The following is a 56,712-nucleotide window of genomic DNA, read 5'->3' as shown; positions in this document are numbered from 1 at the left end:
TGACCGCGTCGAGGGCGACCCGGACCCGTTCCAGCAGTTCGGCGTCGCCCGCGCCGCGCAGGTCGAGCGCCTTCTCGAAGTGCTCGCACGCCTCCATGAGCCGCCCCTGGTCGTAACAGGACCGCCCGGCGTGCTCGTGCAGCGCGGCCCGTAGCCGGTCGGGCAACTCGACCGAGTTGGCCTGGGCGAAGAGCTGGTCGGCCTCGGCGAAATTGCCACGCCAGCGCAGCACGTGGGCCAGCCGGGCCTGGGCCAGCGCGGTCCGGCGCAGCTCGCCGGTGGCCTCGGCGTAGGTGAGGGCGAGTCGACCGTCGGCCAGCGCGTCGTCCAGGTCGCCGAGGATCCGCGAGGCCACCGCCCGCAGGCTGAGCAGCCGGGCCCGGGCACGGTTGTCGACCGCCGAGCCCAACTTCTCGGTCAGCCGCCGACGGATGGCCCGCAGGTCGTCCGGCTCCGTCAGCTCCTCGCGCAGGGTGACCGGGTCCAACCGCCACCGGTACGCGGCCAGCACCTGCTCCGGGTCGCCCGGGTCCGCCAGCGACGGGCGGGTCACCACCGGCGGTGCTTCCTCGGGTGGCGCGGACACCTGCTCGTGCTCCCCGTCCGAGCCGCTCCTCGGGCCGGGTACGGCCGACGCTGGCGGCGCGGACGTCGGTGCCACCGACGCTGGCGGTCCGGAGACCGGCGCTGCGGCGGGCGGTGGTGTCGAGGCCGGTGGCGCGGAGGCGGGCTCTGCTGCGGGTGCCGGCGGTGCGGAGACCGGTTCTCCGGAGTACGGCTGTGCCGGCGCGGGTGGCGCGGATACGGGCGCTACGGAGTACTGCTGCGGTGAGGCGGGTGGTGCGGACACCGGAGCTGCGGTCGATGCCGGCGGTGCGGAGACGGGCGCGGAGGAGAGAGGCGGTGCGGAGACGGGTGCCGCGGGTGGCGCCGATACCGGCGGGGCCGGAGGAACGGAGACCGGCGTGACCGAGGCGGGTGGTGCGGAGACCGGTGTGACCGAGGCGGGCGGTGCGGAAAACGGCGGTGCCGGGACGGGAGGTGCCGAGACGGGCGGGCTCGTGTCGTCCGCAGCCGTGACATGCGTCGCCGCGTCGCCCCGCCACTCGTCGACTGGCGAGCCGTCCGCCGGGCTCGCGCTCGGGTTGTCGATCGCGTCCGTCGGCTCGGCGGGTGGCACGAGTTCGTCCGTCGGGTCGTGCTCGACCGGCTCGGTGTCCGCGCTGGGCGACGCGGCAAAGGGCTGCTGGTCGGCGTCGACGTCGGCTTCGGTCCGCTGGTGGGGCATCGCGACGACAGGTACGCCGGAGACCGGCTGGTCGCCATCCACAGTTTCCGTGTCGAAGCCGGGCTGCGGGTCGTCGTCCAGGTCGTCCGCCCAGAGCCGCGGGGCACCGGAGACCGGGTGGGCGGGCGGCGCGGAGACCGGGTCGAACGCGTCATCTGGTGCCGACCCGCTGGCGTGCTCGTCGGCCACACCGAGATGGGTGTCGGCTGCCGGCGTCGACGTGTGCGCGTCCGGTGTCGCGGAGCGGTCGGGGTCGCCGGCCTCGTCGTCGACCGGGTCGAACGGACGCTGGTCCGTCGCAGGCTCGGCCTGGTCGGATTCGGCGGGCTGAGCGGGGCTGAACCACGCCTCCGGTCCGCGGGTGCCCGGGACGTCGTCCGGCTCGTGAACGGGCGCCACCGGCTCTTCCGCAGGCGGCGGGGGTACGTAGCGGCGCGGCGTACCGGGGGCCGGCGGGAGCACCGGCTCGACCTCCGCCGCCGGTGGCTGCGGGGCCGCCGGAGGCGGAGCCACCGGGCTCGGGTCGGCCGGGGGCGGGTCGGCCGGGGGTGGGTCGGACCGGGTCGCCGGCGGCGGCGGTGCCTGCCAGGTGGGTGGCGGGGCCACCGACGGGCGGGCGTCCGCCGTCGGTGCCAGTCGCTCCGGTGGGTACGGGCGCTGCTGCGCGGCCGGTCGATCCGGCGCGGCCGGTCGATCGGCGGGGTGCGGCCGCTCCGCCGAGGGCGAGCGGTCCGGGGAGGTCGGGCGGCGGTCGGTCGGTGGGGCGCCGGCCAACGGGTCGCCGACCCGACGGCGGTCCGGGCCGGGCTCCTCGCCGCGCCGCTGGTCCGCCGGACGGTCCCGGCTGTCCGGGCCGGAGTAACGCGGCGGCGGAGCGGGATGCGGTCCGGATGCCGGTGGCGGTTCGGCCAGCGGCCGGCGTCCCGATGCCGACGGGGCGTCCGAGCGCTCGTCGGCACCGGGCGGGTCCACCGGCGCGGGCAGGTACTCCAACCGCAGGCGCGCGGCGGGTGGCCCCGAGACCGGCCGGTCGGAGGCGGGAGAGACCGGGACGGCCGACACCGGTCGGTCCCAACCGCGGCTGGTGGGGGAGTCGGGTGCTGGCGACACCGGTCGTTGCGGGGAAGCCGGGGCGGCTGACACCGGTCGGTCCCAAGCGGGGGAGACGGGTGCTGGCGACACGGGCCGCTCCGGGGAGACCGGCATGGCGCGGTCGGAGGCGGGCGGCGCCGTGGCGGCCGGGCGTACCCGTCGTTCGTCGTACCGTGCCGGAGTGGCCGCCGGGCGTTCGTCAGGCCGGGACGGCGTGGCCGCCGGCCGGTCGGGCCGGGCGGCCGGGCGGCCGGGCGAGACGCCCGGCTCGGTGCCGCGGTACGGGTCGGCGCCGCGGTACGGGTCCGTGGTGCGGTGCGGCTCCGTGGTGCGGTGCGGGTCCGTGGTGCGGTGGCCGGGCTCCCGGGTGCGGTCCGAGGTGCGGTCCTGGCGCACCGGACCCGGTGCTGGCCAGGGCAGACTGCCGTCCGACCGTTGGCCCGGCTGCGGCCGGGGCTCGCGGTACGCGTCCTCACGGGGGGCGTCCTCGCGGTACCCGTTGTCGCGGTACCCGTCCGGGCGGGCCTGCTCGCGGGGTCGCCGGTCCGGGTACGCCTCGGCGCGGGCCGCCGCCTCACGGGGCTGCTGCCGGTGCGGGTCGGTGTCGGGCCGCCGCCGGTCGTCGTCGGGCCGCCGCCGGTCGTCGTCGAGGCGCGGTTGGTCGGTCAGGTCCGGCTCGGGACGACGCCGTCGCCCACCGTTGGGTGAGGGCGCTGCGCCGATCCCCTCGTCCGCGCGGTAGCGCGGCTCCGGGCGGCGCAGGTCGTCGGCGGCCCGGTCCGGGTACCCGTCGGCGCGGTATCGCGTGCGGCCGTCCACTGATGCCCACGGGTCGACCCCGTCGGCGACGCGGCCGTCGTGGTCGCGGGTGGGTCGGACGCCGTACCCGTCGGCGGTGTGCCGTTCGTGACCAGCGGCGGGCCGTTCCGGCGTGCCGCGCCGACGTGGTGTGTCGTCCGGCTCGGGCACCCAGCCGGGTTCGGGTCGGGGCGCGGGGGAGACCGGCGGGGATCCCCGGTAACCCCGATCCCGCTCGGCGGGCTCCTGCCGGGGGCCGCGGCTGTCGTACCGCTCGGGGTTGGGCTGGTCCCGATGCCAGGCGGCTTCCCGAGCGGGACCTCGCTCGTCGGCGGGGCGTCGGTCGGACCAGGCGGTACGTCGGTCCGACTCGGGCGAGCGGCGGTCGTCGCGGCGGGGTGGCTCGGGCAGCGGACGACGGTACGGCTCGTGGTCGTAGTGGCGGGAGTCAGCGCTGTCGGGCCGGCCGTAGGCGGACGCGTCGGCCGCGAGTTCGTCGCTGCGGAGTCGGCTGTAGGCCGACGCCTCGCCCGGCTCGTCGTCGGCCCAGGAACGGCCGTGAGGTGCCTGTTCCGCCGGTGATTCGTCGGACCAGGACCGGCCGAGGTAGGTGCCGTCCGGGCGGGTGGGCGCCAGCGGCGGCACCTCGGCGCGACCGGACACCGTCGCGCGTCCGCGCGGTGGTGGCTGGTGCGGCATGCCGATGTCGCCGGCGTAACGCTGGCCGGGGAACTGGGGGTGCCACTCGGTGGTCGGCTCGACCACCCAGGACGGTTCGTTCGGGTCTGACCACCGGTCGGTGTAGCGGCCGTTCATCCGTCGAGCCCGTCGCCACACCCGGCCGCTCGGCCGATTCTCGCCGGGGGTGAGGTGTCCGCAGCCGCCGTCGGGTGACCGCTGGGCGTCCGGTCGCCGCCTGCCACGCCCCGGTGGCCGGCTCGCGTCCGCTCGCTCACGCGTTGTCACCTCGTTGCAAATTGTCGCGCTGGGGCCGCACGCGCCGGTCAGATCGCCGCTCCGGCAGGCCGTGGCTGCGGATGGAGGGTAACGGCGTGGGCTCGCTCACCGCCACTGTGCTGCCGCCCACCGGCGCAAACGTTATCCCATTGGTTTCGGACATTTGGTCCTATAAGCGAATCTGGACTCCGACCTTACCGCACTCAAGGATCACCTGGCTGCGGCGGGATCGCCCACGTCGCTCAGGGGTGCTCCATGACGAGGACGGCGAACGTACCGGGAGCGAGCGCCTCGTAACGGTGCGGGGCGTCGCCGGGGAACGTGGCGTAGTCGCCGGGTTCGAGTTCGACAGGTGCCGCCTCGGGCCCCACCCGCAGCCGGCCGGCGGCGACCACCACGTGCTCGATACTGCGCGGGGTGTGTCCGGGCCCGGCCCGCACCGCGCCGGGTTCGAGCCTGATCAGGTAGACATCCCGGCGCAGGTGCGCCGCACCGGCGCTGAGCAGCGTTCCGCTGAAGTCGGCCTGCTCCGAGCGGACGTCCGGCCCGTCCCCGGCCCGGATGACCCGTACGCCGTCGTCGACGGGCTCCACCAGCCGGCTGAACGGCACACCGAGGGCGACGCCCAGCGCCCAGAGTGTCTCCACACTCGGGTTTCCGGTGCCCGACTCCAGTTGGGAGAGGGTGGACTTGGCCACCCCCGCTCGGCGGGCCAGCTCGGTCAGCGAGATGCCGACCCGTTCCCGCTCCCGGCGCAGGGCGGCGGCGATGGTGGCCAGGGGGGCAGCCGGTTCCGAAGGCATGCCTTCGCTCCATTGGTCACATGTTCGGTCTGTCGAACAACGACCCGTTCAGCATGAAGAACGCACGACAAGATCCGCGCAGTTACGGCGAAACTGCTGCCTCGCAGATATCTGAGGCAGCAGTTTCGCTGATGGTGCGCAGATCTTGGAGGTGTGGGACAGCCCGCCTTCGGGTCAGACCTTGTCGCCCAGCTTGACCTGGGGCGCCGGAGCGCGCATCCGGCGGAAGGTGATCGACCGCATGACCGCGTAGAGGAAGAGCGAGCCCATCCGCTGGTCGGTCTTCGGGAAGCGCTCCCGGACCAACTTGCTGATCTTGCGGCAGATCAGCACCGAGTCGACGACCACACCCAGCGCCAGCGCTCCCCAGAGCACGTTGGAGATCAGCCGGACCACCGGCGGCATGGCCGCGTTCGACCCGACCAGCACGATCAGCGCGCCGCCGAAGAACCAGGTGCCGACGGTACGCCGGGAGTCGACCACGTTGCGGGCCAGCAGCCGCTCCGGGCCACGGTCGCGGGGGCCACCCTCGCGGCGGAACTCCGACGCCGCCTCGGCGCGCAGTTGCCGGCGGCGCTCCCGCTCCTCCTCCTTGGTGAGGGGACGCGTGGGGCCGGCCGGCCGACGGCCGACGGTCGGCCGCTTGGGCGTCTCCCGACCCTTGGCCGGGGTGTAACCCCGGGAGCGCTCAGCGGTCTCCTCGGGGGTCACCGAGGTGACGGCCTCGTCGACGAGGTCGGTGGACTTGCGGCGAAAGAGCGACGGCACGCGGCAAGGGTAGCCAACGGTCCGCGCCCGGTGCACATCGCGGTACAGCGACCGACGGCTCCAGGTCGCAGCGCGACCTGGAGCCGTCGTAGCCGAACGAAGGGTGAGCGACGTTACGGACGCTCGGCGTGCGCGCCCAGGTCGGCGAGCTTCGCCTCGAAGTCCTCGTAGCCCCGGTTGATCAGGTCCACGCCGTACACCCGGGAGGTGCCCTCGGCCGCGAGCGCCGCGATCAGGTGGCTGAACCCGGCCCGCAGGTCCGGGATGACCAGGTCGGCGGCGTGCAGCTTGCTCGGCCCGGCGATCACGGCGGAGTGCTTGAAGTTGCGCCGGCCGAAGCGGCACGGCGTGCCGCCGAGGCAGTCCCGGTAGACCTGGATGTTGGCGCCCATCGAGTTGAGCGCCTCGGTGTAGCCCAACCGCTGCTCGTAGACCGTCTCGTGGACGATCGACAGGCCGCGCGCCTGGGTCAGCGCCACGACCAGCGGTTGCTGCCAGTCGGTCATGAAGCCGGGGTGCACGTCGGTCTCCAGCGCCACCGCGTTCAGCTCGCCACCCGGGTGCCAGAAGCGGATGCCGCCCTCCTGACCCGGGTCGCCCAGCTTCGGCGCGCGGGCGTCGGTGACCTCGTACTCGCCGCCGACCGAGCGGAAGATGTTCAGGAAGGTCATCATGTCGGCCTGCTGAGCGCCCAGCACCTCGACGTGACCGCGGGTGGCCAGGGCGGCGGCCGCCCAGCTCGCCGCCTCGATCCGGTCCGGGATCGGCCGGTGGGTGTAGCCGTGCAGCTTGGGCACGCCCTGAATCTCGATCACCCGGTCGGTGTGGACCTTGATGATCGCGCCCATCTTCTGCAGGATGCAGATCAGGTCGATGATCTCCGGCTCCACCGCGGCGTTACGCAGCTCGGTGACGCCCTCGGCCATCACGGCGGTCAGCAGCACCTGCTCGGTGGCGCCGACGCTCGGGTACGGCAGGGCGAACTTGGTGCCGTGCAGCCCGTTCGGCGCGGAGAGGTGCAACCCCTCGGGCCGCTTCTCGACAGTCGCGCCGAACTCGCGCAGCGCCTGGAGGTGGAAGTCGATCGGACGCGGGCCGATGTGGCAGCCGCCCAGATCCGGGATGAACGCGTGCCCGAGGCGGTGCAGCAGCGGACCGCAGAACAGGATCGGGATCCGGCTGGAACCGGCGTGCACGTTGATCTGGTCGGTGCTGGCGCTCTCCACGTTCGCCGGGTCGAAGACGAGCTCGCCGTCCTCGGTGCCGTCGGTGACCTTGACGCCGTGCAGGCCGAGCAGACCTCGCACCACCTCGACATCGCGGATCTTCGGCACGTCGAACAGCCGGCTCGGGCTGTCGCCGAGCAACGCGGCGACCATCGCCTTCGAAACGAGGTTCTTCGCGCCGCGCACGCGGATCCGCCCTTCGAGCGGAGTACCTCCGTGCACAACCAGGACGTCGTCGGTCAACGCAACCTCCAGCGCGTCGGTGCTGCTGTGTTGATGGTGGGGTGCCTGAACGTCGTCGCTACCCCGAATGCGGCCACATCGAAACGGCTCGCGTGTGTCGTCGCTTGGGCAGCATAGCCCTCGGTGACGAAAAAGGACTCGGTCACATCGGCGTGTGTGGCATTAATCGGTGATCCGGCACTTTTGCGTACCAAGAGCGCTACGGATCGTGATCAGGACACCGTCGGCGGCGGGGTGTCCGCGCCGGGCAACGCGAGCATCTGATCAAGCGCCACCCGGGCGTGGTGAGCGGTGTCGGCGTCCACCGTGATCTGGTTGACCACCCGGCCCGCGACCAGCTCCTCCAGGGCCCAGACCAGGTGCGGCAGATCGATCCGGTTCATCGTCGAGCAGTAGCAGACGGCCTTGTCCAGGAACATGATCTGCTTGTCCGGGTGCGCCAGCGCGAGCCGGCGGACCAGGTTGAGCTCGGTGCCGAGCGCCCACGCCGAGCCGGCCGGAGCCGCCTCGATGGTCTTGATGATGTATTCGGTGGACCCGACGTAGTCGGAGGCTGTGACCACCTCGTGCCGGCACTCCGGGTGGACCAGGACGTTGACCCCGGGCACCCGCTCCCGTACGTCGTTGACGCTCTCCAGGGTGAACCGGCCGTGCACCGAGCAGTGCCCCCGCCACAGGATCATCTTGGCGTCGCGCAGCTGCTCCGGGGTGAGCCCGCCACCGGGCTTGTGCGGGTCGTAGAGCACGCAGTCGTCCAGCGACAGGCCCATCTCCAGCACAGCGGTGTTACGGCCCAGGTGCTGATCCGGCAGGAAGAGCACCTTCGACCCCTGCTCGAAGGCCCAGTCCAGGGCGCGCTTGGCGTTGGAGGAGGTGCAGACCACGCCGCCGTTGCGGCCCACGAAACCCTTGATGTCGGCCGAGGAGTTCATGTACGTCACCGGGACCGTGTCGCCGGCGATGCCCAGCTCGGTCAGCGTGTCCCACGCGGCCTCGACCTGGCCCAGCACGGCCATGTCGGCCATCGAGCAACCCGCCGCGAGGTCCGGCAGGATCACCCGCTGGGTGCTCGTGGTGAGGATGTCCGCGCTCTCGGCCATGAAGTGCACGCCGCAGAAGACGATGTACTCCGCGTCCGGGCGGGCCGCGGCCTCCCGGGCCAGCTTGAACGAGTCGCCCGTCACATCGGCGAACTGGATCACCTCGTCGCGCTGGTAGTGGTGCCCCAGCACGAAGACCTTGCTGCCCAGCTTCGCCTTCGCGGCGGTGGCACGGGCCACCAGATCCGGATCGCTGGGCGCCGGCAGGTCGCCCGGACACTCGACACCGCGCTCGGTATCGGGGTCGCTGCCCCGGCCGAGCAGCAGCAGAGCCGTCGCCGTGTTGGAGGGTTCCACCCAGGTCGAAGTCACGTAGCCATGGTCCCACAGCGCGAGCGCGACGCAGCCTCGCTCGGTGTGGGCTGCCACACTGCTCGGCATGCGCGTGCTGCTCTGCCCGGACAAGTTCGCCGGCACCCTGTCCGCACCGGAGGTGGCCGCCGCCGTCGCCGCCGGTTGGCGCACCGTCACCGACGGAGACGATCTGCTGATCCGACCGCTCGCCGACGGCGGACCGGGCTTCGTGGAGGTGCTCGCCGAGGCCCTCGGTGGCCGGCGGGTACCGGTGTCGACGGTCGATCCGCTGGGCCGGCCGGCGGCCGGTGAGATCCTGCTCACCGCCGACGGCTCGACCGCCTACCTGGAGAGCGCGCAGGCGTGCGGGCTGCACCTGCTCTCCCCGGCCGAGCGCGACCCGAAGACCACCACCTCGTACGGGCTGGGTCTGTTGGTGGCCGCCGCCGTGGAGAGCGGTGCCCGCACCGTGGTGATCGGGCTGGGTGGCTCCGCCACCAACGATGCCGGAGCGGGAATGCTCGCCGCGCTGGGCGTGACCCCCCTCGACCAGGGCGGCGCCGCTCTGCCGTACGGCGGGGCGGCGCTCGCCGCCGTCGACGCGCTGGACGGCGCGCCCCGGCTGCGTGGCGTCCGGCTGGTCGCGGCCACCGACGTGGACAACCCCCTGCTCGGCCTGCACGGCGCCAGCAACGTGTTCGGCCCGCAGAAGGGCGCCGACCGCGCCGACGTGTTACTGCTCGACGCGGCCCTGGAGCGTTTCGCGGCGGTGCTGGAAGAGGAGCTGGCCGGCTGCCCGGCGGGGCTCGGCGCGCTGCCCGGGGGCGGGGCCGCCGGCGGCATCGGCGCGGCGCTCCTCGCCCTGGGCGGCGACTGCGAGTCGGGGATCGGCCTGGTCACCCGGGCCACCCGTCTCGACGCCGCGCTGGACACCGCCGACCTGGTGATCACCGGCGAGGGGTCGTTCGACCACCAGTCGCTGCGTGGCAAGGTCGTCGCCGGGGTGGCCGGCGCCGCCCGCGACCGGGGAGTGCCCTGCGTGGTGGTGGCCGGGCAGGTGAGCACCGGCCGGCGGGAGGCTGCCTCGGCCGGGGTGACCGACGCGTACAGCCTGGTGGAGCACTTCGGCGGCGAGGAGACCGGCGGGCTCGACGCGGCGCTGAGCCGGCCCGCCGAGGGGCTGCGCGAGCTGGGGGCCCGGCTGGCCCGGCAGTGGAGCCGCTGAGCGTTCCGGCCGCCCGTGCGCCCGCCTCGACCGGGGCCGACCTGCGGCGGGGGTCACGCCACGCGGGTGGGCCCGGCCAAGGCGGCGTACGATCGGTTGAGGACCACAACCGGGAATCACTGGACGACGCGCGACGTTGGCCAGTGCGTCCGGACCCAAACCGCGCAGGGAGACTTCCACGTGACCACACCAGCGCAGACCGAGTCGACCGAGGCCAAGGCCCCTACTTCCGTCGTCCTCACCGACGTCGCGGCGCAGAAGGTCAAGGCCCTGATCGAGCAGGAGGGCCGCGACGACCTGCGGCTCCGCGTCGCCGTGCAGCCGGGCGGCTGCTCCGGCCTGCGGTACCAGCTCTTCTTCGACGAGCGTTCGCTCGACGGTGACGTCGTGACCGACTTCGGTGGTGTCGAGGTCGTCGTCGACCGGATGAGCGCCCCGTACCTTTCCGGCGCGACGATCGACTTCGCCGACCGGATCGACGCCCAGGGCTTCACCATCGACAACCCCAACGCGGGCAGCTCCTGCGCCTGCGGTGACTCGTTCAACTGAGTCACACCACACGTCAGCGACGATGGGGCCGTTCTTCGGGACGGCCCCATCGCCGTACCGGTCGGCTGTCGCACCGGTCCGGGAGCGGGCCGTGGCGGGCTGGTTGCCGGTGACCATCGCGTTGCCGTCCCGGTAGGCTGACCGCGCCCTGCTCCCGACCCTGAGGGTTGACATGAAGATCGCCGTCACCGGCTCGATCGCCACCGATCACCTGATGAGTTTCCCCGGTCGCTTCGCCGACCAGCTCATCGCCGATCAACTGCACAAGGTGTCCCTCTCCTTCCTGGTGGACGACCTGGTGCTCCGCCGCGGCGGCGTGGCGGCGAACATCTCCTTCGGGATGGGTCAGCTCGGGCTGCGCCCGGTGCTGCTCGGCGCGGTCGGCGCCGACTTCGCCGACTACCGCTCCTGGCTGGAGCGCCACGGTGTGGACTGCGACTCGGTGCACATCAGCGAGGTGGCGCACACCGCCCGCTTCGTCTGCACCACCGACACCGACATGTGCCAGATCGCGTCGTTCTACGCAGGTGCGATGAGCGAGGCCCGCAACATCGAGCTGGCCCCGGTCGCCGACCGGCTCGGCGGTCTGGACCTGGTGCTGGTCGGCGCGAACGACCCCGAGGCGATGCTGCGCCACTCGGCCGAGTGCCGCACCCGCGGGTACGCCTTCGCCGCCGACCCGTCCCAGCAGCTCGCCCGGATGCCCGGCGAGGACGTGGTGGCGCTGATCGAAGGCGCCGAGTACCTGATGACCAACGACTACGAGAAGTCGCTGCTGCAGAGCAAGGCGCAGCTCAGCGACGACCAACTGCTGGACCTGGTCAAGGTGCGGGTCACCACGCTGGGCAAGCACGGTGTGGAGATCGCCGGGCGCGGCATCGACCCGATCCACGTACCGATCGCGCGGGAGATCCGGGCGGTCGACCCGACCGGCGTCGGCGACGGCTTCCGGGCCGGCTTCTTCACCGCGCTCTCCTGGGGCCTGGGCCTGGAACGCGCCGCCCAGGTCGGCTCGCTGCTGGCCACGCTGGTCCTGGAGACCGTCGGCACCCAGGAGTACGACGTCCGCCGTGACCTGTTCGTCAAGCGCCTCGCCGAGTCCTACGGCGACGCTGCGGCAGAAGAGGTCCGCCCCCACCTCCTCCCGGCCTAGCCGCCCCGCCCTCGCCCCTCGCTCCTCGCCCCGGCCCCCGGCCCTCGGCCCCGCGATCTTGCACTTTCTGTTGCCGTTTCGCGGCTTCGGTGCGCGTTTGTCCGTGCAGAAACTGCAAGATCGCGAGGGTGAGGTAGGGCGGGGTGTAGGGACGAAGCCTCAGCCCGCGCTGCCCCGCCTCTACCCGCGTCGATCATGGAGTTGCGGTGGCTGGATAGTCGCCTCATGGGGCTTTTGTTCACCACCACAACTCCATGATCGACGCCGGGTGCCGGGTGCCGGGTGCGGGGTGCGGGGTGCCGGGTGTGGGGGTGTGGGGGAGCGGGGTAGGGGTGCGGCGGAGGGTGGGGTTACTGGGTTCGGCGGATGTCGTAGGCGGGGCCGTCCGGGCCGGTGACCGAGCCGAGGAACTCCTGGCCGCGCATCCGGCACCAGGCGGGGATGTCGACAGCCGCTGCCGGGTCGTCGGCCAGTACGCGGACCACAGTGCCGACCGGCACCTCGGGCATCCGTCGCGCCGCAGCGATCACCGGCAGCGGGCAGCGTTGCCCCCGGCAGTCGATCACCTCGTCGGGCGGTGTCACAGCCCCACCACCCCGGCCTCGGCGCGCAGCCCGGCGACGATCCCCGGCAGCTCGGTAAGGAACCGCTCCACGTCCGCCTCGGTCGTCTCCCGGTGCAGGCTGACCCGCACGTTGCCGTGCGAGAGCACTCCCATCGCCTCCAACACGTGCGACGGACGCAACGTGGACGAGGTGCAGGACGAACCGGACGACACGGCGAAGCCCCGCCGGTCCAGGGCGTGCAGCAAGGCCTCCCCGTCCACGTACAGGCAGGAGAAGGTGACCAGGTGCGGGAGCCGGAGCACCGGATCGCCGACCACCTCCACGTCGGGCACCTCCGCCGCGACCCGCTCCCGGACCCGCTCCACCAGGGCCGTCAACCGGGTCGCCTCGGCCGCCGCCTCGGCCGCCGCCGCCCGCAGGCTCGCCGCCGCCGCCACGACCGCCGGCAGATTCACCACCCCGGGGGTACGTCCGCTCTCCCGCTCGTCGGCCGGCCAGGGTGACTCCCAGCGAGTGCCCTTGCGGACCGCCAGCACCCCCACGCCGGGTGGGCCACCCCACTTGTGTGCGCTCGCCGTGAGCACCGACCAGCCGGTCGGCAGAGGCACCCGGCCCACCGACTGTGCCGCGTCCACGTACAGCGGCACACCCACGTCGGCGCAGGCCGCCGCCGCCTCGGCGACCGGCTGCACCGTCCCCACCTCGTGACTGGCGCTGATCAACACGGCCAGCGCGACCCCAGGGGCCCGAACGGCGGTCGACCACGCGGTCAGGTCCAGCCGGCCCAACCGGTCGACCGGCACCGCGGCGGCCGTCCCGCCAGCGCCGACGTGCCGTTCCGCAGCGTGCAGCACTGCCGAGTGCTCGATCGCCGAGTGCACCAGCGTCGACCCGACCCGGCGTCGCCCCGCCAGGCCGCCGAGGACCGCGCCGTGGGCCGCGGTCGTACCGCTGGGGGTGAAGGAGACCTCATCGGCGCGGACGCCGAGCGTCACCGCGGTGGCCTCGCGGGCGGCGTCGAGCAGTTGCCGGGCCCGGCGGGCCTGCGTATACAGCTTGCCCGGATCGGCCCAGCCGTCGTCGAGCGCGGCCAGCAGAGCCTGCCGCGCGACCGGATGCATCGGCGCGGCGGTCGCCGCGTCCAGGTAGACCGGGGATGCGCTCACAGACCCGCCTTCGTTCGCGACTGTGGGGCTCGCGACCCCGGCTCGCTCCTCGCGCTCACAGACCTGCCTTTGTTCGCGACTGTGGGGCTCGCGACCCCGGCTCGCTCCTCGCGCTCACAGACCCGCCTTCGTTCGCGGCTGCGGGGCTCGCAACCCCGGCTCACTCCTCGCGCTCACAGACCCGCCTTCGTTCGCGGCTGCGGGGCTCGCAACCCCGGCTCACTCCTCGCGCTCACAGACCAAGACGCTATCGCGGCGGTATGCCTAGGATCCCCCCGATGGGGGTCGGACAGTGACCCCACCACGGCCGAGTCCGTCATGGTCGAGTAATCTGCGACCGTCGGTGACGCCTTTGCCGCGGGTGCTGAGGAAAGACGCACCGCGGCGCGCTAGGGAGGCAGGACCAGGTGGTCGCAAGGAGTTCGGAGGTACGGCCGTCGGCCGTACGGCACAGCGCTTCCCCAGGGGTTGGTGGACGCCGGGGGCGTGGTGCTGGTCGCCTGGCCGGGCTCGGTCTCGGTGGCGTGGCGTTGCTGGTTCTGCTCACGGGCTGTGACGTCGGTCAGACGTTCCACGGCTTCGGCTGGCCGCAGGGCGGCATCTCGCCGGAGTCCAAGCGGATGTACGACCTGTGGATCGCCTCCTGCATCGCCGCGCTCGCGGTCGGCGTCTTCGTGTGGGGCCTGATCTTCTGGTGCGTCGTGCGCTACCGCAAGCGTGGCAACGCGCTGCCGGTGCAGACCCGTTACAACATGCCGATGGAGTTCCTCTACACCATCGCGCCGATCCTGATCGTCTCCGTGCTCTTCTACTACACGGCGATCGTGCAGACCGACGTCGACAAGTTGTCGAAGAACCCGGACGTCACGGTCGAGGTCGTCGCGTTCAAGTGGAACTGGCAGTTCAACTACCGGGACGGCCAGGGCACGGAAGCCCGCACCACCGCGTCGACGCTCGGCACCAGCGAGGTCATCCCGGTGCTTGTGCTGCCGACCAACCGGTCCATCCGGTTCGAGGAGACCAGCCGCGACGTCATCCACTCGTTCTGGGTGCCGGAGCTGCTCTTCAAGCGGGACGTCATGCCGGGCAAGATCCGCAACGTGTTCGAGGTCTCGAGCCTGGACGCCGAGGGCGCCTACGTCGGGCGCTGCGCCGAACTGTGCGGCAGCTACCACGCGTTCATGAACTTCGAGCTGCGGGTTGTCTCGCCGGAGAAGTACGACCAGTTCCTCGCGGCCAAGCAGAGCGGCAAGTCCACCCAGGATGCGCTGTCGGCGATCGGTGAGCAGCCGTACGCGACGACCACGCAGCCGTTTGACACGCGGCGGACGCAGGACAACTTCAACCCGGACGACGTTCCGGCCCGCACGGGAAGCTGAGGCAGCCGCATGAAGACCGAGTGGCGTATCTTCCTGATCATCGCCGGGTTCCTCTTCGGCGCCACGATCCTCTACGGTGCCTGGACGAACGGTGCGTCGGGCGGCATCGAGTGGGTCGGCACCGTCGCCCTGCTGCTGTCGTTCCTGCTCTGCTCGATGTGCGGTGGCTTCTTCTGGTTCGTCTCCCGCCGCATCGACCTGCGCCCGGAGGACCGTCCGGACGCCGAGATCGCCGACGGCGCCGGTGAGGTCGGCTTCTTCAGCCCGGGCAGCTACTGGCCGTTCGGTCTGGCGCTGGCCGCCGCGATCGCCGCGCTCGGCTTGGTGTTCTGGCAGTACTGGCTGATCGGTGCCGGCCTGCTGGCCGTCGTCTTCTCCGCCTGTGGGCTCCTGTTCGAGTACTACAGCGGCACCCGGCGTACCGCCGAGCACTGACCCACCCGGTCGCCGTCGCGACCGACCCGCACGACGAAGGCCCGTTCCCCGAGTGGGGGAGCGGGCCTTCGGTCATGCGCCACCCCGCCCGGGGTGGGCCTGCGGTGCTGCGCTCGGGCGGTGCCTGCGGTCAGGCGGCGCGGCGGTGGACGGGCTGGCGGCGGCGGGCTGCCAACCGGGTGACCGGGACGGCGAACGCGCTGACCACCACGGCGGCGCCGCAGCCGGTGCAGATCAGCTCGGGACAGTCGGTGCCGTGGCCGTCGACGCAGGGCGGCGGCTCGAACGGCGCCACGCCCTCACAGACGTCGCAGTAGAGATCGCGGTGCGACACGGGCGTCTCCTCTCACGTCAGGCGAACCGCCCCCGGATGCGACAGTGACACACCGACGGCAGCAGAAAACTACTCAGCTGTAGTTTCCCAGACGGGTCCGACAAATCTCCGCGCACCGTCGTCCGCTCGCCAGCATCCGCGCGTGATCCACACGACTTCGATGAAGTCGGGGCATTGGAGCGGCCCTGACACCACGGATTCGAGGAATCCGAGTTGATCACGCCCAAGGCTCCGCCTGCGGACGGCGACGCCGGGTCCGGTGGTGCTGAGGTCAGACGGCGGCGTTGGCGGTGGCGATCCAGCGGTCCAGGGTGGCGGCGGCCGCGCCGGAGTCGATCGACTCGGCGGCACGGGCCAGGCCGGCGCCCAACGCCTCGGTCAGGTCGCCGTCCAGCGGGCCCTGGGTGGCCAGCGCCGCCGCCGCGTTGACCAGCACCGCGTCCCGGACCGGGCCCTTCTCGCCGGCCAGCAGGCGACGAGCCACACCCGCGTTGTACGCGGCGTCACCGCCGCGCAGGTCCGCCAGGGTGGACCGGGGTACCCCCAGGTCCGTCGCGTCCAGCACGACCTCGCGTACGGTGCCGCCCTGGGCCGCCCAGATCCGGGTGGGGGCGGCAGTGGTGAACTCGTCCAGCCCGTCCTCGCCGCGCATCACGATCGCCGAGTCGCCACGGGCCGCGAACACGCTGGCCATGACCGGGGCCATCCGCAGGTCGAAGCAACCCACCGCGCCGGCCCGGGGGCGGGCCGGGTTGGTCAGCGGGCCGAGGAAGTTGAAGAAGGTGGGCACGCCCACCTCGCGGCGGACCGGGCCGGCGTGCCGCATCCCGGGGTGGAAGCGGGCAGCGAAGCAGAACCCGATGCCGGCCTCCTCGACACAGCGGGCGACCTGCTCCGGGCCGAGATCCAGCGGGATGCCGAGGAATTCCAGCAGGTCGGCGGTGCCGCACAGGGAGGAGGCGGCCCGGTTGCCGTGCTTTACGACACGGACGCCCGTGCCGGCGACCACCAGCGCCGTCATCGTGGAGATGTTCACCGTGTGGGCGAGGTCACCGCCGGTGCCGACCACGTCGAGCGCGGTGCGGCGCAGCTCCTCGGGGAGCGCCACCGGGACCGCGCGACCGAGCATCGCCTCCACCAGGCCGGCCAGCTCGGCGGGCGTCTCACCCTTGGCCCGCAGCGCTACGGCGAAGGCGGCGATCTGCGCCGCGCTCGCCGAGCCGGTCATGATCTCGTCCATCGCCCAGGCGGTGTCGGCGGTGGAGAGTTCGTCACCGCGCAGCAGCGCGTTGAGCAGGTGCGGCCAGGTCCGATCGCCCATGGCGGGCCTCCCGAGCATGCGAAGTGCGGGTGGGCTGGAACCGGCGCCGACGAGATCCGGCGCCGTGGGGGTGCCGGAGGAGCGGGGGACGTCAGGCGGGTGCGTGCGTCCGCAGCAGCTCGGCCACCGTGCCGCCGGTGGTCACCGGGTCGAGCGGGTGCACCAGCGTCGCGTCGACCTCGGCGTACGCGGCGAGCCATCGGTCGGCGGCGCGGGCGATCACCAGGCAGGTCGGGGGAGCGTCGTCCCGGTCGTCCTTGACCTGCCGGGCGATGCCGATGCCGCCGCCCGGGCTCGCCTCACCGTCGAGCAGCAGCAGGTCGATCTCGTAGTCGTCGACCAGTCGGATGGTCTCCGCGTAGGTCGACGCCTCGACGAACTCGATCTGCAGACCGGGAGCGGGCCGGGTGCCGACGGCCATCCGCATCCGATCACGGACCTGCGGGTCGTCGCTGTAGAGCAACACGGTGCAAAGACGATCGGTCATGCCGGAACTCCCACCTCGTAGCTGCCCGCAGATCGTACCGGTCGGCGTGACGTAGCCGACATCCCGCCCGACGTCGCGCGTCGGGGCGTGCCGTCCGGGCAGCTCAGGCGGGCGCGGCGTCGGCTGCGCGTTCGCGGGCCTCCTGGCGGTCCAGCTCGCGGTCCACCCGCCGGGCCTCCCGCTCGGACTGCTTGACCCACTGCACCACCAGCACCGCGAGCATGGTCACACTGACGAATTCGCCACCGGCCCAGAGGATGCCGCCGGCGACCACCTGGTCCTGCCACGGGTCGGACCAACCGAGGTTGAGCGACGGGTACCAGTCGCCGCCGAAGAGCGTGCTGCTCTGCATGATGGTGAGGCCGAGCACTGTGTGGAACGGCACGGAGAGCAGCATCAGCAGCGCACGCGCCGGGTACGGCCAGCGGCCGGGCAGCGGGTCGAGGCCGAGCAGCGGCCAGAAGAACACGCAGCCGGTCATGATGAAGTGCGCGTGCACCAGCTCGTGCGCCCAGGCGTGTTCGAGGGTGTAGCGGTACAGGTCACTGAAGTACAGCACGAACGGGTTGACCACGAAGATGGCGAACGCCACCAGCGGGAAGCTGTAGACCCGGGCGACACGGCTGTGCACGATCGCGAGCAGGCGCTTGCGCGGCCCGACCGGCAGGGTGCGCAGGGCCAGGGTCATCGGCGCGCCCAGGGCCAGGAAGATCGGCGCCACCATGGACAGCACCATGTGCTGGATCATGTGCACGGACAGCAGCGCGGTGTCGTACGCGTGCAGTCCGCTGACCGTGACGAGCGCGATGCCGCCCAGGCCGGGGCCGAGGAAGAACACGGTACGGGTGATCGGCCAGCGGTCGCCGCGTAGGCGCAGCCGGTACACCCCGTAGAGGTACAGGCCGGCGGCGAGCACCAGGCCGAGGGCCAGCCAGCTGTCCAGCCGGGTCTCGGTCAGCACCGCGCCGACGGTGAACGGCGGCGGGGCCGAGGTGGCGGCGAAGATCGGATCGACGTGCAGCACGCTTTTCAGGCTAGGCCAGGCGAACCGGACCCTGACGCTCGGGCCACGGAAGGCGCAGGTTTGCCACCCCGCTGATCGGCGGCCCCGGTCAGGGGCAATAATGACGGCGTGACTGCGGCCCCAGCCATTGACAAGAGCCGGATCCACTCTCTGACGCGACCAAACATGGTCAGCGTCGGGACGATCGTGTGGCTCTCCAGTGAACTCATGTTCTTCGCGGCGTTGTTCGCGATGTACTTCTCCATCCGCGCGGCTGCGCCGGAGCAATGGGAGAAGCACACCGAAGCGCTGAACATCCCGTACGCGACCACCTTCACGGTGATCCTGGTGCTGTCCTCGGTGACGTGCCAGCTCGGCGTCTTCGCGGCGGAAAAGGGTGACGTGCACGCGCTGCGGCGCTGGTTCACCGTCACCTTCGTGATGGGCCTGATCTTCGTCCTCGGCCAGCTGAACGAGTACCGGCACCTGGTCGCCGACGGCATCAAGATCAACGGAGACGGGTACGGGTCGGTGTTCTACCTGACCACCGGCTTCCACGGCCTGCACGTGACCGGCGGTCTGATCGCCTTCATCATCTTCATGGTCCGTACGACCATGGGCCGGTTCACTCCGGCGCAGGCGACCTCGGCGATCGTCGTGTCGTACTACTGGCACTTCGTCGACGTCGTGTGGATCGGGCTGTACGCCATGATCTACTGGCTCCAGTGATCTTGCGCGTCACATTCCGCGCTGCTGCTCCGTCCCCTGAGACAGGTCCAACCGGTTAAGGACACCGCTCATGACTTCTGACAACGACCGCCGACGCGGTCTGCTCGCGCGGTTGCGCGAGCGGCCCGCCGCGCGCAGCAGGGGCCGCCGCCGGCTGGGCGCCGCGGTCCGGCTGATCGCCGCGTTGATGCTCGCCGGTGGCGCGTACACCGTCTTCGCTCCGGGCGCCCAGGCGCAGGACAACCCGCAGCTGACCGGCGCCGCCGCCGAGGGCAAGGCGCTGTTCGACGTGAGCTGCGTGACCTGCCACGGCCGCAACGCCCAGGGCGTCGAGGGCCGCGGGCCGAGCCTGATCGGCGTGGGCGCGGCATCGGTCGAGTTCCAGGTCAGCTCCGGGCGGATGCCGCTGGCCCGCCAGGAGGCCCAGGCGCACCGCAAGCCCCCGGTCTTCACTGACGAGCAGACCCGTCAGCTGGCCCAGTACATCCAGGAGCTTGGCGGCGGCCCGGTCGTGCCCGAGGGTGACGACCTCCGCGAGGACGGCAACATCGCCGCCGGCGGTGAGCTGTTCCGGATCAACTGCTCGCAGTGCCACGCCTTCGGTGGCGGCGGTGGTGCGCTCTCCTCGGGCAAGTTCGCCCCGAGCCTGCACCCCGCGACCGACCGCCAGATCTACGCGGCGATGTTGAGCGGCCCGCAGAACATGCCGGTGTTCGGCGACAACCAGCTCCGGCCGGAGCAGAAGGCCGACATCATCGCCTACATCCAGGAGACGCTGAAGCACGACCAGGACCCGGGTGGGTTCAACCTCGGACGGTACGGCCCGTCCACCGAGGGTTTGGCGATCTTCCTGATCGGCATCGTCGCGCTCGTCTTCGCCAGCCTGTGGATCGCGGGTAAGTCGTGATCGAGCAGGCCATCCGATTCAGTGCTGTGGTGCCGCTCGGCGCCACCCGTAGCGAGGTGACGGCATGAGCACCCACCCCGAGCACCAGGCCTCACAGGGCCCGGAGCCGCTCGACGTGAACGACCCCAGGCTCACCCGGTTCGACATCGTTCGTGAGGGCGCTCGTCGGGACGACATCGAGATCGTCCACTACGAGCCGCAGGTGCTGCCGGGCACCAAGGCGGAGCGTCGGCTGACCCGGGTGGTCGCCGGCTTCTTCCTGATCACCGGCCTGGCCGCGACCGCCTTCCTGGCCATCTACATCTGGTGGCCGTGGCAGTACGAGGCGGGACGGGGCGGCGACAAGTTCTACACCCCCCTGCTCGGCTTCACCCTCGGCGTAGCCCTGCTCGCCGTCGGCTTCGGCATCCTGACCTGGGGCAAGAAGTTGCTGCCCAAGGAGGTCTCGATCCAGGACCGGCACGAGGGCCAGGTGGACTCCGAAGGCCGCACCATCACCGGCCAGACCATGCTCTACATGGCGGACGAGCTGGGCGTGAAGCGTCGGCCCCTGCTCGGCATCTCGCTGCTGGCCGGTCTCGCGCCGGTCGCCGCGGTCGCCGCGGCGCCGCTGGTCGGCGGCCTGATCTCGCAGCCGCACAAGAACAACCAGATGTTCACCACCGGGTTCGCCACGGCCGAGGGCGGCGAGCGGATCCGCCTGGTCCGCGAGGACGGCCGTCCGGTCCGTCCGGCGGACGTCAGCACCGGTGGGCAGATCACCGTCTTCCCCGGCATCGACCACGGTGTGAGCAACAAGCACGCCGACTCGCCGACGCTGTTGATCCACCTCCGCGACTCGGACGCACAGGAGTCGCGCCGGGCCAACGAGAAGATCGGCCACGGCGACTACATGTGGGGCAACTACGCGGCGTTCTCCAAGATCTGCACGCACGCGGGATGCCCGGCCAGCCTGTACGAGCAGCAGACGAACCGGCTGCTCTGCCCGTGCCACCAGTCCCAGTTCCTGATCACCGACAACGCCCGGCCAGTCTTCGGCCCCGCCAGCCGGCGGCTGCCGCAGCTGCCGATCGAGGTGGACTCCGAGGGCTTCTTCGTGGCGAAGTCCGACTTCACCGAGACCGTCGGGCCTGATTTCTGGGAGCGGCCATGAAGCGTCGAAAGTTTGACCTTGCGGCGACGCCGGGCAAGGCAGCGGTGGGAGTGGACGACCGCTTCGCGGTGGCCACCCCGCTGCGCAAGCTGCTGAACAAGGTCTTCCCGGACCACTGGTCCTTCCTGCTCGGCGAGATCGCGCTGTTCTCGTTCGTCGTGCTGCTGCTGACCGGTGTGTTCCTCACCTTCTTCTTCGAGCCGGCGATGACCGAGGTGGTCTACGACGGCAGCTATGCGCCGTTGCAGGGCACCCCGATGTCCGCCGCGTACGCCTCCAGCCTGGACATCTCGTTCGATGTCCGGGGCGGTCTGGTGATGCGGCAGATGCACCACTGGTCGGCGCTGCTGTTCATGGCCGCGATCGTCGTGCACATGCTGCGGGTCTTCTTCACCGGCGCCTTCCGCAAGCCGCGCGAGACCAACTGGATCATCGGTTCGCTGCTGTTCTGGGTGGGCTTCCTGGCCGGCTTCAGCGGCTACTCGCTGCCGGACGACGGCCTGTCCGGCACCGGTCTGCGGATCGCCTCGGCGATCATGCTGTCCATCCCGGTCGTCGGCTCCTGGGTCACCTCGTCGATCTTCGGCGGCGAGTTCCCCGGCACGATCATCATCAGCCGGTTCTTCATCGCCCACGTGCTGCTCATCCCGGGTCTGCTGGTCGCGCTGATCAGCGTCCACCTGGGTCTGGTCTTCAAGCAGAAGCACACCCAGTGGCCCGGCCCCGGCCGGACCAACAACAACGTGGTCGGCGAGCGGATGTTCCCGCGGTACGCGCTGAAGCAGGGCGGCTTCTTCATGGTCGTCTTCGGCGTCATCGCGCTGATGGGCGGTCTGTTCCAGATCAACCCGATCTGGTTGTTCGGCCCGTACGAGGCGTGGGTGGTCTCGGCCGCCAGCCAGCCCGACTGGTACGTCATGTTCCTCGACGGGTCGACCCGACTCATGCCGGCCTGGGAAATCAACATCCCGCTCGGCGACGGGTACGTCATCCCGCCGCTGTTCTGGCCGACTGTCGTGCTGCCCGGCATCCTGGTGGGCCTGTCGACGATGTACCCGTTCCTCGAAGCCCGGCACCTCAAGGACCGCAAGAGCCACAACCTGCTCCAGCGTCCCCGGGACGTTCCGGCCCGGACCGCCGTCGGCGCCATGGCCGTCTCGTTCTACATCGTGCTGACGCTCTCCGGCGCCAACGACGTGATCGCCGACAAGTTCCAGATCAGCTTGAACGCGATGACCTGGGCGGGCCGCATCGGCCTGCTGGTGGTCCCGCCGCTGGCGTACTACGTCACCTACCGGCTCTGCCTGGGTCTGCAGCAGCACGACCGGGAGGTGCTCGCGCACGGCGTGGAGACCGGCATCATCCGGCGCCTGCCGGACGGCCGGTTCGTCGAGGTGCACCAGCCGCTCAGCGCGTCCAACGGGCACGCGGACGGTCACGGCCAACTCGACTACGTCGGCTGGGTCGTACCCAAGAAGATGAACCGTCTGGGGGCTCTCGGCCCGGCCATCCGGGGCTTCTTCTACCCGATCGAGAGGCCGGTCGAGGCACCGGTCTCGCCGGGGCACCCGCCGGTCGAGGCCCGACCCGAGCGCGAGGAGATCGGCAGCGGCGAGAGCCGCCGCTGACCGCCCAGTCACACCGTTGAGGGGCGCCCGCCGGATTCCGGCGGGCGCCCCAACGTATCCACCCCTCCCGACCCATCCGGCCAGGAGTCGGACGGCTCTGACGGGACCGGTCGACGCCGCGCGACGGGCGATCGCAGGAATAACCCCGGTGAGCCGGGTATGCGTGCGGTCCAACGTCTCAAGGGGGGGAAGCATGTTGGGTATCAAACGCCTCGGCCTGTTGGCCGCGCTGGTACTTGTCGGTGTCGCGCCGGCCGCGGCCGCGCAGGCCGCGGCACAGCCGTCAACGCAGGACACCCAGTACCTGCAGGCGGTACACCAGGTCAACCTGTTCGAGATCACCGCTGGTGACCTGGCTCAGCAGAAGGGTCACGACCAGGGGGTCAAGGACCTGGGCGCGATGCTGAAGACCGACCACACCCAGCTCGACCAGACGGTGCAGCAGACCGCGTCGCAGCTCGGGGTGGAACTGCCGAACGAGCCCAGCGCCGATCAGCAGGCGGTCATCGACAAGCTGAACAACGCCAGCGGCGCGGAGTTCGACCGGCTCTGGGTGACCAGTGAGCTGGCCGGTCACGTCCAGGCCATCCAGGCCACCCAGACGGAGATCTCGCAGGGCTCCGAGCAGTCGGTAGTCCAGTTGGCGCAGACGGCGCTTCCGACGCTGCAGACGCACTACGACGAGTTGGTGGCGCTCGCCAACAAGCTGGGCATCCCGGTTCCGCAGACCAGCGCCAGCGGTACGCCCAGCCCGGGTGGCACCGGCACCGAGTCGCCGGCTCCGGGTGGCACTGTCACCGAGTCGCCGGCTCCGGGCGGCACCGGCACCGAGTCGCCGGCTCCGGGCGGTGGCAGCACCGAGGTACCGGCTCCCAGCGAGAGCTGACGTAGCCACAAGCAGACGGCCGGCCCACCCTCGCGGTGGGCCGGCCGCCCTGTGCGCGCCACGCGCCGCCCTGCTGCCGGCACCGGCCCCGAAACGGCGAGCGGGTCAGTCGGCGCTGGCCAGACCGATCGCGAACGCCTCCTCCAGGTCGTGCTGGGAGTACGCCCGGAAGGCGATGTGGGACTCGGTGTTGAGCACCCCCGGGACCTTGGAGATGCTGCCCGCGATGACCTGGGCGATCTGGTCGAACTCGCGGACCCGGACGATGGCGATGAGGTCGACGTGCCCGGCCACCGAGTAGACCTCGCTGACACCGGGAAGGTTGGCCAGGTTCTCCGCCACCTCGGGGATCGCATCGGTGGCGCAGTCGATCAGCACGATCGCGGTGATCACGGGGCATTTCTCCGTTCGTCGGCGTCGTCGCCCATGCTAGATGTTCCGGTCCGGGACCGGAGGCGGGAGCATGTTCCGGTCCGGGACCGGAGGCGGGAGCCGTCGGTGCTCAGCCCTGGGAGGGGCAGGGCACGGTCAGGTTGCTGCCGGCCCGGATCACGTTTCGCAGCCGCTCGCCGGCCCGCACTGTCGCGCCCGGCCACACCACGGTGCGGGACACGTCACCGTCCACCCGCGCTCCCGCGCCGACGACCGACTCCACGCAGTGGCCGGTCACCGTCGCGGACTCCTCGACGAGAACGCCGCCGGCCGCGGCGTGCAGGTTGGCCGCCAGGTAGTCGGCCGGGGTGCCGGTGTCGAAGAAGGTGCCCGGGTAGGGCACCACGGTCAGGGCGCCCGCGGCCTCGGCCGGACGCCACACGGCGCGAACCAGGTCCGAGAAGACCACCGGCAGGTCCCGGACCAGCCGCCAGGGCAGCAGCGAGAAGCCGGTGAAGCAGTGCCCGGCGAAGGTGCCCGGCGCCGCCGGGTCCGCGGCGGGCTGGCCGAGCAGGCGTACGGTGTGCCCGTCCCAGCCGTCGAGCAGGGCGGCCACGTCCGGGCCCGGGGGAGCAGCCGGGTCGGCGAGGTACGCGTCGGCGTTGCCGACCAGCACCGGCCGCCCGTCGATCCAGTCCCGCAGGTTGGCCACCCCGCCGGCGGTGCCCAGCGGGTCGCCCGGCTCCACCGACAGGTGTGCGCGGTCGCCGACGTGCGCCACCACCTGGTCGCCGAGGTAGCAGGCGTTCACAGCGACCCGGTCGGCACCGGTCAGGCCCAGGCCGGCCAGCCGCGCCAACGCCCGATCCAGCAGAGGCACGTTGCCCACCGGGCAGAGCGCCTTGGGCAGCCGTTCGGTGAGCGGGCGCAGCCGCGTGCCCTCGCCGGCGGCCAGCACCACCGCGCACAGCTCGGCCGGCACACCGACCGCGCCGGTCACGGGGTCTCGTCGGGCACCGGCGGCGGGAACTGCCCGGCGAGTGGCCCGATGTCGTAGTAGGCGAGCAGCCGGGCCGTCGGCCAGGTCAGCTTGGGCAGGTCGTCCAGGGGGTGCCAGGCGGCCTCGAAGACCTCCCCGCCGTCGACGGTCAGCTGGGTGCTGGACGCCGGCACCTCGGCCTCGAAGACCATGTCCACCCAGCCCTTGGCGTGCACTATCGCGTTCGGCACCGCCGGGCGCAGCCGGGACGGTGGAAGCCGGACGCCGGACTCCTCGAACAGCTCACGGGCCGCGCCCACCACCGGGGCCTCACCCCGGTTGAGCAGGCCGGCGGGGAGTGACCAACCCTTGCCGGGAGGCTGGCGGAGCATGAGCAACCGACCCGCGCCCGTCGCCTCGGTGTCCCGGACCAGGGTCACCGCGCCGACGATGTACTTGGGCACCGCCAACCGGACCAGGCGCCGACGCACCGGCAACGGCAGCCGGTAGAAAGCCTGGTAGAAGAGGGCCCGAGCGGTGGCGCGGGAGCGGGGGATCATGACTCCAGGCTAGTGGTCACGAATGTCCTTCGTACGCGCTGGGGCCCGCCGGGTCACTGTCGATGGTCGACCAGGTCGATGAGCTGGCGGACCACGGTGTCCGGTTCGATCACCCGGTCGAAGACCGCGACCAACAGGGTTTCCAGGTCGGGGTAGCCCAACTCCTCGGAGAGGCGCAGTAATGGCAGGTCACTGGCGAGGCCCCGGTTGTGCTGGCGCAGGGCGAGCCCGATGGTGGCCCGACCGAGGCGCACCTTGTCGCTGATCGTGATGCCCGGCTCGGTGTGCTCGGCGAACCATCTGTTGATCTGCATCTGCGCGTGCGGCGACTTGACGAAGGTCAGCCACTCCCGCCGGGGACCGCGCGGCGCCACACCGGCCTCGAAGCCGTTGTCGCCGTCGTTCTCGGTGAAGATCTCCACGACGTCGCCCTCGTCCAGCTCCGAACTGAGCGGGGCCAGCCGACCGTTGATGCGTGTGGCGAGGCAGTGGTCGCCCCGGTCGTTGCCCAGCTCGTACGCGAGGTCGACAGGCGTGGCACCGGCCGGCAGCACGACCTGCCGCCCGTCGGCGAAGACCTGGATCTGCCCCTCGGCCAGGTCGCAGCGCAGCGACTCGTAGAACTGTGCCGGGTCGGCGGCGTCCGGCTCCCAGTCGAGCACCCGGCGCAGCCAGTCCAGCTGCTCGGCACGGGCCGCCGCGGTGTTGCTGCCGGAGTTGGGGAAACGGAAGTCGGCGGCGATGCCGTACTCGGCCGAGCGGTGCATCTCCTCGGTGCGGATCAGCACCTCCACGGTGCGGTCCTGGGGGCCGCAGACGCTGGTGTGCAGCGAACGGTAGAGGTTGTTCTTCGGCGAGGCGATGAAGTCCTTGAAGCGGCCGGGCACCGGTCGCCAGGTGCCGTGGATCGCGCCCAGCGCGGCGTAACAGTCGGTGGCCGGGCCGTCGACCACCACCACGATGCGGGGCAGGTCGTACGGGGCGGTGTGGCCGCCGGCGATGGTGTCCTTCCAGATCGAGTAGAGGTGCCGGGGACGGGGGCTCACCTCGGCGTCGACCCGGCTGCGGCGCAGCGCCACCCGGGCCCGGGTGACCACCGAGTCGAGGTACGAATCCCAACCCGGCCGATCGTGCACGTGCCGGGCCAGCCGGGCGTGCTCGTCGGGCTCGAGGTGCAGCAGCACCACGTCGTCCAGCTCGCGTTTGAGGGTCTGGATGCCCAGCCGGTCGCAGAGCGGGACCAGCACCTCCTGGGTCTTGCGGGCGATCCGTTCCCGCGATGACGCGGAGCGCACCCCGAGCGTCCGCATGTTGTGCAGCCGGTCGGCCAGTTTGATGATCAGCACCCGGACGTCCTTGGCGGCCGCGACGATCATCTTGCGGACCGTCTCCGCCTCGGCGGCCTTGCCGTAGAACGCCTTGTCGAACTTGGTCACCCCGTCGACCAGGTGGGCCACCTCGCCGCCGAAGTCCTCGGAGAGCGCCTGGAGGGTGTAGCGGGTGTCCTCCACGGTGTCGTGCAGCAGCGCCGCCACCAGGGTGGTGGTGTCCATCCCCAGCTCGGCGCAGATCTGCGCCACCGCGAGGGGATGGGTGATGTACGGTTCCCCGCTCTTGCGGAACTGCCCGCGGTGCATGTTCTCCGCGATCGTGTAGGCACGGCGCAGCACCGCGGGGTCGGTGCCGGCGTGGATGCCCCGGTGGGTGCGGACCAGTTGGGTGACCGGGTCCGAGTCGGTGGTCGGCCAGCTGAGCAGCGACCGCAGCCGGCGGGCGAGCGGCAGCTCACCCGGCTGTGTCGGCAGGGCGCCCCCCAGGGCGGCGCCGTGTCCGGCGTCGACGTCCACGAGGGACACCTCCTCACCCCGGCTCCATACCGCCGGATCCCGGCGGGGGAGCAGGCCCACGAATCGGGCAGGACTGCACTTCTCTAACAGCCTAAGCGAGTCGACGTAGTCCGATCGGTCAGTTGGTCATGAGCGTTCGGTCGAGAGTTGGTGGGACGCACCGCCCTCGGCCTTCGCCAGCAGGTCACGGAACCGGGCCGCGCCACTCGCCGGAGAGGACCAACCGGAGGACATCTCGACGAGTCGGGTCTCCGGTCGCTCCAACCAGGACAGGATGCGCTCGGACTCTTCGGCGGTCGCCGCCGGCACCGGACCGTGCCCGCCGGACACCGTCTCGGCGGTGGCCCGGATCGTGGTCAACGTGGGACGCGGGTGCACGCCCGGCGGGGACACCCCCGCACCGGCCAGTCGGCCGTGCCGGACCAACGCCAACTCCCAGCCGCCCCGGGCGGCCGGTCGGGCCGCGGCCAGCTCGACGATCCCGGTCAGCGCGGCCAGCCGCTGCATCCGCACCGTGGCCCGTAGCACCGCGGCCAGCCGGGACCGCACCACGGCGGCCTCCTCGTAGCGCTGGTCGGCCGAGAGCACGTCGATCCGCGCGAGCAGCGCGTCCACCACCGGCTGAGGGTCGCTGGCCGTCGCGGTGCGGAAGGGCGCGGCGGCGCTGTCGTCGTACTCCTCGGGGGTGATCTTGTGTTCGCAGGGCGCCGGGCAGCGACCCAGCTCGGCCAGCGCGCAGGCCGGCGTGACGGTGCGCAGCGAGAGCCGGTGCGTGCACTGGCGCAGTGGCACCGCGTCGTGGAAACCGGCGGCGGCCAGCTCGGCGGCCCGTCGGGAGGTGAACGGCCCGAGGTACGCGGAATCGGTGGGGGAGAGGTCGCGGACGATCGACAACCGAGGGTACGGACCGTCGGTCAGCTTGAGCCAGACCATCCGTTCCGGGTATTTGGACCGGCGGTTGTACGGCGGCGCGTGCGCGGCGATCAACCGCAGCTCACGGACCTCCGCCTCCAACGAGTGGGCGCACTCCACCGCCTCGACCCGTTCGGCGGCGCCCAACATCTCCGAGATCCGGGCGCGCTTCTCGCCGGCGGTGAAGTAGCTGCGCACCCGGGTGGCGATGTCGACAGAGGTGCCCACGTAGAGCGGTCGGTCGTCGGCCGCCCGGAAGATGTAGACGCCGGGGACCTTGGGCAACCCCTCGGCCAGGTGCCGCTTGCGTCGCTGGGTCGGGGTGACCGCGCGGGCGAACTCGATGGCGTCGCCGACCGTGTCCACCCGGTGCCCGCCGAGCCGACCGATCAGCCCGTGCAGCACGTCGACGGTGGCCTTCGCGTCGTCCAACGCCCGGTGGGTGGGCTGGGTGGCGGTGCGGAAGTAGGCGGCCAGGGTGCCCAGCTTGCGGTTGGGCACCTCGTCGCGGGTCAGCACCCGGCGGGCGAGCGCCGCCGTGTCCAGGACCCGGGGGTTGGGCCAGCGGTAGCCGTGCCTGGCGCAGGCGGCCTTGAGGAAGCCCACGTCGTACGGGGCGTTGTGGGCCACCAGCACCGCGTCGTCGATGAACTCCAGGAAGCTCGGCAGCACCTGCTCGATCGGTGGCGCCGGCACCAGCATGGCCTGGGTGATGCCGGTCAGCACCGTGATGAACGGCGGAATCGGCTGGCCCGGGTTGACCAGGGTCGCCAGCACCCCCAACTGCTCGCCACCGCGCACCTTGACCGCGCCGATCTCGGTGATGCCGCCGCCGTCCGGTGCGCCGCCGGTGGTCTCCAGGTCGACCACCACGAAGGTCGTCGCGTAGAGCGGCAGCGCCGGGTCCACCCCGCTTACCGCCGGGTCGAGACCGGCCAGTGACTCCTGGACGTACTCCGCCTGTGCCATCGGCGGCACGCTAGCGCCCCGGTCCGACACTCCCGTCGCAGCCGTCCCATCCGTCACCATGGGGCTAGGATGAGAGATCGGCTCACTCACCGGGCGGTGGGCCCGGTCGCGGTGGGAGACTTGCCACATGCCCCTCACCGAGCCGTACGACGACCACCTCCCGCAGGAGGATCCGGTCGCGCTCGACGGTGCTCTGGGCAACCCGGACGACAACGTAGTCAACGGCACATTGGACGCGTCGGACCCGACAATGGTCGACGGCCCCGCCGCCGAGCCGGAGCCGACCCTGCCCGAGCCGGTCCGGCAGCGGATCGTGACGCTGACCGCCGCGGTGCTGCCCACCCTCCCCACCGACGAGGTCCCGGTGCCGTTGCGCCGGGTGGCCAAGTTCGCCCCCAACCGACGCGCCCGGCTCGGCGCGCCGGTCATCGCCGCCCAGCTCACCGCAGACCCGCTGTTCCGGCAGCGGGTCACCGCGCGGGTCCTGGCCGACGCCGGTGACCTCGGTGCGGCGGTGATCGAGGGCACCGCACCGGCCGCCGCCGACCCGGTCGAGGTGGCCGCGCTGGCCTACCTGGCCCGGCCCCGTGGCTGGCGGGAGCTGATCGACGCCAGCGGCGCGGCAGTGCGCGCCGAGGCGGACAGCGCCGTCGTCGCCGAGTTGGTCCGCGAGGCCGAGCAGCGGGCAACCCGGGCCGAGCACGACCGTGCGGTGGCCCGGGTCGAGGCCGAGAAGCTGCGCGACGAGTTGGCCCGCGTCCGGGAGGAGCTGGGTCAGCTCCGCGAGGAGTCCCGACAGGTGGCCCGCACCCTGCGCGAGACCCAGGCCCGCGAGCGCAAGGCCACCGAGCTGTTGGCCACCGAGCGCGGCCGCGCGGCCCGCGCCAGCGCCGACGTGGACGCCGAACTCCGTCGCGCCCGGGCCCGGCTGGCTGAGGCCGAGGCCTCCGCCGGGGTGGCCCGCGCCAGCGCCAAGGAGGCGCGCTCGGTCGACGACGCCCGGCTCTGGCTGCTCCTGGAGACCATCGGCCAGGCCGCCGTCGGGCTGCGCCGGGAGCTGGCGCTCGACCCGGTGGACAAACTCCCGGCCGACTTCGTCGCCGACGCGTTCGCCGAGCAGCCGGGCACCGCCCCGGCCGGCCCCGCCGCCCGCGCCCGCGACACCGACGACCCGGCCCGGCTCGACCAGTTGCTCGCCCTGCCCCGGGCGCACCTCGTGGTGGACGGCTACAACGTCACCAAGCGTGGCTTCGGCGAGATGTCCCTTGAGCAGCAGCGCAAACGCCTGATCACCGGGCTGGGCGGGATCGCCGCGCAGACCGGCGACGAGGTCACTGTGGTCTTCGACGGCGCCGAGCGGATGCACGGGCTACCGCCCGCGCCGCGCGGCGTACGGGTGCTCTTCTCCCGCAAGGGTGAGACCGCCGACGAGCTGATCCGGCGACTGGTCCGTGCCGAGCCGGCGGGCCGGCCGGTGGTCGTGGTCTCGTCGGACCGCGAGGTCGCCGACGGGGTACGCCGCCACGGCGCGTACCCGCTGGGCGCGGACTCGCTGCTGCGGCGGCTCGCCCGCTCCTGAGGGGGACACGTCCTGCTGCCGCACCGCTGCGTGGCCGCGCAGGCTGTCGCACCGGGGCGTTAGCATCGCCGCGACCGCCGAGGGACGGGAGTCGTGATGGCTCGGGATGAGGTCAAGGTCTTCGTCGACGAGGATCTGCGGGGTGCGCGTTTCGACAGATCGACGCTGGCCGGCGCGGTGATGCGCGGCGTCGACGTGAGTGGCCTGGACATCGACGCGCCGTGGTTGGCCGAGACCGCGCTGCTGGTCAACGGTGTCGATGTGGTGCCGCTCGTCGAGGCTGAACTCGACCGGCGGTTCCCCGGCCGCGATCTCAGGCGGGCCAGCGAACCCGCCGATCTGAGGGCGGGGTGGGCGGCGGCCGAGCGAGCCTGGGCGGCGGCGGTCGACCGGGTCCTCGCCATGCCCGAGGGCGCTGTCGACGTCTCGATCCACGGCGAGTGGTCGTTCGCGCAGACGATGCGTCACCTCGTGTTCGCCGCCGACGTGTGGCTGGGCAAGGCGATCCTGGGCCTGCCGCGGCCGTTCCATCCGCTCGGCCAGTCGCATGTCGAGTACGAGACCGACGGCTTCGACATGTCGGTCTTCGCCACGGAGCAGCCGACCTTCGAGGTGGTCCTCCGGGTGCGGGCCGAGCGGCAGGCGATGGTGCGCGATTTCCTCGCTACCGTCACGCCGGACGTGCTCGCCGAGTCTCGGCCGAGCGTGTGGTGGCCCGAGCACATCGTGTCCGTCCGGCACTGCCTTCACGTGATCCTCAACGAGGAGTGGCAGCACCTGCGCTTCGCCCTGCGTGACCTCGACGCGCAGCGCTGACACCTGCCCCTCACTGGCGCTCGGGCCGCTGTCCGGTGGCCGGTAGTCGCCGGGTCAGCTCGCGACGCAGTGCGTCGGTGCGCGGCTCCATCCAGGTGAGCCGGACGACCAGTTCGTAGGGACCGCGCCCGGGAGTCGACCACTGTCCGGCTCGCATGGGCGGACGAGTCTGCTGCGGGTCGCGGGTCACGACCACCAGCCGCGGATCCAGGCGTCCCCGCACCTGGGCGCTGGCCACGTTGACCCAGTCGATGCTGAGTGTGGTCCCCTTCGGTCCGCTCAGGTGCAGCGTTTCGTCGGTCAACCGCAGCGGTAGGCGCGGCTGATGACGCAGCTGCCAGTTGGTGGTCAGCCCGACGGCGGCGCCGATCATGCCGAAGCGCAGCAGCACCTTCCACCACGCCTCGTCGAACACCACCGTGTAGAAGGTGAGGAGAGCCGCGCCGACAAGCACGGCGAGAGCCATGGCGAGGCGATGTCGGCGCGGGGAGTACCGGAACTCCACGACTGACGACGCATCGAGATCGGCCACGGTCGCCCAGTGCCCGGGTGGTCGGTCGGCCAAACGATGCCCCTCCTTCGCTCGGTCGGCATGAGTTCGTCGGGTTCGTCGATGTCGAGGGCTCCCGGTCGGATGGGATACCCCGATATCGCTGATCTGGAGTGGATCTAGCCCTGAAACAGGCGGTCGAATCGGGTTGCTGTCGTACCCGGTGGTTAGTGTCGATGTCACCGACGGTGCCCGGTCGGCGACAACAGGAGTCGCCCGTGCGCCGCGAGCCGATCAGGAGGCGTGATGCTCATCGACTGCGACGGGTGCGCGAAGCGGGCCGACGGCTGTTCCGGCTGCCCGCTGACCGCCCTGTTCGACGAGACGTCCCCGGCGGCCGGGTTGGTCGCCGCCGAGGTCGAGGCCATCGAGGTGCTCGCCCGGGCCGGCTTCGACGTGGAGGTGCTGACCGCGCCCGCGCGCCCGGAGGTCGCTCCCCGCCGCTCCGCCCGCCGGGTGGCCTGAGCCTTACACCGCGCCCGGAAGCAGGCTTCTCGCGGGCCATAGGATGAGCGGTCACGGCGGGAGGAGCGGCGCGATGAGCGAGGTACGGCGGGACGACGGCGGGCTCACCGGTGGCGCTGCGTCCGGTGGCGCTGCGTCCGGTGGCGCTGCGTCCGGTGGCGCTGCGTCCGGTGGCGGCGATCCGGCCTACCGGGCGGTGACGCGGTGACCCCGCGGGGTTGGGCGCTGCTGACCCTGGCCGGGCTGGCCCTCGTGCTGGTCGTGCTGGCCGCGTTGCTTATCCCGTGGCACCGCCCGCCGGCACCCCGGGCCGACCAGCTCGCCGCGCTGGGCGACCTGCCGGCCGAGCAGGTGGCCAAGGGGCGGGAGTTCCGGGCCGCGCTGCGTCCCGGTGGCTACACCGCGCTCGCCGTCGGGCTGCTGATCGCCCTCGCGCTCGGGTTGACCCCGCTGGGCAGTCGCCTGGTCGAGCTGGTCGGCAGGCCGTTCGGTGGGCACTGGGCAGCGCAGGCCGTGCTCGGCGGGCTGGCGGTGGTGCTCGTCGCCGACCTGGTGACGCTCCCGTTCGCCGCCTGGCGGCAGAGCGTGCTCACCCGCTACGGGTTGAGCACCAACGGCTGGAGCGGCTGGGCTGTCGACCTGCTCAAGTCGTACGCCGTCAGCGCGGTGATCGGCGCGGTGGCGCTGTTCGGCTTCTACGCGGTCATCCGGCTCGCGCCCCGCTGGTGGTGGGCGTTCGGTGCGGCCGGTGCCGCCGTGCTCGTGGTGCTGCTGTCGTTCGTGCTGCCGGTGCTGGTGGAGCCGGTGTTCAACCGGTTCACCCCGATGGAGCAGGGTCCGTTGCGCACCGAGCTGATGAGCATGGCCGCCCGCGACGGGGTGCCGGTGCGTGACGTGCTGGTCGCCGATGCCTCCCGGCGCACCAGGGCGGTCAACGCCTACGTCTCCGGTCTCGGGCCGACCCGACGGGTGGTCGTCTACGACACGCTGCTGCGCGAGGCGACCCCGGCCGAGGTGACCGCCGTCGTGGCGCACGAATTGGGGCACGCGAAGGACTCCGACGTGGCGGCCGGCACGCTGACCGGGGCGCTGGGTGCCGCGGCCGCCGTGGTGGCGCTCTACCTGCTCGGCTCGTGGGGGCCACTGCTACGGCTGGCCGGTGTCGACTCGGTGGCCCAACCGCGCGCGTTCCCGCTGCTGGTCGCTCTGGTCACGGTGGCCGGGCTGGTTGCCGCTCCGGTGCAGGCGCTGATGTCCCGACGGGTGGAGGCGCGGGCCGATGCGCACGCGCTCGCGCTCACCAACGACCCGGAGTCCTTCGAGTCGATGCAGCGCCGGCTCGGCTCGGTCAACCTCGGTGACCCCGACCCGCCCCGCTGGGAATACCTCTACTCGGCCTCACACCCGTCCACAGTGGAGCGGATGGCCGCCGCCCGCGCGTACGCCCGGGAGGCCGGCCGATGAACCGCACCCTGCTGATCACCAATGACTTTCCGCCCCGCCCGGGTGGGATCCAGTCGTTCGTGCACAACCTCGCGGTCCGTCAACCGGCCGGCTCGGTGGTCGTCTACGCGTCGAGCTGGCGCGGGGCCGCGAAGTTCGACGCCGACCAGCCGTACGAGGTGATCCGGGAGCGCACGCGGGTGTTGTTGCCCACCCCGTTGATCGCCCGCAGGGCGGCCCGGTTGGCTCGCGCGTACGACTGCGACACGGTGTGGTTCGGCGCGGCGGCCCCGTTGGGCCTGCTCGCGGCCGGCCTGCGGCGGCGGGCCGGCATCCGTCGGGTGGTGGCGCAGACCCATGGCCACGAGGTCGGTTGGGCGGCTGTGCCGGCCGCCCGGCCGGCGCTGCGGCGCATCGGTCGGGGTGTGGACGTGACCACCTATCTGGGCGAGTACACCCGCAGCCGGTTGGCCCGGGTGCTGGACGGGGTGACCGAGCTGCGCCGCCTCGCGCCCGGGGTCGACGTGGACACCTACCACCCGAGCGTGGACGGTGAGCAGGTCCGGGCCCGGCTCGGTTTGACCGACCGGCCGGTGGTCGTCTGTGTGTCCCGGCTGGTGCCGCGCAAGGGTCAGGACACCCTGATCCGGGCCCTGCCGGAGATCCGCCGCCGGGTGCCCGACGCGGCGCTGCTGATCGTCGGTGGCGGGCCGTACCGGGCGACCCTGGAGAAGCTGGCCCGCCAGGCCGGTGTGGAACGGGATGTGGTGTTCACCGGCACTGTGCCGTCGGTCGAGTTGCCGGCGCACTACGCGGCCGGTGACGTCTACGCGATGCCGTGCCGCACCCGCAACCGTGGCCTCGACGTCGAAGGGCTGGGCATCGTCTACCTGGAGGCATCAGCGACCGGCCTACCGGTGGTGGCCGGTGACTCCGGGGGAGCGCCGGACGCCGTCCGGGAGGGGGAGACCGGCTACGTCGTGGGCGGCCGGGACGTCGCCCAGCTCGCCGACCGGGTCGCCCGGCTGCTTGCCGACCGGGACCTGGCCCGTCAGCTGGGCGCGGCCGGCCGGGCCTGGGTGGAACGGGAGTGGCGCTGGGAGGCGCAGGCGGACCGCATGGCGGCACTGCTCGCCGGCTGAACGCCGCCCGCGTTCAGCTCTCCCGGGCGGGCGCGTAGTGCGGCACGTACTCCTGGCCGGTGAGCTGCTGGATCGCCGCCATCACCTCGTCGGTGACCGTCCGGATGTCCCGCGGCCCGTTGATCCGCTCCGCGACCGGGATCGGCGGGCCGAACCGCAGGGTGATCGGGTGGCGGCGGGGCAGCCGCGCGTCGACCGGCAGCACCTCCGCGGTGCCGAGCACGCCGACCGGGATGATCGGCACCCCGGCGTCGCGGGCCAGCCGGGTCATCCCGACCCGGCCCCGGTAGAGCCGCCCGTCCGGGGAGCGGGTGCCCTCCGGGTAGACGGCGACCAGGCCGCCGGAGCGGAGTACCGGGACGGCGGCGTCGAGGGCGCGCAGGGCGGCCCGGCCGTCGGCGCGGTCGACCGGGATGGCGCCCATGCCGGCGACGATCCGCCGGTTGAGCCAGCCGCCCGGACCCCGGCCGTTGAAGTACTCGACCTTCGCCCAGAAGGTGACGTGTCGGGGCGTCGAACAGACGAGGAACAATTCGTCGGCGACGGACAGGTGGTTGCCGGCGAGGATCGCGCCGCCGTCTCGGGGCAGGTGCTCCAGCCCTTCCACCCGCGGCTGCCAGCCAAATCGCAGCGCGGTGCCGACGGTCAGCTTGGTGACGTCGTACAGCAGGGGCACGTGTCCTCCGGGTCGTTTTTCAGGCGGGCGTCGGGCCGAGGTGCGCGTTCAACGCGGCGTGCAGCAGGGCGTCGTCGTTGGTGGCGCCGGTGGCCAGCGGCAGGCTGCCCCAGGCCCAGAGTTGGGCGATGCCGTGCAGGTTCGCCCAGAGCGCGCCGGCTAGCACCGCCGCGGGCGCGTCGGTGGGCCGGCGTGACTGCGCCACCAGGTCGGCCAGCATGGCGAACAACGGCAGGCTCGTCTCGCGCAGCCGAAGTCGGCCACTGTCCAGCAGGTCGTGGCGGAACATCAGCTCGAACATGCCGCGGTGGGCCGCCGCGAAGTCCAGGTACGTCCGGGCCAGCGCGGTCAATCGGGTACGGGGGTCCGGATCGACGTCGCGCAGCGTTCGCTCGATCTGGGCGGTGAGGTCGGCGAAGCCCTCCCGGGCGATGGCGGAGAGCAGGTCGACGTGGGTGGGGAAGTAGCGGCGCGGTGCGCCGTGGGAGACCCCGGCGCGCCGGGCGATCTCCCGCAGTGACACCGCCGACTGGCCCTCGCGCAGCACAAGGTCCACCCCGACGGCCACCAGTCGAGCCCGCAGCCCTGTCTCGTCCGCGTCCATAGACACTGTCTACCAGCCACCGTAGACGCTGTCTACCTCGGGGTGCGAGGTCGCCCTGCCGTGCCTTGCTGGGATCAGAGTGATGTCTGTGAGTCATCACGATGACTCACAGACATCACACTCAACGCAGTATCCGGGCCAGCTCTGTCTTCCGCGTCGTCCGCTCGACCCCCGGCCACGGTTGCTCCCCTGCGGGTTTCGTGAAGCGCTCGACTGGTGAGCCGCAGTGTGGGAAGTAGGCGGGAACGGATGGGGGGTGGGGGTCGAGGGTCAGCGGATGCGGGCCAAAATGCGATCAGCGGGGGCCGGGCGGCCGAAGTGCCAGCCCTGGGCCGCGTCGCAGCCGATCGCGCGTAGCCGCTCGGCCTGCCCGGCGGTCTCCACCCCCTCGGCGGTGACGGTCAGGTCCAGCGCGTGCGCCAGCGAGACCAGGGAGGCGAGGATCCGCTCGTCGGTGCGGCCGACGGAGGGCGACCGCAGGCCGGCCACGAACTCCCCGGCCACCTTCAACTCGGTCACCGGCAGGTCCCGCAGGTAGGCCAGGTTGCTGTAGCCGGTGCCGAAGTCGTCGATGGCGATGCGCACCCCGAGGTCGGCAAGGACCCGCAGGGCGCGGACGGGCTCCTCGGCGGTGCTCATCATCGTGCTCTCGGTGATCTCCAGTTGGAGCCGCTCCGGTGGCAGGCCGGTCTGCCGCAGCAGCGCCCGGACCTCCTGCACCAACCCGGGCCGGTGCACCTGGCGTACCGCCAGGTTGACGCTGACGAAGGGCGCGGCGGCGCCCCCGGCCGACCACGCCTCGGCCTCGCGGCACGCCTCGGCCAACACCCAACCGCCCAGCTGGACGATCAGGCCGGTCTCCTCGGCCAACCCGATGAAGCTGTCCGGGCGCAGCACCCCCAACTCGGGGTGCCGCCAGCGGACCAGCGCCTCCACGCCGACCAGGCTGCCGTCGCGCAGTGAGGTCAGCGGCTGGTAGTCGAGGTAGAACTCGCCCCGCTCCAACGCCGCCGGGATCGCCGCGGAGAGCGCGTAGCGGGCCAGTTCACGCTGGTTGCGCTCGGCGTCGTAGAGCGCCCAGCGGGCCCCACCGGCGGACTTCGCCCAGTGCAGGGTGCTGCCGGCGGCCCGCATCAGGTCCGTGGGGTTGGCCCCGGCGACCTGGCGCTCGACGATGCCGATGCTCGCGGAGATCTGCAACTCGTGCCCGTCGACCAGGGCCGGTGTGCCTACCGCAGCGAGCGCGGTCTCGGCCACCGCCACCATGTCGTCGGTGCCGGCGGTGTGTTCCACCAGGATGACGAACTCGTCGCCGCCGAGCCGGGCCACCAGGTGCTCACCCATGGCCTTGCGCAGCCGCTCGGCCACCGTGGCCAGCAGCAGGTCACCGATCTGGTGCCCCAGCGTGTCGTTGACCACCTTGAAGCGGTCCAGATCCAGGAAGCACACCCCGACCCGCTGCGCGCCCCGGCCCGGTTCGTTGAGCGCGGCGGCGAGCCGTTCGGTGAACAGCGTCCGGTTGGGCAGGCCGGTCAGCGGGTCGTGGGTGGCCTGATGCCGGAAACGGGCCTCGCTGGCCCGCAGCGCCCGCTCGGCCTGGGTGCGAGCCCGCATGGCGGCGCGGCGGATCGACTCCTGCTCGTCGAGCGTCCGGTCGCGCAGCGCGCGGGCGTAGCCGGTTGCCACGGCCGCCAACAGCCGGGCCATCCGGTCCTCGACGTCCTCGGCCACCAGGCCCAGGTCGCGCACCAGGCGGAGCTGGATGACCTCGACGGTACGACCCAGCCCCTCGGCGGAAGCGATGTGCGCGGCGACCAACTCGGCGCCGACCCGGTGCCCGGCACGCAGGTCGAACGGCTCGGTGAGCAACGCGCCGGCCAGTTGCCCGGTGAGCCGGTCCAGCAGGGACTCCAACTGGGCCTGGGTCATCGGTAGGTAGCTGGTGCCGGAGACCGCCTTCGCCCAGGCCCGGGCGAAGGTCCCCGGGCGGGAGGTCGCCCCGGGCGACTCAGTCACCGAGGCGCCCGACGCCGCCCATGAAGACCGCGCGCTCGGCGTCCTCCGCGCTCTCCGGGGTGTCCGGTCGCCACTGGGGCACCCAGACCACGCCGGGGTCGAGCAGCTCGAAGCCGTCGAAGAGCGCGGTCAGCTCGGCGCGGCTGCGTACCGACAGCGGGTTGTCGGTACGCCGGTAGACCCGCTCCGCCTCGGCGCGTTCGTCCTCGCTGCGCCCGTCGTCGCTGGCCTGCGACAGCACCAGGTAGCTGCCGGGCGCCAACGCGTCGCGCAGCGTCCGCAGCAGCTCCGCCGGCCGGTCGTCGTCGGGGACGAAGTGCAGGACGGCCACGATCATCACGGCCACCGGTTGGCTCAGGTCGAGCAGCTTGTGGACGTCCGGATGGGCCAGGATCGCCTCCGGGTTGCGCAGGTCCTCCTGCACGACTGCGGCCTGCTCGTTGCCGGCGAGGATCTCGCGGCTGTGCGCCACCGCCACCGGGTCGACGTCCACATAGACCACGCGCGACCGCGGGTCGAGCTGCTGGGCGATCTCGTGCACGTTGCCGACCGTCGGGATGCCCGAACCGATGTCCAGGAACTGCCGGATGCCGGCGTCGGCGAGGTGGTGCACGGCGCGGCGCAGGAACGCCCGGTTGGCCTGGGCCATCAATGGTGCCTCGGGCACCGCGGCGACCATGGCCTGCGCCGCGGCCCGGTCGGCGGCGAAGTTGTGCGAGCCGCCGAGGTAGTAGTCGTACATCCGCGCGACGCTCGGGCGCTCGATGTCGATGGTGTCGGGTGCCCAGTCCGGCCGCTGCATGCGTTTCACCCCTCGAATCCGCGACGCGAGCATCAGCGCCCGCGCGGGTATTGTGCACCCGCCACGCACGCCAGACCATAGCGCGCCGAAGGTTGCCCGCCGACGTCGGTCGATGCGCGACGGTCCGCGCCGGCAGAAGCTGGCGCGGACCGTCGGTCGCGTCATCCCGCTCGACGAGCGGGAGGCAGGTCAGAACTTCGGCGCGTCCGGTGCCTCGAGCAGGCCCAGCCGCAACGCGGTCATCAGGGCCTGAGCCCGGTTGGCCGCGCCGAGCTTCTCGTAGAGCTTCGAGATGTGCGTCTTCGCCGTGGACTCGCTGACGAACAGCTGCTTGGCGATGCCCGCCACGCTCATGCCGTCCGCGAGTAGCCGCAGCACCTGCCCCTCCCGGGGAGACAGCTGCGGGCCGGACGGGGCGAGCCGGCGCTTCATCGCCTCGGCCAGGTCGGCCGCGGTGAACGCGCTGGGGGAGGAGGCGGCGTGCCGTGCGGCAGCCACCACCTCGTCGGCCGGGGCGGTCTTCGGCACGAAGGCGCTCGCGCCGGCCTCCAGGGCGCCGAAGAGCTGGTCGTCGCCGGCATACATGGTCAGGACCACGATGCCCATCGACGCGCTGGACTTACGCAGTGCGCGGGTGGCCTCCAGGCCGCTGCCGTCGGGCAGCCGCAGATCCATGATCACCACGTCCGGCTGCAAGGCGCCGGCCTGGCGTACTCCCTCCGCCGCCGTGGCCGCCTCACCGACGACCTCGAACTGGCGGTCGCGCTCGAAGGCGTGCCGCAAACCCTTGCGAATCAGGTCATGATCGTCGACAAGGAGGACCTTGGTACGGGTGGCCGGTATCGGACTTGTGGTCATCCTCGGGTTACTCCCCTTCTGGTGCTGCGCTGCCGCGCACGTTATCGCGCCGGGCTGAGGTGCCGAGAACCACCGCCACGGTCGTGCCGCTGGGTTGCCGCGGCCTGATCTCCAACCGGCCCCGGATACGTTCCGCCCTCTCGGCCATGATCGCAAGACCGTACCGTCCGTCCGGGCGCTGGTCAGCCATCCCCTGACCGTCATCCGACACTTCTATTTGCGCGTACGGGGGGTCGATCTCGCACGTGACCCACAAATTCGACGCCCCGGCGTGCTTGCGCGCGTTGGTCACCGCCTCCTGCGCGATGCGCAGCAACTCGGCTTCGGTGGCGGCCGGCAGCCGGGCGGTGGACTCGTCCAGCGAGAGGTGCACCCGCAGCCCGCCGGACGCGCCAACGGTGCGCGCGTACTCGGCGATCGCCGCGGCCAACCCACCCTGCCGGTCCACCTCGCTGCGCAGCTCGAAGAGGCTCAGCCGCAGCTCCTGGATCACCCGGGTGACCTCGCCGCGCAGCGTACGCAGGGCCTCGGCGGTCTCGTCGGCGTCGTCGAAGACGGTGGCCAGGGCGTTGTCGATGCCGTAGCCGACCATCACCAGTTCCTGGGCCACCCCGTCGTGGATCTCCCGGGCCAGCCGCTGCCGCTCCTCGTTGGTGGCCAGCGAGCGCACCTCGTCGAAGAGCAGTGCCGCCTCCAGCCGCAGCGCGGCCGGGCGGGTCAGCGCGGTCACCCGGGACACCACCGGCGGTGGGTACGCCTGCGTGGCGTCGGCCTCCAGCACCACGAGCCCCACCGTCCGGACCCCGGCGACCAGCGGGACGATCAGCGCGGACACGTCGCCGCCGCGGTGCGAGCGGGACTGTGACCGGGCGGCAGTGGTGGCCTGCTGGGTGGCCCAGGCGTCGGCGATCGCCGAGTCCGCGTCCAGCGTCGTCTCCCAGTCCACCCGGTCGACGCCGGCCTGGGCCAGCACCACGAGGCGACCGCCGCCGCTGGCCGACAACACCGCGCCCCGGTCCGCGCGGGCCACCGTCCGCAGCTCCTCCAGCAGGTGCTCGGAGATGCCGCCGGGGTCCAGGGTCGCTCCGGGCAGCTGCCGGGCCACCGTCCGCAGTTGGGTCAGCAGCCTGGTCGCCTCGGCGTACGGCTGGGGTTTGCCCTCACCGCGCACCGCCATCACCCGGTGCAGAGTGCCGGCGGCGTAGAGCCCCAACGCCGCCAGGATCAGCCACTGCGCGCAGACCGCGAGGTAACCCGGCTGGCCGAGCTGAAGATCACCGTCGACCCGGGTCAGCGCGCCGCTGAGCAGCAGGGTGGCAGCGGTGACCACGAGCAGCGCGGCACCCTCCGGGAAGCGGCGGCGCAGCGCGGTGACGGTCACCGGGACCGCCAGGTACGGCAGCACCGCCGAGGCGCCCAGGCCGTCGACGGTGCCACCGATGGACGCCACCGCGGCGACGTGGCTCGCGGCCAGCCCCAGCACCACCACCTCGGCCACCCGGCTCAGCGGGCCGACCAGCCGGTGCTGCGGTGCCAGCAGCGACGGCAGCCCGGCCACCGCCAGCAGCGCGATCCACCACAGCTGGGTGACGTCGCGGGTGGCGAACAGGGTCAGGATGGCGACCAGGGCCAGCATCACCACGCGGGCGGCCGCGGCGAGGGGATGCGGGTGCGGGGCGGTGGCTGTGGATGCGGGCACGTGACGGATGGTAGTCAGCCTCGGTAGATATCGGCGATCTCCGCCGCGTACGTCTTGTGGACAACCTGGCGCTTGACCTTGAGCGACGGGGTCAGCTCGCCGGTCGCCTCGGTGAAGTCGTGAGGCAGGACCCGGAACACCTTGATCGCCTCGGCCTTCGACACGGCCTGGTTCGCGGCGTCGACCGCGGCCTGGATCTCCTTGCGGAGGCCCTCGTGCTCGCGCAGTTGCTCGACGGTGGTGTCGAGGGGCAACCCGGCGTTCTCCAACCAGGTCGGCAGCGCCTCCTCGTCGACGGTGACCAGCGCCGCGATGAACGGCTTGGCGTCACCGACCACGACACACTGGCTGATCAACGGGTGCGCGCGGACCAGGTCCTCGAGCACCGCCGGGGCGACGTTCTTGCCGCCGGCGGTGACGATCAGCTCCTTCTTGCGGCCGGTGATGCTCAGGTAGCCGTCGGAGTCGAGCTGGCCCAGGTCGCCGGTGCGGAACCAGCCGTCGGCGCTGATCGTCTCGGTCGTCGCGGTCTCGTTGCGCCAGTAACCCTGGAAGATCAGCTCGCCGGAGAGCAGGATCTCGCCGTCGTCCTCGATCCGCACTGTCACGCCGGGCAGCGGACGGCCGACGCTGCCCATCCGGGTGCCGCTGGGCAGGTTCGCGGCGGCGGCGGGCGAGGTCTCGGTGAGGCCGTAGCCCTCCAGCACCGTCACGCCGATGCCCCGGAAGAAGTGGCCGAGCCGGGCGCCGAGTGGCGCGCCGCCGGAGATCGCGTCCCGGCACCGTCCGCCGAGCGCGGCGCGCAGCTTGCGGTAGACCAGCCGGTCGAAGACCACGTGCTGGGCGCGCAGCGCCAGGCCGGGCCCGCCCGGGGTCTCCAGCGCCTCGCTGTACGCGATGGCGACCTGCTCGGCGCGGGCGAAGATGCCGCCCTTGCCGTCCGCCTCGGCCTTCTGCTTGGCGGCGTTGTAGACCTTCTCGAAGACCCGGGGTACGGAGAGCACGAAGGTCGGCCGGAACGCCTGCAGCTCGGCGACCAGGTTCTTGGTGTCGGCGCAGTGCGCCATGGTGGCTCGCGCCTGCACGACGCCGATCTGGATGAGCCGGGCGAAGGCGTGCGCCAGCGGGAGGAAGAGCAGGGTGCTCGCGCCGGCGTTGAACAGGTTCGGCAGCACCGGTACCGCGTTGGCGATGTCGGCGTACATGTTGCGGTGGGTGAGCACGCAACCCTTGGGCCGGCCGGTGGTGCCGCTGGTGTAGATGATCGTGGCCAGGTCGCCGGCGCGGACGGCCTTGCGCCGCAGCTCGACCTCGGCCAGTTCGACGGTGGCACCGGTGGTGACCAGCTCGTCGACTCCGCCGCTGTCGATCTGCCAGACCTGACCCAGCTCGGGCAGCCGGTGCCGGACACCGGCGATCAGGGCGGCGTGCGCCTCGCTCTCCACCACGACTGCCACCGCGTTGGAGTCCTCGAGGATCCACGCGGCCTGCTCGGCGCTGGACGTCTCGTAGATCGGCACTGTCACCGCGCCGACGGCCCAGATGGCGTAGTCCAGCAGCGTCCACTCGTAACGGGTGCGGCTCATCAGCCCGACCCGGACGCCCGGTTCGATGCCGGCGGCGATCAACCCGCGGGCCACGGCGGCCACCTCGTCGCGGAACTGGAGGCAGGTCACCTCGGTCCATTCGGTGACGGTGCCGTCGGCGCGCGGAGTGGGGCGGGCGAACTGGACGGCGTCGGGCGCGACTTCGGCGTTGTCCCAGACCGGATCGGTGAGGTTGGCCGCGTCGCCAACGGTGACGATCGGTGGGACGGAGAACTCGCGCACCTGCACTCCTTCGTGCTCGCACTGGTGGGGCTGGTCGGGCTGGTCGGGCTGGGCGTCGGTTGTGTCGAAACCTACCCGGTGAGGAAGGGCACCCTGCTAACGGCCAGCGGGTATGGGTCCTGCCGAGCGCCGGGGGCGGCGCAGCGTGCCGGGCGGTACTCGCCGGGTAGCCTGCCCCCCATGGCGGACTCCTCCACCCAGTCGATCATCATCGGCGCCGCACCGGATCGGGTGACGGCGGTCATCTGCGACTTCGCGCGCTACCCGGAGTGGACCGACGCGGTGCGTCGCGCCGAGGTGATCGAGGAGTACGAGGACGGTTACGCCAGTCAGGTGCGTTTCACCATCGACGCCGGGGTGATGGCCGACGAGTACGTGCTCGCCTACGAGTACGCCGAGGACCTGTCCCGGATCGAGTGGCACCTTGTCGCCCCCTCGAAGATGCAGAAGGCCCAGCGTGGCTCGTACGACCTGGTGGGTAACCCGGACGGCGGCACGACGGTGACCTACACGCTGGAGGTCGACCTGTCGGTCGGCATGCTCGGGATGTTTCGGCGCAAAGCCGAGAAGATGATCATGGACACCGCGTTGAAGCAGCTCAAGCGCCGGGTAGAAGCAACCGGTGCGGCGCAGTGACGTGTCCGGTGGCACGGTAGAGGAGCCGACGGTGGGCGGAACGGATCCGGGTTCGGCCCGGGAAGAGGCGGAGCGGCTGGTCGCCACCCTGCTGGCAGGGGCGCGACTGGCCTCCGCCGGCTCGGCGGGCGGCGCGTTCGGCTCGTTGGGCGGGATGCTGTCCGGTGTCCTCGGTCACAGCGCGGGTCCGGACGCCCGCTCCGGCACCGGTGGTGCTTTCGCCACCGGTTCGGCCGAATGCTGCGTCTGCCCGGTCTGTCGGGGCATCGCCGCGTTGCGGGACCCGAGTCCGGAATTCGCCGAACGGCTCGCGACTGGCGCCGGTGACCTCGCCGCGGGTGTCGCCAGCCTGCTCCGCGCGTTCTCCCCGGCGGAACCATCCGCGGCGGGGACCGCCGAGCCGGCCGCCGAGCAGGCCACCCCGTCCTCACCGGCACCCGCCGCGAGCACCGACGACGTGCTCCCCGAGCCACCCCCGAGCGGCCGGCCCACCGCGACCCTCGACGAGCACGTGTGGCGCGATGCCACCCGTACCGGGCATGATTCTCAGCCGGCGCCGGAACGGGATGTCTGGTCGGTCGCCACCCGGACGGCGGACCCACTCGCCCCGGCCGCCGTACCACCCGTCGACGAGGCCGGGACGGCGACCGTACCGGCGCCGACCACCCGTCCCGTGGTGCCCGCATCGCGGGTGCCCGACGACGCCGACGCGGAAGCATCGGGCGACGGCGCCTGAGCGCGGGACCTTCCGACCCGGACCGGCACTGGGCCGGGACCCGGGCCGGACAGCAGCAGAGGGGGGCGGTAGCGGTGACGCTGACCATCGGAGTCGACGTCGGTGGCACGAAGGTGGCCGGCGGTGTCGTGGACGACACCGGCACGGTCCTCGTGCAGACCCGACGGGACACTCCCGCCGATGACGTGGCCAAGACCCGCGACGTCATCATCGAGTTGGTCGGCGAACTGGCTGCCGGGCGGACCATCGAGGCCGTCGGCATCGGCGCGGCCGGTTGGATCGACGCCAGCCGTTCGACTGTGCTCTTCGCGCCCAACCTGGCCTGGCGTGACGAACCGCTGCGCGAGTACGTCAGCGAGGCAATCGGGCTGCCCGTGATCGTGGAGAACGACGGGAACGTCGCCGCGTGGGCCGAGTTCCGCTACGGCGCCGCCCGCGACGCCGACGACTCGATGATCATGTTCACCATCGGCACCGGTGTGGGCGGCGGCGTCGTCCTCGGTGGCGACCTGATGCGCGGCGCGCACGGTATCGCCGCGGAACTGGGCCACATGCTGGCCGTGCCGGACGGGCACCAGTGTGGCTGCGGTCGGCTGGGCTGCATCGAGCAGTACGCCAGCGGCAGCGCCCTGGTCCGCTTCGCCCGGGCCGGCGCCCGGCAGGAACCCAACCGGGCCACCGCACTGCTGAAGCTGGCCGGCGGTGAGGCCGAGGCGATCACCGGCCCGATGGTGACCGCCGCGGCGCAGGGCGGCGACCCGGTCTCCGCCGAGGCGTTCGCCCAGATCGGCCGGTGGCTGGGCACCAGCCTCGCCGACATGGCGCAGATCCTCGACCCGCAGACCCTGGTGGTCGGCGGCGGCGTGATCGACGCCGGTGACCTGCTGCTCGGCCCCACCCGCCGCTCGTACCTCGACGCGCTCGCCCAGCGGGGTCGTCTGCCGGTGGCCGAGGTGCTCCCGGCGGAGCTGGGCAACAGCGCCGGGGTGATCGGCGCCGCCGACCTGGCCCGCCGGATCTGAGGCGGGTCCGGGATGGGTGTGCCGCTGCGCGTGGTGTCGTACAACGTCCACAGCCAGCGCGACGACACCGCCGCGCTGGCGGCCGTGGTCCGGGCCGCGACGCCGGACGTGGTGATCGTGCAGGAGGGGCCGCGCCGGTTCCGGTGGCGGCAGAAGTCCGCCACGTTGGCCGAGTCGTTCGGTCTGGTGGTGGCCGCCGGTGGGCTGCCCGCGCTGGGCAACCTGCTCCTGACCAGCCTGCGGGTCCAGGTGCTCGGCACCCGCTGCCAGCGCTTTCCGCTGACCCCCGGCCGGCACCTGCGCGGCGCCGCGTACGCCGACTGCCGCGTCGGTGACGCCCGGTTCACCCTCGCCGGCTCGCACCTGTCCACCGACCCGGCCGAGCGGCCCTCGCAGGCCACGGAGTTCAAGCGCGGTCTGGACGCGGCGACCAGCCCGGTGCTGGCCGGGGCGGACCTCAACGAGGGTCCGGACGGGCCGGCCTGGGCCACCGTGTCGCGCGGGTTGACCGACGCGGCGGTGGCGGCCGACCGGGCCGAGCGGCTCACCTACTCCTGCGCCGACCCGCGCCGACGCATCGACGCGCTCTTCGTCGACCCGAGGATCACAGTGGTCGACTACGACGTGGTGGACACCCCGCAGACCCGCCGGGCCAGCGACCACTTCCCGGTCCTGGTCGACCTGCTGCTGCCTGCCACCGGCTGACCCCCGACCCCGGCTCGACCGTCGGCGTCTCCGGTTCAGGACTGGACATCCGGCCCGGTTGTGGAGAGGATTTCGCGGCGACCGGCACGCCTGCCGTACCAAAAGGAGATGTCCCCGGTGTCCACCTCCACCGACCACGGCCGGCCCGACCCGGAGGCGACCTCGCCCACGGCGAACAGCGACGGGCGCCCGGTCTCCGACCGGGGCGACACGGTCTGCGTCATCGGGGCCGGGGCCAGCGGGCTGACCGCCATCAAGAACCTGCGTGAGCACGGGTTCGGCGTGGACTGCTACGAGCGGGAGACGGGCGTCGGCGGCGCCTGGAACTGGCGGCACGACCGCAGCCCCGTGTACGCCAGCACCCACCTGATCTCGTCGAAGCCGTTCACCCAGTTCCCCGACTTCCCGATGCCGGACTCCTGGCCGGACTACCCGCACCACGGCCAGCTGCTGTCCTACTTCGAGCGGTACGCCGACCACTTCGACCTGCGTTCGCACATCTGGTTCGGCACCGAGGTGATCCGGGTCGAGCCCGTCGAGGGGGACCGGTGGGACGTGACCACCCGCTCCACCGGCGGGTACGGCCCCGAGCGCACCGCCCGGTACGCCGCCGTGGTGATCGCCAACGGCCACAACTGGTCGCCGAAGCTGCCCCGCTACGAGGGCCTGGAGGAGTTCCGCGGCGAGATCATGCACGCCTCGTCCTACAAGGACCCGGCGCAGCTGCGCGGTAAGCGGGTGCTGGTGGTCGGCGCCGGCAACACCGGCTGCGACATCGCCGTCGAGGCCGCCCAGCAGGCGTCGCGCTGCTGGCACTCCACCCGCCGGGGCTACTGGTACGCGCCGAAGTACGTGCTCGGTCGCCCCGCCGACCAGGTGAACGACACCCTCTTGGCGCTGCGGGTGCCGCTGCGGGTACGGCAGTGGCTCTACCACTGGACGCTGCGGCTGACCGTCGGCGACCTGACCCGCTTCGGCCTGCCCAAGCCCGACCACCGGGTGTACGAGACGCACCCGATCGCGAACAGTCAGCTCGTGTACTACGTGGGCCACGGCGGGATCGGCCCCGTGCCGGACGTCGCCCGGTTCCACCCGTACGCGGTGGAGTTGGCCGACGGCCGCGAGATCGACCCCGAGGTGGTCGTCTTCGCCACCGGTTACCTGCCGCGCTTCGAGTTCCTCGACGCGTCGGTGTTCGGTGACAGCGCGGGCGCGGGCCGGCCCACGCTGTGGCTCAACGCGTTCACGCCGGGGCACCCGACCCTGGCCGTCGCCGGCCTGCTGCAACCGGACTCCGGGTTGTTCACCCTGTCGCACTGGCAGACGGTGCTCTTCGCCCGGCTGCTCCAGGCCCGCCGGGACCGGCCGGATCGGGCCACTGCGTTCGCGGCCCGGGTGCGGGACCGGGCGGGGGAGCGGTACTCCGGGCCGGTCAAGGACAGCAGTCGGCACTGGTTCGAGGTCGGGCACGCCGACTATCTGCGCGCCATCCAACGCGCCCTGGTCGAGCTGGAGGGCAAGTGAGCGCGAGTAGCGAGCTTGCGAGCCCCGCAGTCGCGAACGAAAGGCTGGCACGGTGAGCGCGAGTAGCGAGCTGCGGATCATGCGGGGTCGGGAGTGGTCCCGGCCGGTCCGGCCGGCCCGGCGGGAGGTGCTCAGCGCGGTCCCCGAACTGGAGCAGGGGCGGCCACCGCTGCTGTTCGTACCCGGGTTCGGGCACGGCGCGTGGGCGTTCGCCGAGCACTGGTTGGGTCACGTGGCGTCGCGGGGGTTCCCGGCGTACGCGGTGAGCCTGCGCGGGCACGGTGGCAGCGAGCCGGCGCCGGAGGCGACGCTGCGGGCGTACGCCCACGACGTGGTCCAGGTGGCCGCGAGCCTGCCGCGGCAGGCGGTGCTGGTGGGGCACGGCGCCGGGGCGCTGGTGGTGGCACACGCGTTGGCCCGCTACCCGGCGCGGGGCGCGGTGCTGGTGGCGCCGGTCTTCGGCGGCTGGGGAGTGCTGGGCGCGGCGTTGCGCCGCAACCCGGCGGGTACGTTGCCGGCGGTGTTCGGCGGGCCGTTGCGGCTCAACCGGGGGCAGTTGTTCAGCCGCGAGTTGCCCGACGAGGAGGCCCGGCGGTATGTGGGACGCCTCGGTCGGGCGGGCCGGCGGGCCCAGTGGGCGCTGCTGGGCGAGCCGGAGGCCGAGCCGGCCGTGGGCACGCCCCCGGTGTTGGTGCTGGGCAGCCCGGACGACCGGGTGGTGCCGGCGTCGGCGTTGACCCGGGTGGCCCGCCGCTACGGGTCGGCCCCGCTGCTCTTCCCCGGGATGGGCCACGACCTGATGCTGGACGCGCGATGGGCGGAGCCGATCGACGCGATCCTGGACTGGCTGGAGAAGGAGCCGGCGGCGCACTGAGCAGCCAGGCCGCCGGCGGTCAGCCGCCGGCCTGGTGGCCGGCCGGGCTGCCGGTCGGGGCTGCCGGTCGGGGCACCCGAGCGGCGCCGTCGGTGTCGGTGTCGGTGCCGGTCAGGCGACTGATCAGGGCGCCGCCCTCGTCCAGGGCACGCAGGTAGGAGCGGGCCCAGGCCCGGATGTCGTGCTGGTGCAGGTGGGCGCGCATGGCCCGCATCCGCTGCATGGTGTCGGCCGGGTCGGCCCGCAGCGCCTCGCGCAGCCCCTGTTTGAGCCCTTCCAGGTCGTGCGGGTTGACCAGGTACGCCTGGGACAGCTCGGCGGCGGTGCCGGCGAACTCGCTGAGCAGCAGTGCGCCGGTGTCGTCGACCCGCGCGGCCACGTACTCCTTGGCGACCAGGTTCATCCCGTCGCGTAGCGGGGTCACCGCCATCACGTCGGCGACCCGGTAGAGCGCGGCCAGCTCGGCCCGGTCGAAGGGCTGGGTGAGGTAGTGGATCGCCGGCTCACCGACCCGGCCGAACTCGCCGTTGATCCGGCCGACTTCGCGTTCGATGCGTTCGCGCAGGATCTGGTACTGGCCGACGCGTTCCCGGCTCGGCATGGCGACCTGCACCAGCACCGTGTCGCGGACCTTGACGTCGCCGCTGGCGAGCAACTCGCTGTACGCCTTGAGGCGCTGCTCGATGCCCTTGGTGTAGTCCATCCGGTCCACGCTGAGGACGACCTGCCGGGGATCGCCGAGGTCCTGACGGAGCCGGTGGGCCCGGGCGGCAACGTCCGGGCGGTCGGCGAGCGCGGCCATTTCGGCGGTGTCGATGGAGACCGGGAAAGCGCCGATGCGGACGACCCGGTCGTCGACGCCGATCCGCCGGTCGGTGGCCGGCAACTCCAGCACCCGGGTCACCAACTGGGCGAAGTTGTGCGCCGCCTGCCCCCGCTGGAAGCCGACCAGGTCGGCGCCGAGCATGCCGCGCAGCAGTTCGGCCCGGCGGGGCAGTTGCATGAACAACTCCGGCGGCGGGAACGGGACGTGCAGGAAGAACCCGATGCGCAGGTCCGGGCGGAGGGCGCGCAGCAGACCGGGGACCAGTTGCAGGTGGTAGTCCTGGACCCAGACCACCCCGCCCGGCTCGGCCACCTCCGCGGTCGCCTCGGCGAAGCGCTGGTTGACCCGCTGGTACGCCTCCCACCACCGGCGGTGGTGTTGCGGCTGCTCCACAGAGTCGTGGTAGAGCGGCCAGAGGGTGGCGTTGGCGAACCCCTCGTAGTGGTCGCGCAGGTCTTCCGGGGTGAGCGCGACGGTGTGCATCCGCACGCCGTCCACGTCCGGCAGGGCGGGGGCCGGCCCGGTGCCACCGGCCCAGCCGACCCAGGTGGCCGGGGTGTGTCGCAGGAGCGGAAGCAGCGCGCTGACCAACCCACCCGGGCTGCGCCGCCACTCGCAGGCCCCGTCGGGGGCCTGGTTGTCGTCGATGGGGAGGCGGTTGGCCACCACCACGAGAGAACTCTGTCGCATCTCGGGCATTCCGATCAGCAGAGGACTGACCGCCGCGAGCAAGGAAAAACCGGTCAGTCAGCGGGGGAAGTGACGTACAGCGGTATTCCTACTGACAGTAAGTTACACCACTGTTACGCGCCCGGCGGGGCGCTGCTGTCTCGGGATGCGGGCCGACCGTCAGACGACGGCGCCGTTGTCCGGGTCGTCCTCGTCCTCGTCGCCGGGGCGCAGCCGCCAGATCAGCGTGACGAAACCGGCCAGGATGCCGGTGAACCCGAACAGCGTGACCGCCGAGCGGTCGATCGGGAGTAGCCACGGGAAGAGGAACAGCACGAACCCGACGACCACCCCGAGTACGCCGATCACCGCGTACTTGCTGACCCGCGGCAGCGGCGGCGGTGGTGGCGGGTGGTAGCCCTCGTCGTCCTCGTCGTCGGGCAGGTCGGCGCCGAAGGTGTCCAACCCGTCCAGCAGCGACGGCTCGTCCGGTCGGGTGCCGCGCCCCAGCGAGATTCCGGAGATGTCCGTCGCGTACGGCAGCCGACGAACGTCGGTGGCGGTCGGACCCGGTTCGTCGGTGCCGGAGCGGGTCAGCGGCCCGGAGGTCGACTCGTCCCGGTTGTCCCGCTCGTCCACGTCCTCCGAGGCCGGCCACGGGTTGTCACCGGGCGTGGAGGTGGTGTGGAAGCCCGCCACGATCCGCGCCCACTCGGCGTCGATGTCCGGTTCGTCGCGAGCCGGTGGCTGCTCCGGAGCGGTCTCGTCGGCGAGCTGGGTCAGGTAGTCCCGGGCGGTGGTCAGGTGCGAGCGGTCGACGTAGAGCCGGTCGACCGGCCGGGCTGGCACCGTGGTGGTGCGGGTGACCGGATTGAGGTCGGCGGAGGGCTGGAGGTAGGCGGCGATCCCACCGGCGGCCAGCACGTCGAGCAGGTGCTCACCGACGCGCGGATCGACGTCGCCCACGACGGCGTACTCGTTCGCGTCGAGCCCGTTGTCCCGCCGTCCCCGGCGGGCCCCACCCGCTGACACCCGGACATCCCCCTTAACGCGCCTTTCGGCGCGGCCACCGCTGCCCTTCGGCGCCAGTCCGCACGCCGTGCTCTGAATCGTGACACGTCAGGGCATGGTTCCGGGAGTGCGTTGTGTCGCGTCTTCCAAAGTCACGGCTGCTCCCGCAGGTCGCGGCGGGGCGCCTATGTCCGTTTTTGCTAATCCTTGCCAACAGGAGGTCTCCGGGGATGGCGCTTCTCGCCGACTCGCCGACCGCCCGCATGATCTCGCTGTGACCGCGACGTCAGGTCAGGTTCTGGAGCGGGACCGCCGGGGCCGGAGTGGGAGTCGAAGCCGCCGTCAAATGGCCCAACCGACGCAGACCCCGACCCCGTATTGGCGGATCATGGACCGCAGCGGGGCCGAGCCGTCGGAACGGCTCGGCCCCTTCGAGCAGGTGCCCAACTGCGGCAGCCCCTTCCGACCCCCGCCAGTCGGCTCTGCCCGGCGTCCTGGTGCTCTACCCGGTGTCATTGTCGTTCGACGCGGTACTGCTCCACGAGACCGTCGTGCAGGCCAGCAGGGAGATCGGTATCCCTGAGCAGGTCGATGGACCACGGCATCGGACACGGGCCCGGGTGGACGTCATCAGGGCACAGCAGGGCCGCGATCTGGTCCACCAAGGCGCGGGCGTCTTCTGCGCTTGCATAGATGCCGACGCGAAGTTCCCAGATGGACGGTTGCCCGACCATACCGCCTCCTTTGGGGGAGTTACCGCCGAGGAGCCAGGCTACCGGGTCAGACCGGGTGACAGTGGCGCTTGTAGTGACCCGGCGGCACCTTGCGGTTGGCGTCCTTCTCGGCGTTCAGTTTGGCGCTGTTGTACGTCGTTCCGGTGCCAGTGCCGTAAATGACGTCCACGACGGTGGTGTCCTTGATGCGGACCACGTGGCAGCGGACGGTGACGGTGTATCGGGCCAGGGTTTCCGAGACCGCGGTGGTCGATGTTCCTGCACGGTCCGCATGGGCCGCCGTGATCGGTTCAGCGGCTGATGCTGGGCCGCCGGCGAACGCCATGGCGGCTGACGCCACGATGGGAAGCAAGGCCGCAGCTAGCTTTGGCGTACGGTTCATGGAACATCTCCTTCAAAGTTCTGACGCCTGGGATGCGGGCTGAACGACTGCATCACGGACGCCATTCGATGCTGCTGGCTCCACCGACGCCGAAGATGCAAGGACCGGCTTGAAGCCGTTGGGTCGGATTGCCGGCCTTCGGCGCCGCCCATCCGGAGTACTTGTCGGGCGCGCCGTTGCAGTCCGCCCGCAGTCGGACCTGTCCCCCGTAGACGCGGCACCAGGTGTAGGCGTACTGGCCGGTCGTGTGGATGCGCGGGCAGTCGACGTCAGGGCCGGCGGCCTGCGCCGCCGCCGAATTCACGGACATGGTGACCGTCGCGGTTGGCGTATGTGCCGAGGCCAGTGCCGGTGCGGGCGCCAGTACGCCCAAGCCGAGCGTCAGTGTGGCGGCAGCGCCGAGAGTTCTTAGCTTCATTCCAGATCCAATCTGTGATCTCCGCCGATTACTGCGACAGCCTCCGCGGCGGGACGGCGGCTGTCGCAATCAGCTTTTGCGGAGGCGGCGCAGTCGGACAAGCGAAAGCCTGTTCGGAACCATTCGGAACAAGTGATCGAACAGTTCCGTCCGGGCGTCCCACTCGGAAGAGCGCCCTGCCTTGGCCCGGGCTCGACCGCGAACATCTACGGCGCAATGAATGCGTGGCACATGGGCCTGCCACGCATTGAGTGGTCGAGATGAATCTGCCCCGGGCATCAGCCCGCTGCCCGGCCGGCCCCGTCGCGCGGTTCCTCAAAGCCGCCCGCGGCATGCAAGGGGTAGGAAAGTCGAGGCGATACGTCCGCCACGAGCTTGGTCCGTTGTGGTGAGAGCGCTCGCTTCGTAGGCTCGTCGGCGACGACGGCTGGCGCTGTCGCGAGCACACCATGGGAAGGGACGCCGGTGCTCTACTGGCTGCTGAAGTACGTCATCCTCGGTCCGCTGCTCAAGCTGATCTTCCGCCCGCAGGTGGAGGGCCTGCGCAACGTCCCGGCGACCGGTCCGGTGATCCTGGCGAGCAACCACCTCTCCTTCTCCGACTCGATCTTCACGCCGTTGATCACAGCCCGGAAGGTCACCTTCGTCGCCAAGGCCGAGTACTTCACCGGCAAGGGAATCAAGGGCTGGTTGACCAAGATGTTCTTCGTGGGCACCGGCACGATTCCGGTGGACCGCTCCGGCGGCCGGGCCGCGCGCGCCGCCCTGGACACCCAGTTGCAGGTGCTGCGGGCCGGGGGAGTGGCCGGCATCTACCCCGAGGGCACCCGCTCCCCGGACGGACGGCTCTACCGAGGCAAGACCGGGGTGGCCCGGCTCGCACTGGAGAGCGGCGCGGTGGTGGTGCCGGTGGCGATGCTCAACGCCGACGAGATCCAGCCCCCGGGCAAGCTCATCCCCAAGATCGATCGGGTGCGGATCCGGTTCGGGGCACCGCTGGACTTCTCCCGCTACGCCGGGCTGGCCGGCGACCGGTTCGTCGAGCGCGCGGTCACCGACGAGATCATGTACGAGCTGATGGAACTCTCCGGCCGGGAATACGTGGACGTCTACGCCCAGAAGCTCAAGCAGCCCGTCCCGACGCCGCTGGCCGCCTGAGCCGCCGCTGTCAGCCCCGGTCGGCGGTCAGGGCAGGTGGAGCAGGGCGGGGGCGTGGTGGCGGCTGGCGAAGTCGTGCAGGCGGGCCCGGGTCGCCTCGGCGGCGGGCGGGTCCGTCTCGGCAAGCGGGCCGATGGCCAGCGCCAGCGTGATGATCTCGTCGGTCACGTCGCTCATCCGGGCGTAGCTCGCCGCCGCCGAGCGGAGCAGGTTCGCCGCCGTCGATGAGTCCCCGGCGTGCCGGGCCAACGTGGCGTCGGCGACCTGACCGGCCGCGTGAGCCCACGGGGTCGTCCGGGGCGCCCGGTCGAGCAACTGCCGGACCAGCCGGGCCGCGTCCGCGCCGAGCACCCCGGCGACGTGCCCGACGGCCGGCACCCACTCCGCGAACGGAATCATCCGGGTCCGTTGCCAGTCCTCGTCCAGCTCCGTGAGCAGCGCCATCGCCTCGTCACGGCGGCCCTGCGCCGCCCGGCAGAGGGCGGCGTGCGCCAGGGTGGAGCGCAGCACCCGGTGGAATCCGGTACGCCGCGCCGCGACCAGCGCCTGCTCGACCAGATCCCCACCCGGTGCGTCCGACCCCGCGGTGTCGTCAGGCCCGTCGGGTCCGACCATCTCGGCTCCGGCCAGACCGCGCATCCAACCCGAGACCGCCACGATGTGCAGATCCCACTCCGCTGTCGGCCGCCGGGTCGACTCCGCCGCCATCGCCAGCGCCGCCGTCCAGTCACCCGCGTAGTACGACCGCGCCCACTGGTCGGCGAAACTCGTGGCCAGGCTGTGCTCGCCGCCCAGGTCGAGGGTGAGCTGCTCGTCGACCAACCGGGCCGAGCCGGCCAGGTCGCCCTCCTCCTGCAACGCCCAGGCCAGGTTCTGCACCGCCCGGCGGCGACTGGTCAGCCGCTCCACCCGACAGTGCTCGGTCACCTCCGCCAGCTCCGGGAACGCCTCGGCGGAGCCGGCCAGGTAGCGCGCCACGGCCAGGGTGATCCGCGCGTTGGCCTGGACCTCGCGTAGCTGGAGCCGCTCGGCGAGGGACGCCGCCGCCCGTGCCGCGGTGCACGCCGGCTCGGTCTCCGCGTTGAGCATGTGCACTCGGGCCAGCTCCAGCAGCGCGCCCGCCTTCTCCTGACTGTCCGGCAGGTCGCCGTAGATGCCGATCGCCTGGTCCAGGCAGTGCAGGGTCGCCGACCGGTCGGCCCGACTCCAGGCGGCGGTGGCGAGCAGCGTCCAGGCGCGCGCCGCCCCCGTCCGGTCGCCGCTCGTGGTGAGCCGCGCGGCCAGCCGGGAGAGGAGGTCCGTGCCCCCCGCCACCAGGAAGGCGTCCCCGTCCCGATAGAACGCCAGCTCGGCGTCGAACAGCTCCAGCGCCGGGTCCGCCCCGACGTCCAGGGCCAGCGCCCGGCCGACCAGCGCGGCGGCGGTGTCCAGCGCGTGCAGCTCGTACGCGCGGCGGGCCGCCTGATGCAGCGCGTCCCGCGCCGACGGGGCGTAGGGGGCGGTGTCCAGCCCGACCGTACGGGCGATCTCGTGGGCCGCCCAGCGATGGTTGGCCAGCACCTCGGCCAGGTCGTACTGCCGGTCGTCGGTGAGCTGTGCCATCCAGTCGGCGGTGCGTTGGTGGCGCAGCACCCGTTCGGCCCGGGGCAGTCGCTGGTAGCAGACGTCGCGTACCAGGATGTGCCGGAACCGGTACTCGGACTTTCCGGGCATCGTCGACGTGCTCTGCTCGTACACGAGGTCGCGACGTTGCAGGCGGTCCAGCGCGCGCTCCACCCACTCCGGCGGCCGTCCCAACGCCATCGCGACCGGCGCGGCCCAGAACACCACGCCGACCACGGCGGCGGCCTGGAGCACCGCCCGGTCGGCCGGGTCCAGCAGGTCGAGCCGGTTGGCGATGACCGCCTGCACGGTGCGGGGCATCTCCGCGCCGCCGTCGAGGTCGGGGTGGGCGGTCGTACCGACCGCGTCGAGCAGGCCGCCGTCCAGCAGCATCCGGGCGTACTCCTGGGCGTAGAGCGGGTTGCCGTCGGCAAACTCGATCAGCGGGGTACGCGAGCTGGACGGCAGCGTCGCCTGCCCGAGGAGCAGCGAGTAGAGCGTGTCGATGTCCGTGTCGTGCATCGGCGGCACCGAGATGGACATCGCGCCACTGATCGTGCCGGTCCAGGCCGGGTGCCGTTCCCGCAGCTCCGGCCGGGCGGTCGCCACGACCAGCAGCGGTACGCCGCGGGCTGACGCGCCCAACTGCTCGACGAAGGCGAGCATCTGCTGGTCCGCCCAGTGCATGTCCTCGAAGACCAGCACGGTCGGGCCGGTCGTCGCCAGGGTGATCAGGAACCGCCGCCAGGCGGCCTCGGTCTCACCGGGGGTGAGCCGTTCACCGGGTACGCCGATCAGCGGGCCGAG

At 72.1% G+C, this 56,712-nt stretch carries 53 protein-coding genes (2 of these 53 only partly in view); 23 read left to right on the top strand and 30 right to left on the bottom strand.

Annotation, left to right across the window (positions count from 1 at the left end):
- The 5 genes from ACFYPG_RS28285 to nadA form a co-directional block, all read right to left on the bottom strand.
- On the bottom strand, window positions 1–3,994 hold the 5' portion of the coding sequence (locus ACFYPG_RS28285; protein WP_387354391.1) for a WG repeat-containing protein. The gene continues 761 nt to the left of window position 1, outside the view; 3,994 of the gene's 4,755 nt are visible here — the first part of the coding sequence; it begins with the start codon at window positions 3,992–3,994; its stop codon lies beyond the left edge, outside the window.
- Window positions 3,995–4,377: 383 nt separating this feature from the next.
- A complete protein-coding gene (locus ACFYPG_RS28280; protein ID WP_355007752.1) occupies window positions 4,378–4,938 on the bottom strand; it encodes an XRE family transcriptional regulator in 561 nt (186 codons plus the stop codon).
- Between the two features lie 174 nt (window positions 4,939–5,112).
- Window positions 5,113–5,706 (bottom strand): DUF3043 domain-containing protein, encoded by a 594-nt coding sequence (locus ACFYPG_RS28275; protein ID WP_355007751.1) that lies wholly within the window; start codon window positions 5,704–5,706, stop codon window positions 5,113–5,115.
- Between the two features lie 113 nt (window positions 5,707–5,819).
- Entirely contained in the window at window positions 5,820–7,187 is a 1,368-nt protein-coding gene (murA, locus tag ACFYPG_RS28270; protein WP_247669761.1) for a UDP-N-acetylglucosamine 1-carboxyvinyltransferase, read from the bottom strand.
- 200 nt (window positions 7,188–7,387) lie between these two features.
- Window positions 7,388–8,587 carry a quinolinate synthase NadA gene (gene nadA, locus ACFYPG_RS28265; protein ID WP_357202858.1) on the bottom strand — a complete coding sequence of 400 codons (1,200 nt, stop codon included), beginning with the start codon at window positions 8,585–8,587 and terminating at the stop codon, window positions 7,388–7,390.
- A gap of 67 nt (window positions 8,588–8,654) precedes the next feature.
- Here nadA and ACFYPG_RS28260 point away from each other — a divergent pair, with 67 nt between their 5' ends.
- The 3 genes from ACFYPG_RS28260 to ACFYPG_RS28250 all read left to right on the top strand — a co-directional run bounded on the left by ACFYPG_RS28260 (window position 8,655) and on the right by ACFYPG_RS28250 (window position 11,496).
- Window positions 8,655–9,794, top strand: coding sequence for a glycerate kinase (locus ACFYPG_RS28260; protein ID WP_387354421.1), 1,140 nt, complete (start codon window positions 8,655–8,657; stop codon window positions 9,792–9,794).
- Between the two features lie 180 nt (window positions 9,795–9,974).
- Window positions 9,975–10,343, top strand: a complete 369-nt coding sequence (gene erpA / locus ACFYPG_RS28255; RefSeq protein ID WP_091407494.1) for an iron-sulfur cluster insertion protein ErpA — start codon at window positions 9,975–9,977, stop codon at window positions 10,341–10,343.
- Between the two features lie 172 nt (window positions 10,344–10,515).
- Window positions 10,516–11,496 carry a carbohydrate kinase family protein gene (locus ACFYPG_RS28250; protein ID WP_355007749.1) on the top strand — a complete coding sequence of 327 codons (981 nt, stop codon included), beginning with the start codon at window positions 10,516–10,518 and terminating at the stop codon, window positions 11,494–11,496.
- 350 nt (window positions 11,497–11,846) lie between these two features.
- Here ACFYPG_RS28250 and ACFYPG_RS28245 read toward each other — a convergent pair whose 3' ends face one another.
- Together ACFYPG_RS28245 and ACFYPG_RS28240 are read right to left on the bottom strand one after the other, a co-directional pair.
- Window positions 11,847–12,080, bottom strand: coding sequence for a sulfurtransferase TusA family protein (locus ACFYPG_RS28245; protein WP_355007748.1), 234 nt, complete (start codon window positions 12,078–12,080; stop codon window positions 11,847–11,849).
- Window positions 12,077–13,228, bottom strand: a complete 1,152-nt coding sequence (locus tag ACFYPG_RS28240; RefSeq protein WP_387354390.1) for a cysteine desulfurase family protein — start codon at window positions 13,226–13,228, stop codon at window positions 12,077–12,079. Before ACFYPG_RS28240 ends, ACFYPG_RS28245 begins: the two co-directional genes overlap by 4 nt.
- A 407-nt stretch (window positions 13,229–13,635) precedes the next feature.
- Between ACFYPG_RS28240 and coxB the strand changes: the two genes are divergently transcribed.
- Window positions 13,636–14,607 carry a cytochrome c oxidase subunit II gene (coxB, locus tag ACFYPG_RS28235; protein ID WP_266304854.1) on the top strand — a complete coding sequence of 324 codons (972 nt, stop codon included), beginning with the start codon at window positions 13,636–13,638 and terminating at the stop codon, window positions 14,605–14,607.
- Between the two features lie 9 nt (window positions 14,608–14,616).
- Window positions 14,617–15,042 (top strand): cytochrome c oxidase subunit 4, encoded by a 426-nt coding sequence (locus ACFYPG_RS28230; RefSeq protein ID WP_355007746.1) that lies wholly within the window; start codon window positions 14,617–14,619, stop codon window positions 15,040–15,042.
- 130 nt (window positions 15,043–15,172) lie between these two features.
- Here ACFYPG_RS28230 and ACFYPG_RS28225 read toward each other — a convergent pair whose 3' ends face one another.
- The 4 genes from ACFYPG_RS28225 to ACFYPG_RS28210 form a co-directional block, all read right to left on the bottom strand.
- Entirely contained in the window at window positions 15,173–15,376 is a 204-nt protein-coding gene (locus tag ACFYPG_RS28225) for a hypothetical protein (protein WP_387354389.1), read from the bottom strand.
- Between the two features lie 271 nt (window positions 15,377–15,647).
- Complete coding sequence (trpD, locus tag ACFYPG_RS28220; RefSeq protein ID WP_387354388.1) at window positions 15,648–16,697, bottom strand: anthranilate phosphoribosyltransferase; 1,050 nt, start codon at window positions 16,695–16,697, stop codon at window positions 15,648–15,650.
- A gap of 91 nt (window positions 16,698–16,788) precedes the next feature.
- Window positions 16,789–17,184, bottom strand: a complete 396-nt coding sequence (locus tag ACFYPG_RS28215) for a hypothetical protein (protein ID WP_091407513.1) — start codon at window positions 17,182–17,184, stop codon at window positions 16,789–16,791.
- 103 nt (window positions 17,185–17,287) lie between these two features.
- The gene (locus tag ACFYPG_RS28210) at window positions 17,288–18,208 is read right to left on the bottom strand and encodes a cytochrome c oxidase assembly protein (protein WP_387354387.1); all 921 of its coding nucleotides are present in this window, start codon (window positions 18,206–18,208) and stop codon (window positions 17,288–17,290) included.
- Window positions 18,209–18,316: 108 nt separating this feature from the next.
- On the opposite strand from ACFYPG_RS28210, the gene ACFYPG_RS28205 reads away from it, so the two are divergent.
- The 5 genes from ACFYPG_RS28205 (at window position 18,317) to ACFYPG_RS28185 (ending at window position 23,490) form a co-directional block, all read left to right on the top strand.
- Complete coding sequence (locus tag ACFYPG_RS28205; RefSeq protein ID WP_091408043.1) at window positions 18,317–18,916, top strand: heme-copper oxidase subunit III; 600 nt, start codon at window positions 18,317–18,319, stop codon at window positions 18,914–18,916.
- 70 nt (window positions 18,917–18,986) lie between these two features.
- Window positions 18,987–19,823, top strand: coding sequence for a cytochrome c (locus ACFYPG_RS28200; RefSeq protein ID WP_112671723.1), 837 nt, complete (start codon window positions 18,987–18,989; stop codon window positions 19,821–19,823).
- A gap of 64 nt (window positions 19,824–19,887) precedes the next feature.
- On the top strand, window positions 19,888–20,976 hold the full coding sequence (locus tag ACFYPG_RS28195; RefSeq protein ID WP_387354386.1) for a ubiquinol-cytochrome c reductase iron-sulfur subunit: 1,089 nt from the start codon (window positions 19,888–19,890) through the stop codon (window positions 20,974–20,976).
- A complete protein-coding gene (locus ACFYPG_RS28190) occupies window positions 20,973–22,604 on the top strand; it encodes a cytochrome b N-terminal domain-containing protein (RefSeq protein WP_387354385.1) in 1,632 nt (543 codons plus the stop codon). Before ACFYPG_RS28195 ends, ACFYPG_RS28190 begins: the two co-directional genes overlap by 4 nt.
- A gap of 193 nt (window positions 22,605–22,797) precedes the next feature.
- On the top strand, window positions 22,798–23,490 hold the full coding sequence (locus tag ACFYPG_RS28185) for a DUF4142 domain-containing protein (RefSeq protein ID WP_357230635.1): 693 nt from the start codon (window positions 22,798–22,800) through the stop codon (window positions 23,488–23,490).
- Window positions 23,491–23,595: 105 nt separating this feature from the next.
- On the opposite strand, the gene ACFYPG_RS28180 is transcribed toward ACFYPG_RS28185, so the two are convergent.
- The 5 genes from ACFYPG_RS28180 to ACFYPG_RS28160 form a co-directional block, all read right to left on the bottom strand.
- On the bottom strand, window positions 23,596–23,883 hold the full coding sequence (locus ACFYPG_RS28180; protein WP_074313163.1) for an Lrp/AsnC family transcriptional regulator: 288 nt from the start codon (window positions 23,881–23,883) through the stop codon (window positions 23,596–23,598).
- A 109-nt stretch (window positions 23,884–23,992) separates the two neighbouring features.
- Window positions 23,993–24,862 (bottom strand): NDP-sugar synthase, encoded by an 870-nt coding sequence (locus tag ACFYPG_RS28175; RefSeq protein WP_387354384.1) that lies wholly within the window; start codon window positions 24,860–24,862, stop codon window positions 23,993–23,995.
- Window positions 24,859–25,401, bottom strand: coding sequence for an NUDIX domain-containing protein (locus ACFYPG_RS28170; protein ID WP_355007737.1), 543 nt, complete (start codon window positions 25,399–25,401; stop codon window positions 24,859–24,861). Before ACFYPG_RS28170 ends, ACFYPG_RS28175 begins: the two co-directional genes overlap by 4 nt.
- A gap of 53 nt (window positions 25,402–25,454) precedes the next feature.
- Window positions 25,455–27,248, bottom strand: a complete 1,794-nt coding sequence (locus tag ACFYPG_RS28165; protein ID WP_387354420.1) for a RelA/SpoT family protein — start codon at window positions 27,246–27,248, stop codon at window positions 25,455–25,457.
- A 126-nt stretch (window positions 27,249–27,374) separates the two neighbouring features.
- Window positions 27,375–29,129 (bottom strand): DEDD exonuclease domain-containing protein, encoded by a 1,755-nt coding sequence (locus ACFYPG_RS28160; protein WP_387354383.1) that lies wholly within the window; start codon window positions 29,127–29,129, stop codon window positions 27,375–27,377.
- A 127-nt stretch (window positions 29,130–29,256) separates the two neighbouring features.
- On the opposite strand from ACFYPG_RS28160, the gene ACFYPG_RS28155 reads away from it, so the two are divergent.
- Window positions 29,257–30,708, top strand: a complete 1,452-nt coding sequence (locus tag ACFYPG_RS28155; protein ID WP_387354382.1) for an NYN domain-containing protein — start codon at window positions 29,257–29,259, stop codon at window positions 30,706–30,708.
- Between the two features lie 96 nt (window positions 30,709–30,804).
- Complete coding sequence (locus ACFYPG_RS28150; protein ID WP_387354381.1) at window positions 30,805–31,524, top strand: DinB family protein; 720 nt, start codon at window positions 30,805–30,807, stop codon at window positions 31,522–31,524.
- Window positions 31,525–31,534: 10 nt separating this feature from the next.
- Here the strand turns inward: ACFYPG_RS28150 and ACFYPG_RS28145 are convergent, their stop codons facing one another.
- Window positions 31,535–32,056: a hypothetical protein gene (locus ACFYPG_RS28145; protein ID WP_387354380.1), complete on the bottom strand. Its 522-nt coding sequence runs from the start codon at window positions 32,054–32,056 to the stop codon at window positions 31,535–31,537.
- Between the two features lie 264 nt (window positions 32,057–32,320).
- Here ACFYPG_RS28145 and ACFYPG_RS28140 point away from each other — a divergent pair, with 264 nt between their 5' ends.
- From ACFYPG_RS28140 to ACFYPG_RS28125, 4 genes are all read left to right on the top strand, one after another.
- Complete coding sequence (locus ACFYPG_RS28140) at window positions 32,321–32,539, top strand: hypothetical protein (protein ID WP_387354379.1); 219 nt, start codon at window positions 32,321–32,323, stop codon at window positions 32,537–32,539.
- A gap of 73 nt (window positions 32,540–32,612) precedes the next feature.
- Window positions 32,613–32,747: a hypothetical protein gene (locus tag ACFYPG_RS28135; protein ID WP_387354378.1), complete on the top strand. Its 135-nt coding sequence runs from the start codon at window positions 32,613–32,615 to the stop codon at window positions 32,745–32,747.
- Entirely contained in the window at window positions 32,744–34,003 is a 1,260-nt protein-coding gene (locus ACFYPG_RS28130) for a M48 family metalloprotease (protein WP_387354377.1), read from the top strand. Before ACFYPG_RS28135 ends, ACFYPG_RS28130 begins: the two co-directional genes overlap by 4 nt.
- The gene (locus ACFYPG_RS28125) at window positions 34,000–35,124 is read left to right on the top strand and encodes a glycosyltransferase family 4 protein (protein WP_387354376.1); all 1,125 of its coding nucleotides are present in this window, start codon (window positions 34,000–34,002) and stop codon (window positions 35,122–35,124) included. The genes ACFYPG_RS28130 and ACFYPG_RS28125 overlap by 4 nt, the downstream gene beginning before the upstream one ends.
- Before the next feature lie 13 nt (window positions 35,125–35,137).
- Here the strand turns inward: ACFYPG_RS28125 and ACFYPG_RS28120 are convergent, their stop codons facing one another.
- From ACFYPG_RS28120 to ACFYPG_RS28090, 7 genes are all read right to left on the bottom strand, one after another.
- A complete protein-coding gene (locus tag ACFYPG_RS28120) occupies window positions 35,138–35,800 on the bottom strand; it encodes a lysophospholipid acyltransferase family protein (protein ID WP_355007729.1) in 663 nt (220 codons plus the stop codon).
- 19 nt (window positions 35,801–35,819) lie between these two features.
- Window positions 35,820–36,404, bottom strand: coding sequence for a TetR/AcrR family transcriptional regulator (locus ACFYPG_RS28115; protein ID WP_387354375.1), 585 nt, complete (start codon window positions 36,402–36,404; stop codon window positions 35,820–35,822).
- Window positions 36,405–36,674: 270 nt separating this feature from the next.
- Window positions 36,675–38,333, bottom strand: a complete 1,659-nt coding sequence (locus ACFYPG_RS28110) for a bifunctional diguanylate cyclase/phosphodiesterase (RefSeq protein ID WP_355007807.1) — start codon at window positions 38,331–38,333, stop codon at window positions 36,675–36,677.
- 79 nt (window positions 38,334–38,412) lie between these two features.
- Entirely contained in the window at window positions 38,413–39,222 is an 810-nt protein-coding gene (locus ACFYPG_RS28105; protein WP_357229564.1) for an SAM-dependent methyltransferase, read from the bottom strand.
- 189 nt (window positions 39,223–39,411) lie between these two features.
- The gene (locus ACFYPG_RS28100) at window positions 39,412–40,080 is read right to left on the bottom strand and encodes a response regulator transcription factor (RefSeq protein ID WP_030337723.1); all 669 of its coding nucleotides are present in this window, start codon (window positions 40,078–40,080) and stop codon (window positions 39,412–39,414) included.
- 7 nt (window positions 40,081–40,087) lie between these two features.
- The gene (locus tag ACFYPG_RS28095) at window positions 40,088–41,779 is read right to left on the bottom strand and encodes a GAF domain-containing sensor histidine kinase (RefSeq protein WP_387354374.1); all 1,692 of its coding nucleotides are present in this window, start codon (window positions 41,777–41,779) and stop codon (window positions 40,088–40,090) included.
- Window positions 41,780–41,793: 14 nt separating this feature from the next.
- Window positions 41,794–43,608: an AMP-dependent synthetase/ligase gene (locus tag ACFYPG_RS28090; protein ID WP_387354373.1), complete on the bottom strand. Its 1,815-nt coding sequence runs from the start codon at window positions 43,606–43,608 to the stop codon at window positions 41,794–41,796.
- A gap of 180 nt (window positions 43,609–43,788) precedes the next feature.
- Here ACFYPG_RS28090 and ACFYPG_RS28085 point away from each other — a divergent pair, with 180 nt between their 5' ends.
- From ACFYPG_RS28085 to ACFYPG_RS28060, 6 genes are all read left to right on the top strand, one after another.
- Window positions 43,789–44,244, top strand: coding sequence for an SRPBCC family protein (locus ACFYPG_RS28085; protein ID WP_355007725.1), 456 nt, complete (start codon window positions 43,789–43,791; stop codon window positions 44,242–44,244).
- A 31-nt stretch (window positions 44,245–44,275) separates the two neighbouring features.
- Window positions 44,276–44,980: a hypothetical protein gene (locus tag ACFYPG_RS28080; RefSeq protein WP_355007724.1), complete on the top strand. Its 705-nt coding sequence runs from the start codon at window positions 44,276–44,278 to the stop codon at window positions 44,978–44,980.
- 74 nt (window positions 44,981–45,054) lie between these two features.
- Window positions 45,055–46,002: an ROK family glucokinase gene (locus tag ACFYPG_RS28075; RefSeq protein WP_355007723.1), complete on the top strand. Its 948-nt coding sequence runs from the start codon at window positions 45,055–45,057 to the stop codon at window positions 46,000–46,002.
- A gap of 12 nt (window positions 46,003–46,014) precedes the next feature.
- Entirely contained in the window at window positions 46,015–46,707 is a 693-nt protein-coding gene (locus ACFYPG_RS28070; RefSeq protein WP_355007722.1) for an endonuclease/exonuclease/phosphatase family protein, read from the top strand.
- 117 nt (window positions 46,708–46,824) lie between these two features.
- Window positions 46,825–48,231 (top strand): flavin-containing monooxygenase, encoded by a 1,407-nt coding sequence (locus ACFYPG_RS28065; protein ID WP_387354372.1) that lies wholly within the window; start codon window positions 46,825–46,827, stop codon window positions 48,229–48,231.
- A 79-nt stretch (window positions 48,232–48,310) separates the two neighbouring features.
- On the top strand, window positions 48,311–49,105 hold the full coding sequence (locus ACFYPG_RS28060) for an alpha/beta hydrolase (RefSeq protein WP_387354419.1): 795 nt from the start codon (window positions 48,311–48,313) through the stop codon (window positions 49,103–49,105).
- 19 nt (window positions 49,106–49,124) lie between these two features.
- On the opposite strand, the gene ACFYPG_RS28055 is transcribed toward ACFYPG_RS28060, so the two are convergent.
- The 5 genes from ACFYPG_RS28055 to ACFYPG_RS28035 form a co-directional block, all read right to left on the bottom strand.
- On the bottom strand, window positions 49,125–50,621 hold the full coding sequence (locus ACFYPG_RS28055; RefSeq protein ID WP_387354371.1) for a trehalose-6-phosphate synthase: 1,497 nt from the start codon (window positions 50,619–50,621) through the stop codon (window positions 49,125–49,127).
- A 159-nt stretch (window positions 50,622–50,780) separates the two neighbouring features.
- Window positions 50,781–51,632, bottom strand: a complete 852-nt coding sequence (locus tag ACFYPG_RS28050; RefSeq protein ID WP_355007719.1) for a DUF308 domain-containing protein — start codon at window positions 51,630–51,632, stop codon at window positions 50,781–50,783.
- A gap of 491 nt (window positions 51,633–52,123) precedes the next feature.
- Window positions 52,124–52,345, bottom strand: coding sequence for a hypothetical protein (locus ACFYPG_RS28045; RefSeq protein ID WP_387354370.1), 222 nt, complete (start codon window positions 52,343–52,345; stop codon window positions 52,124–52,126).
- Between the two features lie 46 nt (window positions 52,346–52,391).
- Window positions 52,392–52,727: a hypothetical protein gene (locus ACFYPG_RS28040; protein ID WP_355007717.1), complete on the bottom strand. Its 336-nt coding sequence runs from the start codon at window positions 52,725–52,727 to the stop codon at window positions 52,392–52,394.
- Window positions 52,728–52,779: 52 nt separating this feature from the next.
- The gene (locus tag ACFYPG_RS28035; protein WP_387354369.1) at window positions 52,780–53,145 is read right to left on the bottom strand and encodes a hypothetical protein; all 366 of its coding nucleotides are present in this window, start codon (window positions 53,143–53,145) and stop codon (window positions 52,780–52,782) included.
- A gap of 465 nt (window positions 53,146–53,610) precedes the next feature.
- On the opposite strand from ACFYPG_RS28035, the gene ACFYPG_RS28030 reads away from it, so the two are divergent.
- Window positions 53,611–54,303 (top strand): lysophospholipid acyltransferase family protein, encoded by a 693-nt coding sequence (locus ACFYPG_RS28030; protein ID WP_355007715.1) that lies wholly within the window; start codon window positions 53,611–53,613, stop codon window positions 54,301–54,303.
- A gap of 27 nt (window positions 54,304–54,330) precedes the next feature.
- On the opposite strand, the gene ACFYPG_RS28025 is transcribed toward ACFYPG_RS28030, so the two are convergent.
- Window positions 54,331–56,712, bottom strand: partial view of an adenylate/guanylate cyclase domain-containing protein gene (locus ACFYPG_RS28025; RefSeq protein ID WP_387354418.1) — the 3' portion only. 1,110 nt of this gene lie beyond the right edge of the window; 2,382 of the gene's 3,492 nt are visible here — the last part of the coding sequence; its start codon lies off the right edge, out of view — the gene reads right to left on this strand; the stop codon is at window positions 54,331–54,333.

Origin of the sequence: Micromonospora sp. NPDC005553 (assembly GCF_042871765.1) — a bacterium.
Classification (GTDB): Bacteria; Actinomycetota; Actinomycetes; order Mycobacteriales; family Micromonosporaceae; genus Micromonospora.
The sequence above is the reverse complement of the archived record's forward strand: the minus strand, read 5'-3'. Positions and strand labels throughout refer to the sequence as shown.

What these genes read in the sequence shown, in the direction of transcription:
- ACFYPG_RS28200 (WP_112671723.1), top strand. Translation starts at nt 18,987, where the DNA reads ATGACTTCTGACAACGACCGCCGACGCGGTCTGCTCGCGCGGTTGCGC.
- ACFYPG_RS28250 (WP_355007749.1), top strand. Translation starts at nt 10,516, where the DNA reads ATGAAGATCGCCGTCACCGGCTCGATCGCCACCGATCACCTGATGAGT.
- ACFYPG_RS28110 (WP_355007807.1), bottom strand. Translation starts at nt 38,333, where the DNA reads ATGACCCAGGCCCAGTTGGAGTCCCTGCTGGACCGGCTCACCGGGCAA.
- ACFYPG_RS28115 (WP_387354375.1), bottom strand. Translation starts at nt 36,404, where the DNA reads ATGGACGCGGACGAGACAGGGCTGCGGGCTCGACTGGTGGCCGTCGGG.
- ACFYPG_RS28035 (WP_387354369.1), bottom strand. Translation starts at nt 53,145, where the DNA reads ATGAAGCTAAGAACTCTCGGCGCTGCCGCCACACTGACGCTCGGCTTG.
- ACFYPG_RS28195 (WP_387354386.1), top strand. Translation starts at nt 19,888, where the DNA reads ATGAGCACCCACCCCGAGCACCAGGCCTCACAGGGCCCGGAGCCGCTC.
- ACFYPG_RS28160 (WP_387354383.1), bottom strand. Translation starts at nt 29,129, where the DNA reads ATGGCACAGGCGGAGTACGTCCAGGAGTCACTGGCCGGTCTCGACCCG.
- ACFYPG_RS28185 (WP_357230635.1), top strand. Translation starts at nt 22,798, where the DNA reads ATGTTGGGTATCAAACGCCTCGGCCTGTTGGCCGCGCTGGTACTTGTC.
- ACFYPG_RS28140 (WP_387354379.1), top strand. Translation starts at nt 32,321, where the DNA reads ATGCTCATCGACTGCGACGGGTGCGCGAAGCGGGCCGACGGCTGTTCC.
- ACFYPG_RS28230 (WP_355007746.1), top strand. Translation starts at nt 14,617, where the DNA reads ATGAAGACCGAGTGGCGTATCTTCCTGATCATCGCCGGGTTCCTCTTC.
- ACFYPG_RS28040 (WP_355007717.1), bottom strand. Translation starts at nt 52,727, where the DNA reads ATGAACCGTACGCCAAAGCTAGCTGCGGCCTTGCTTCCCATCGTGGCG.
- ACFYPG_RS28085 (WP_355007725.1), top strand. Translation starts at nt 43,789, where the DNA reads ATGGCGGACTCCTCCACCCAGTCGATCATCATCGGCGCCGCACCGGAT.
- ACFYPG_RS28060 (WP_387354419.1), top strand. Translation starts at nt 48,311, where the DNA reads ATGCGGGGTCGGGAGTGGTCCCGGCCGGTCCGGCCGGCCCGGCGGGAG.
- ACFYPG_RS28045 (WP_387354370.1), bottom strand. Translation starts at nt 52,345, where the DNA reads ATGGTCGGGCAACCGTCCATCTGGGAACTTCGCGTCGGCATCTATGCA.
- ACFYPG_RS28155 (WP_387354382.1), top strand. Translation starts at nt 29,257, where the DNA reads ATGCCCCTCACCGAGCCGTACGACGACCACCTCCCGCAGGAGGATCCG.
- ACFYPG_RS28135 (WP_387354378.1), top strand. Translation starts at nt 32,613, where the DNA reads ATGAGCGAGGTACGGCGGGACGACGGCGGGCTCACCGGTGGCGCTGCG.
- ACFYPG_RS28170 (WP_355007737.1), bottom strand. Translation starts at nt 25,401, where the DNA reads ATGATCCCCCGCTCCCGCGCCACCGCTCGGGCCCTCTTCTACCAGGCT.
- trpD (WP_387354388.1), bottom strand. Translation starts at nt 16,697, where the DNA reads ATGGGCGATCGGACCTGGCCGCACCTGCTCAACGCGCTGCTGCGCGGT.
- ACFYPG_RS28105 (WP_357229564.1), bottom strand. Translation starts at nt 39,222, where the DNA reads ATGCAGCGGCCGGACTGGGCACCCGACACCATCGACATCGAGCGCCCG.
- ACFYPG_RS28190 (WP_387354385.1), top strand. Translation starts at nt 20,973, where the DNA reads ATGAAGCGTCGAAAGTTTGACCTTGCGGCGACGCCGGGCAAGGCAGCG.
- ACFYPG_RS28260 (WP_387354421.1), top strand. Translation starts at nt 8,655, where the DNA reads ATGCGCGTGCTGCTCTGCCCGGACAAGTTCGCCGGCACCCTGTCCGCA.
- ACFYPG_RS28055 (WP_387354371.1), bottom strand. Translation starts at nt 50,621, where the DNA reads ATGCGACAGAGTTCTCTCGTGGTGGTGGCCAACCGCCTCCCCATCGAC.
- ACFYPG_RS28100 (WP_030337723.1), bottom strand. Translation starts at nt 40,080, where the DNA reads ATGACCACAAGTCCGATACCGGCCACCCGTACCAAGGTCCTCCTTGTC.
- ACFYPG_RS28070 (WP_355007722.1), top strand. Translation starts at nt 46,015, where the DNA reads ATGGGTGTGCCGCTGCGCGTGGTGTCGTACAACGTCCACAGCCAGCGC.
- ACFYPG_RS28125 (WP_387354376.1), top strand. Translation starts at nt 34,000, where the DNA reads ATGAACCGCACCCTGCTGATCACCAATGACTTTCCGCCCCGCCCGGGT.
- ACFYPG_RS28280 (WP_355007752.1), bottom strand. Translation starts at nt 4,938, where the DNA reads ATGCCTTCGGAACCGGCTGCCCCCCTGGCCACCATCGCCGCCGCCCTG.
- ACFYPG_RS28150 (WP_387354381.1), top strand. Translation starts at nt 30,805, where the DNA reads ATGGCTCGGGATGAGGTCAAGGTCTTCGTCGACGAGGATCTGCGGGGT.
- ACFYPG_RS28215 (WP_091407513.1), bottom strand. Translation starts at nt 17,184, where the DNA reads ATGACCGATCGTCTTTGCACCGTGTTGCTCTACAGCGACGACCCGCAG.